The organism is Streptomyces sp. NPDC058637 (assembly GCF_042717325.1).
Taxonomy (GTDB): Bacteria; Actinomycetota; Actinomycetes; order Streptomycetales; family Streptomycetaceae; genus Streptomyces.
On sequence record NZ_JBHXRD010000049.1, the window covers coordinates 1 to 44,096 of the forward strand.

The 44,096-nt window shown below is 72.2% G+C and carries 34 protein-coding genes; 14 read left to right on the forward strand and 20 right to left on the reverse strand.

Going from position 1 to position 44,096, the window contains the following annotated elements; translation table 11 throughout:
* Positions 1-40: 40 nt before the first annotated feature.
* The 4 genes from ACFWVP_RS32545 to ACFWVP_RS32560 form a co-directional block, all read right to left on the reverse strand.
* Positions 41-3,916: a multifunctional oxoglutarate decarboxylase/oxoglutarate dehydrogenase thiamine pyrophosphate-binding subunit/dihydrolipoyllysine-residue succinyltransferase subunit gene (locus tag ACFWVP_RS32545; RefSeq protein ID WP_384501587.1), complete on the reverse strand. Its 3,876-nt coding sequence runs from the start codon at positions 3,914-3,916 to the stop codon at positions 41-43.
* 296 nt (positions 3,917-4,212) lie between these two features.
* Positions 4,213-5,277, reverse strand: coding sequence for an ATP-binding protein (locus tag ACFWVP_RS32550; RefSeq protein WP_384501588.1), 1,065 nt, complete (start codon positions 5,275-5,277; stop codon positions 4,213-4,215).
* Positions 5,274-6,011 (reverse strand): response regulator transcription factor, encoded by a 738-nt coding sequence (locus ACFWVP_RS32555; RefSeq protein WP_073963975.1) that lies wholly within the window; start codon positions 6,009-6,011, stop codon positions 5,274-5,276. Before ACFWVP_RS32555 ends, ACFWVP_RS32550 begins: the two co-directional genes overlap by 4 nt.
* Positions 6,012-6,241: 230 nt before the next feature.
* A complete protein-coding gene (locus tag ACFWVP_RS32560; RefSeq protein WP_384501589.1) occupies positions 6,242-6,925 on the reverse strand; it encodes a spermidine synthase in 684 nt (227 codons plus the stop codon).
* A gap of 344 nt (positions 6,926-7,269) precedes the next feature.
* Between ACFWVP_RS32560 and lon the strand changes: the two genes are divergently transcribed.
* Positions 7,270-9,699, forward strand: a complete 2,430-nt coding sequence (gene lon / locus ACFWVP_RS32565) for an endopeptidase La (protein ID WP_384501590.1) — start codon at positions 7,270-7,272, stop codon at positions 9,697-9,699.
* Positions 9,700-9,793: 94 nt separating this feature from the next.
* Here the strand turns inward: lon and ACFWVP_RS32570 are convergent, their stop codons facing one another.
* Positions 9,794-10,474, reverse strand: a complete 681-nt coding sequence (locus ACFWVP_RS32570; protein ID WP_384501616.1) for a polysaccharide deacetylase family protein — start codon at positions 10,472-10,474, stop codon at positions 9,794-9,796.
* A 242-nt stretch (positions 10,475-10,716) separates the two neighbouring features.
* Complete coding sequence (locus ACFWVP_RS32575) at positions 10,717-11,559, reverse strand: lysozyme (protein WP_384501591.1); 843 nt, start codon at positions 11,557-11,559, stop codon at positions 10,717-10,719.
* A 266-nt stretch (positions 11,560-11,825) separates the two neighbouring features.
* Between ACFWVP_RS32575 and ACFWVP_RS32580 the strand changes: the two genes are divergently transcribed.
* Positions 11,826-12,323: a MarR family winged helix-turn-helix transcriptional regulator gene (locus ACFWVP_RS32580; protein WP_384501592.1), complete on the forward strand. Its 498-nt coding sequence runs from the start codon at positions 11,826-11,828 to the stop codon at positions 12,321-12,323.
* 186 nt (positions 12,324-12,509) lie between these two features.
* On the opposite strand, the gene ACFWVP_RS32585 is transcribed toward ACFWVP_RS32580, so the two are convergent.
* Positions 12,510-13,295, reverse strand: coding sequence for a hypothetical protein (locus ACFWVP_RS32585; RefSeq protein ID WP_384501617.1), 786 nt, complete (start codon positions 13,293-13,295; stop codon positions 12,510-12,512).
* Between the two features lie 368 nt (positions 13,296-13,663).
* Here ACFWVP_RS32585 and ACFWVP_RS32590 point away from each other — a divergent pair, with 368 nt between their 5' ends.
* Genes ACFWVP_RS32590 through ACFWVP_RS32610 form a run of 5 tightly spaced genes read left to right on the forward strand, consistent with a single transcriptional unit; the run spans position 13,664 to position 19,434 of the window.
* Positions 13,664-16,633, forward strand: coding sequence for a nitrate- and nitrite sensing domain-containing protein (locus tag ACFWVP_RS32590; RefSeq protein WP_384501618.1), 2,970 nt, complete (start codon positions 13,664-13,666; stop codon positions 16,631-16,633).
* Positions 16,630-17,112 (forward strand): roadblock/LC7 domain-containing protein, encoded by a 483-nt coding sequence (locus ACFWVP_RS32595; RefSeq protein ID WP_384501593.1) that lies wholly within the window; start codon positions 16,630-16,632, stop codon positions 17,110-17,112. The genes ACFWVP_RS32590 and ACFWVP_RS32595 overlap by 4 nt, the downstream gene beginning before the upstream one ends.
* Positions 17,109-17,522 carry a DUF742 domain-containing protein gene (locus ACFWVP_RS32600; RefSeq protein WP_384501594.1) on the forward strand — a complete coding sequence of 138 codons (414 nt, stop codon included), beginning with the start codon at positions 17,109-17,111 and terminating at the stop codon, positions 17,520-17,522. Before ACFWVP_RS32595 ends, ACFWVP_RS32600 begins: the two co-directional genes overlap by 4 nt.
* Positions 17,503-18,153, forward strand: a complete 651-nt coding sequence (locus ACFWVP_RS32605) for an ATP/GTP-binding protein (RefSeq protein ID WP_384501595.1) — start codon at positions 17,503-17,505, stop codon at positions 18,151-18,153. The genes ACFWVP_RS32600 and ACFWVP_RS32605 overlap by 20 nt, the downstream gene beginning before the upstream one ends.
* A 39-nt stretch (positions 18,154-18,192) precedes the next feature.
* Positions 18,193-19,434: a styrene monooxygenase/indole monooxygenase family protein gene (locus ACFWVP_RS32610; RefSeq protein ID WP_384501596.1), complete on the forward strand. Its 1,242-nt coding sequence runs from the start codon at positions 18,193-18,195 to the stop codon at positions 19,432-19,434.
* Positions 19,435-19,500: 66 nt separating this feature from the next.
* On the opposite strand, the gene ACFWVP_RS32615 is transcribed toward ACFWVP_RS32610, so the two are convergent.
* From ACFWVP_RS32615 to ACFWVP_RS32635, 5 genes are all read right to left on the reverse strand, one after another.
* A complete protein-coding gene (locus ACFWVP_RS32615) occupies positions 19,501-20,661 on the reverse strand; it encodes an NlpC/P60 family protein (RefSeq protein WP_384501597.1) in 1,161 nt (386 codons plus the stop codon).
* A 162-nt stretch (positions 20,662-20,823) separates the two neighbouring features.
* Positions 20,824-23,487, reverse strand: coding sequence for a PQQ-binding-like beta-propeller repeat protein (locus ACFWVP_RS32620; protein ID WP_384501598.1), 2,664 nt, complete (start codon positions 23,485-23,487; stop codon positions 20,824-20,826).
* A 79-nt stretch (positions 23,488-23,566) separates the two neighbouring features.
* Entirely contained in the window at positions 23,567-23,842 is a 276-nt protein-coding gene (locus ACFWVP_RS32625) for a hypothetical protein (RefSeq protein WP_384501599.1), read from the reverse strand.
* A 56-nt stretch (positions 23,843-23,898) separates the two neighbouring features.
* Positions 23,899-24,645, reverse strand: a complete 747-nt coding sequence (locus ACFWVP_RS32630; protein WP_384501600.1) for a TetR/AcrR family transcriptional regulator — start codon at positions 24,643-24,645, stop codon at positions 23,899-23,901.
* A gap of 210 nt (positions 24,646-24,855) precedes the next feature.
* On the reverse strand, positions 24,856-25,791 hold the full coding sequence (locus ACFWVP_RS32635) for a diiron oxygenase (RefSeq protein WP_384501601.1): 936 nt from the start codon (positions 25,789-25,791) through the stop codon (positions 24,856-24,858).
* Positions 25,792-25,968: 177 nt separating this feature from the next.
* On the opposite strand from ACFWVP_RS32635, the gene ACFWVP_RS32640 reads away from it, so the two are divergent.
* Positions 25,969-27,078: a ferritin-like domain-containing protein gene (locus ACFWVP_RS32640; protein ID WP_384501602.1), complete on the forward strand. Its 1,110-nt coding sequence runs from the start codon at positions 25,969-25,971 to the stop codon at positions 27,076-27,078.
* A 35-nt stretch (positions 27,079-27,113) separates the two neighbouring features.
* Here the strand turns inward: ACFWVP_RS32640 and ACFWVP_RS32645 are convergent, their stop codons facing one another.
* A complete protein-coding gene (locus ACFWVP_RS32645; protein WP_384501603.1) occupies positions 27,114-27,428 on the reverse strand; it encodes an SCO0607 family lipoprotein in 315 nt (104 codons plus the stop codon).
* 123 nt (positions 27,429-27,551) lie between these two features.
* Here ACFWVP_RS32645 and ACFWVP_RS32650 point away from each other — a divergent pair, with 123 nt between their 5' ends.
* Complete coding sequence (locus ACFWVP_RS32650; RefSeq protein WP_384501604.1) at positions 27,552-28,442, forward strand: ADP-ribosylglycohydrolase family protein; 891 nt, start codon at positions 27,552-27,554, stop codon at positions 28,440-28,442.
* A 76-nt stretch (positions 28,443-28,518) separates the two neighbouring features.
* Positions 28,519-29,379 (forward strand): hypothetical protein, encoded by an 861-nt coding sequence (locus ACFWVP_RS32655; RefSeq protein ID WP_384501605.1) that lies wholly within the window; start codon positions 28,519-28,521, stop codon positions 29,377-29,379.
* Here ACFWVP_RS32655 and ACFWVP_RS32660 read toward each other — a convergent pair.
* From ACFWVP_RS32660 to ligD, 6 genes are all read right to left on the reverse strand, one after another.
* Positions 29,294-30,436 (reverse strand): amidase family protein, encoded by a 1,143-nt coding sequence (locus ACFWVP_RS32660; RefSeq protein ID WP_384501606.1) that lies wholly within the window; start codon positions 30,434-30,436, stop codon positions 29,294-29,296. The two genes, ACFWVP_RS32655 and ACFWVP_RS32660, sit on opposite strands and share 86 nt — an antisense overlap.
* A gap of 73 nt (positions 30,437-30,509) precedes the next feature.
* Positions 30,510-31,979 (reverse strand): peptidoglycan D,D-transpeptidase FtsI family protein, encoded by a 1,470-nt coding sequence (locus ACFWVP_RS32665; protein ID WP_384501607.1) that lies wholly within the window; start codon positions 31,977-31,979, stop codon positions 30,510-30,512.
* A gap of 25 nt (positions 31,980-32,004) precedes the next feature.
* Entirely contained in the window at positions 32,005-33,384 is a 1,380-nt protein-coding gene (locus tag ACFWVP_RS32670) for an FtsW/RodA/SpoVE family cell cycle protein (protein ID WP_384501608.1), read from the reverse strand.
* A gap of 62 nt (positions 33,385-33,446) precedes the next feature.
* The gene (locus tag ACFWVP_RS32675; protein WP_384501609.1) at positions 33,447-33,761 is read right to left on the reverse strand and encodes a zinc-ribbon domain-containing protein; all 315 of its coding nucleotides are present in this window, start codon (positions 33,759-33,761) and stop codon (positions 33,447-33,449) included.
* Positions 33,758-35,878 (reverse strand): HEAT repeat domain-containing protein, encoded by a 2,121-nt coding sequence (locus ACFWVP_RS32680; RefSeq protein WP_384501619.1) that lies wholly within the window; start codon positions 35,876-35,878, stop codon positions 33,758-33,760. Before ACFWVP_RS32680 ends, ACFWVP_RS32675 begins: the two co-directional genes overlap by 4 nt.
* Positions 35,879-36,049: 171 nt before the next feature.
* Positions 36,050-36,943 carry a non-homologous end-joining DNA ligase gene (gene ligD / locus ACFWVP_RS32685; protein WP_384501610.1) on the reverse strand — a complete coding sequence of 298 codons (894 nt, stop codon included), beginning with the start codon at positions 36,941-36,943 and terminating at the stop codon, positions 36,050-36,052.
* Positions 36,944-37,002: 59 nt separating this feature from the next.
* Here ligD and ACFWVP_RS32690 point away from each other — a divergent pair, with 59 nt between their 5' ends.
* Entirely contained in the window at positions 37,003-38,151 is a 1,149-nt protein-coding gene (locus ACFWVP_RS32690; RefSeq protein ID WP_384501611.1) for a Ku protein, read from the forward strand.
* A 552-nt stretch (positions 38,152-38,703) separates the two neighbouring features.
* Here the strand turns inward: ACFWVP_RS32690 and ACFWVP_RS32695 are convergent.
* Positions 38,704-40,365, reverse strand: coding sequence for a hypothetical protein (locus ACFWVP_RS32695; protein WP_384501612.1), 1,662 nt, complete (start codon positions 40,363-40,365; stop codon positions 38,704-38,706).
* A 281-nt stretch (positions 40,366-40,646) separates the two neighbouring features.
* On the opposite strand from ACFWVP_RS32695, the gene glyA reads away from it, so the two are divergent.
* The 3 genes from glyA (at position 40,647) to ACFWVP_RS32710 (ending at position 44,060) form a co-directional block, all read left to right on the forward strand.
* Complete coding sequence (gene glyA, locus ACFWVP_RS32700; RefSeq protein ID WP_384501613.1) at positions 40,647-41,927, forward strand: serine hydroxymethyltransferase; 1,281 nt, start codon at positions 40,647-40,649, stop codon at positions 41,925-41,927.
* A gap of 158 nt (positions 41,928-42,085) precedes the next feature.
* A complete protein-coding gene (locus ACFWVP_RS32705; protein WP_384501614.1) occupies positions 42,086-43,342 on the forward strand; it encodes an NERD domain-containing protein in 1,257 nt (418 codons plus the stop codon).
* Between the two features lie 259 nt (positions 43,343-43,601).
* The gene (locus ACFWVP_RS32710; RefSeq protein ID WP_384501615.1) at positions 43,602-44,060 is read left to right on the forward strand and encodes a nuclear transport factor 2 family protein; all 459 of its coding nucleotides are present in this window, start codon (positions 43,602-43,604) and stop codon (positions 44,058-44,060) included.
* The last annotated feature ends 36 nt before the right edge of the window (positions 44,061-44,096 follow it).

The window sequence follows — 44,096 nt, forward strand, 5'->3', positions numbered from 1 at the left end:
GACTCACGGAACCGGGCCCTTCGGCGTGTACAGCGGCTGATCAGGCCTCGAAGACCTCGGCGACCAGCTGTGCCTGCTCGGCCTGGTGACGCTTGGCCGAACCGACCGCCGGGGACGAACCGTGCGGACGCGAGATGCGGCGCAGGCGCTCACCGTGCGGCACATCGGCGCCGACGGCCAGGTCCAGGTGGTCGATCAGGTTGAGCGCGATGAACGGCCACGCACCCTGGTTGGCCGGCTCCTCCTGTGCCCACAGGTACTTCTCGGCGTTCGGGTACTTGGCGATCTCGGCCTGGATCTCCGCACCCGGCAGCGGGTACAGACGCTCCAGACGGATGATCGCCGTCTCCGTGTCACCGCGCTTCTCGCGCTCGGCGTCCAGGTCGTAGTAGAGCTTGCCCGCGCAGAAGACGACCTTGCGGACCGCCTCGGCGCTGACCGACTCGTCGCCGATGACCGGACGGAAGCCGCCGGTGGTGAACTCCTCCACCTTCGAGGCCGCGGCCTTGAGGCGCAGCATCGACTTCGGGGTGAAGACGATCAGCGGCTTGTGGTGCGGGTTGTGCACCTGCCACCGCAGGAGGTGGAAGTAGTTCGACGGGAGGGTGGGCATCGCGACCGTCATGTTGTCCTGCGCGCACATCTGCAGGAAACGCTCCGGGCGGGCGGACGAGTGGTCCGGACCCTGGCCCTCGTAGCCGTGCGGCAGCAGCAGGGTGACGCCGGACGTCTGGCCCCACTTCTGTTCGGCCGAGGAGATGAACTCGTCGACGACGGTCTGCGCGCCGTTGACGAAGTCACCGAACTGCGCCTCCCAGATGACCAGCGACTCCGGACGGGCCAGCGAGTAGCCGTACTCGAAGCCCATCGCCGCGTACTCGCTGAGCAGCGAGTCGTAGACGTTGTAACGGGCCTGGTCGTCGGAGAGGTAGAGCAGCGGGGTGTAGTCCTCGCCGGTCTTCTGGTCGACGAGAACGGCGTGGCGCTGGCCGAACGTGCCGCGGCGGGTGTCCTGGCCGGCGAGCCGGACCGGGGTGCCCTCCATCAGCAGCGAGCCGATGGCCAGGGTCTCGCCCATGCCCCAGTCGATCGTGCCGTTCTCCACCGACGCGGCGCGACGCTGCATCTGCGGCATCAGGCGCGGGTGGACGGTGATCTCGTCGGGGATGTTCACCTGGGACTCGGCGATCAGCTTCACGACCTCCGAGGAGATCGCGGTGCCCACCGCCACGGGGAACTCGGCCTGGACGTCCGGGACATGCGGCTGGGACGGCGCCGAGGTGGCCTCGCGGACCTCCGCGAAGACCTTCTCCAGCTGACCCTGGAAGTCCTGGAGCGCCTGCTCGGCCTCTTCCAGCGTGATGTCGCCGCGACCGATGAGGGACTCGGTGTAGAGCTTGCGCACCGAGCGCTTCTTGTCGATCAGCGTGTACATCTGCGGGTTGGTGAACTCCGGGTTGTCGCCCTCGTTGTGACCGCGGCGGCGGTAGCAGATGAGGTCGATGACGACGTCCTTGTTGAACGTCTGCCGGTACTCGAAGGCGAGCCGCGCGACACGGACCACGGCCTCCGGGTCGTCGCCGTTGACGTGGATGATCGGCGCCTCGATCATGCGCGCCACGTCCGTGGCGTACATCGAGGAGCGCGAGGACTCCGGGGCGGCGGTGAAGCCGACCTGGTTGTTGATCACCACGTGCACGGTGCCGCCGGTGCGGTAGCCGCGCAGCTGCGACATGTTGAGCGTCTCGGCGACGACGCCCTGGCCCGCGAAGGCCGCGTCGCCGTGGAGCGCGACGGGCAGGACCGTGAAGTCAGTGCCGCCCTTGTTGACGATGTCCTGCTTGGCGCGGGCGATGCCCTCCAGGACCGGGTCGACCGCCTCCAGGTGCGAGGGGTTGGCGGCCAGCGAGACCTTGATCTGCTCACCGTCCAGACCGGTGAAGGTGCCCTCGGCGCCCAGGTGGTACTTGACGTCACCGGAGCCGTGCATCGACCGCGGGTCGAGGTTGCCCTCGAACTCCCGGAAGATCTGCGCGTACGACTTGCCGACGATGTTCGCCAGGACGTTCAGCCGGCCGCGGTGGGCCATGCCGATGACGACCTCGTCGAGGCGGGCCTCGGCGGCGGAGTCGATGACCGCGTCGAGCAGCGGGATGACGGACTCGCCGCCCTCCAGCGAGAACCGCTTCTGGCCGACGTACTTGGTCTGCAGGAACGTCTCGAACGCCTCGGCGGCGTTGAGGCGGCGCAGGACCCGCAGCTGCTCCTCGCGCTCCGGAGCCGGGCGCGGACGCTCGACCCGGTCCTGGAGCCACTTGCGCTCCTTCGGCTCCTGGATGTGCATGAACTCGATGCCGGTGGTGCGGCAGTACGACTCACGCAGCACACCGAGGATGTCGCGGAGCTTCATCATCGTCTTGCCGGCGAAACCGCCGACCGCGAAGTCGCGCTCCAGGTCCCACAGGGTGAGGCCGTGCTCGGTGATGTCCAGGTCGGGGTGCTTGCGCTGGCGGTACTCCAGCGGGTCGGTGTCGGCCATGACGTGGCCGCGGACCCGGTAGGAGTGGATCAGCTCGAAGACCCGTGCGGCCTTGGTGACGTCGTCGTCGTGCGAGGCGTCGATGTCCTTGAGCCAGCGGACCGGCTCGTAGGGGATGCGCAGCGCCTTGAAGATCTCGTCGTAGAACTCGTTCTCGCCGAGCAGGAGCTGGGCCAGGACGCGCAGGAACTCGCCGGACGCGGCACCCTGGATGACCCGGTGGTCGTACGTCGAGGTCAGGGTCATGACCTTCGAGATGCCCAGCTTGTTCAGGGTGTCCTGCGAGGTGCCCTGGAACTCGGCCGGGTAGTCCATCGCGCCGACGCCCATGATGAGGCCCTGTCCGGGCATCAGGCGGGGCACCGAGTGGACGGTGCCGATGCCGCCGGGGTTGGTCAGCGAGGCGGTGACCCCGGCGAAGTCGTCCATGCCGAGCTTGCCGACACGGGCACGGCGGACGATGTCCTCGTAGGCCTGCCAGAACTCGAAGAAGTTGAGCGTCTCGGCCTTCTTGATGGCCGCGACGACCAGCTGGCGGTCGCCGTTCGGCTTCACCAGGTCGATGGCCAGGCCGAGGTTGATGTGCTCCGGCTTGACCAGGGTCGGCTTGCCGTCCCTGACCGCGAAGGAGTAGTTCATCGACGGCATGGCCTTGAGGGCCTGCACCATCGCGTACCCGATGAGGTGCGTGAAGGAGATCTTCCCGCCGCGGGCGCGCTTCAGGTGGTTGTTGATGACGATGCGGTTGTCGAACAGCAGCTTCACGGGAACGGCGCGGACGGACGTGGCCGTCGGCAGCTCCAGCGAGGCGTTCATGTTCTTGGCGACGGCGGCCGAAGGGCCGCGCAGCGTCACGTACTCCGGGCCGGCCGGGGCGTCGGCCGGAGCCTGGGCCTCGGCGGCTGCCGGGGCTGCCTTCGCGGGGGCGGCCGGGGCCGCCGCCTTCGCCGGTTCGGCCGGTGCGGCCTGGGCCGCCGCCTTCGCCGGTGCGGCCTGGGCCGGGGCCGCTGCCTTCGCCGGTTCGGCCGGAGCCGCTGCCTTCGCCGGAGCGACGGCCGCGGGCGCCGGTGGCGGCGTGGCGGGCTGGGCCGGCGCCGGGGCGGTGCTGACGGTGCTCGGAGCGGCGGCGGCCGGGGCCGGGGTCACCGCTTCCGCAACTGTGGGGACGGGCTTGTCCGCCGTGCCGGAGGTACCCGGCTTGTAGTCGGCGAAGAAGTCCCACCAGGCGCGATCGACCGAATTGGGGTCCTGGAGGTACTGCTGGTAGATCTCGTCGACAAGCCACTCGTTGGGGCCGAAAGCGGCGGCGGGGTTGGACCCGGAGCCGACTTCTTGATCGGTCGAGATGCTCGAGTTACTGGGGGACTGAGACGACACGGCGTGAACCGCCCTCTTCCGCTTCACAAGGTGATGGACAGCGGAAATCAAGGCTACGCCTCCCCAGCCGTTACGTGCAGGCCGGGCCGGTCTTCGTCGTGCACATCACATCGGAAACCGGGTTTCGGTGCATGAAATGGCGGGAAACAAGCGGGGTTCCGCTGCACTTCGGGTACGCGGGGCCGGTGCTACGACCCACCTGGACCGTATCTCTTTCCCGGCCGCGACGTAGAATGTGACCGTCCGCACGCACAGGGTGACGCTGCGGCTTTCGAACTCCGGGTCAACCGCGCAAGTCAAGAGTCCCCGGGAAGGGTGACTCGGATGCGGCAGCCCCGGGCGGATTCGGCCACACCGATATGACCGCCGTGTAGATCCACCGCCCAGCGGGCGATGGCCAGCCCCAGTCCCGTACCGCCGTCACTGCCCGGGCCGTGCGGATAGGGCGCCTGCCCGCGGTTGAAGCGCTCGAAGACCCGGTGGCGCTCCGCCTCCGGGATGCCGGGCCCCTCGTCGGCGATCTCCAGCTCCAGCGACTCGGGATGGGGCCCGCGCCGCGCGAGCACCGTGACCCGGCCGTGGGGCGGGCTGTGCTTGACCGCGTTGTCGATGAGGTTGGCGACCACCTGGTGCAGCCGTTCCGCGTCCGCGTGCGCCGTCAGCTCGGGCGGCGACACGTCCAGGTGCAGATGGACGTCCGTACGCGAGTGGTTCCCGGAGCCCGACGAGAGCCGGCGCCGCGAGGCCGCGAGATTGGCCTCCTTCAGTACGCCCGAGAGGTACGGCCACACCTCGAAGCGGCGCGCCTTGAGCGTCACCACTCCGTTGTCCAGCCGGGAGAGCTCCAGCAGGGTCTCCACGAGTCTGCCCAGGCGCTCGGTCTGTTTCAGGGCCGTGCGCATGGTCTCGGGATCGGCTGCGGACACCCCGTCGACCACGTTCTCCAGCACGGCTCTGAGCGCGGCGATGGGCGTGCGCAACTCGTGGGAGACATTGGCCACCAGCTCCTTGCGGTGCCGGTCCTCCGCCTCCAGGTCGTCCGCCATGCGGTTGATCGTCTGCGCGAGGTCGCCGAGCTCGTCGCGCCGCCCGGCGCCGCTCACCCGCCTCGTGTAGTCGCCGTGCGAGATGGACCGGGCCACCGCCCGCATCTCGTCCAGCGGCGCGGTCAGGCCGTGCGCCACGAACTGGGTGATCAGCAGCGTGGCGATGACGGAGAAGACCGTGATGAACCGGAATTCCGTCCGGGTCCGCAGGGCGACGATCAGCAGTCCGGTCGTGATGAACACGGAGATCACGACGAGCGTGCCCAGCTTGGCCTTGATCGAGAAGGGCCGCAGTCCGGAGCCGGGCCGCGTCATGGCGCGGGAGTCTCCAGGGCGTAACCGACGCCGTGGACCGTACGGATCCGCTCGGCGCCGATCTTCCGGCGCAGCGCCTTGATGTGGCTGTCGACCGTACGGGTCCCGGAGGCGTCCGCCCAGTCCCAGACCTCGGCCAGCAGCTGCTCACGGGAGAGCACCGCCCGGGGTGTGTTGGCCAGGCAGACCAGCAGGTCGAACTCCGTCGGCGTCAGGTGGACGTCGTCGGCGCGCACCCGGACCCGGCGCTGCGCGTGGTCGATCTCCAGCTCGCCGAGACGCAGGATCCCGCTGCGCGGGGTCACGGCGGCCAGCGCGGCCCGCTCGACCCGGCGCAGCAGGACGTGCACCCGCGCCGCCAGCTCACGCATGGAGAACGGCTTGGTCATGTAGTCGTCGGCGCCGACCCCGAGCCCGACCAGCATGTCGGTCTCGTCGTCGCGTGCGGTGAGCATCAGCACCGGCACGGGGCGCTGGGCCTGCACGCGGCGGCAGACCTCCAGGCCGTCGAAGCCGGGAAGCATGATGTCGAGCACCATCAGGTCGGGCTGCCAGGCCTCGGCCGCGTCCACGGCCGCGGGGCCGTCCAGTGCTGTCTGCACCAGGAAGCCCTCGGCTCGCAGCCGGGCGGAAATGGCGTCGACGATCGTCGCGTCGTCCTCTACCACCAGAACCCGGCGCTGAGCCCCGGGGGTGGCAGCGACGCCGCTGTGGGTGGTGTGTGTCTGTTCCATCGCCCCGCCCCTGCCCGTTCTCGCGGAGGCCACTCCCCCGGAGGCACGGTTATCGCTTGTGGATGTCGTCGTGATCCCTTGTGCCGCTCAGCAGCGTAAAGGCAGAGGACGGCTCCCGGCTACGCAGGGTGTTGTCCGGCGCGAACTGTTACCCCCGCGCGAGCGGCGGATCGTCGGCCTTGTGCCACTTGGCCCGTGGTCCGCCGGGGGTGCGCATACCGGGTGGGGGTTCAGTGACCCCGGAGTGCGAGATGGACCACGTCGGGAACACCTCGGGCAACCGCTACTTCTTCGGTCCGTACCGCGTGGAATCCGGCATTCCGCAGTGCTTCGTCGAAGACCGCGGAGGGCTGCGCGGACCAGACGGCGAGGACTCCGCCGGGGGCCAGACGCGCGTGGCAGGCCGCCAGACCGGTGGGCGAGTAGAGGCTTCCGTTGTCCTCGGTGACGGTCCAGCCGGGTCCGTTGTCGATGTCCAGGCACAGTGCGTCGTAACGCTCCGTGGTCGTTCCGAGGTGCTCGACGAGGTCCGTACGGAGGATCTCGGTCCGCGGATCGGCGAGGGCCGCGGCGGAGATCCGGCCGAGCGGGCCCTCCAGGTGCCAGTCCACGATGGCCTGTTCCCGCTCGACGACGGCGATGGCGCCCCAGCGCCGCTCCTCGGCCGCGCGGACGAGCGAGAACCCGACGCCGAGCCCGCCGATGAGCAGGGCCGGGCGGGGCCGGCCGGGCGGCAGGGCGGCGAGTGCGGCGTCGATCAGCAGCCGCTCGGAGCGGCCGTCGGAGGTGTCCATCAGGAAGCAGCCGTTGGCGATGATCTCGAAGTCGTCGCCGCGTTCCCGCAGGACGACCTCGCCGAAGGGGCCTTCGCGCCGGTCGAGGGTCACGGGGCGGTGGGTGTCCGCGGTGGGCATGGCGAGGTCTCCGGTCTCCGGTCGGCGGCGGTCCTGATCCGGTCCATCCTCCCCGGACGCGGCCCACCGGGACCAGCGATTTCCCTCAGGGTCACCCCCTGGAGCCACGGCCGCGACGAGTGCGGGCGGGCGACGGGGGCGGCCGGAGGTGGGGCGGGGCGTGCGGCGTAACCGGATGGTGCCTCCGGGAATGGAGGTGCCCTGCGCGGCGCTGCCGTAGAGGCAGTCGTACGGAGCGCCGCACGACGCGCGTGATCGCTCAGAGCGAACGCGGCATGGGGAACATTTGGCGGCTCCTTAGCATTGAGTCCATGTAACTCAACTTGCTTGCCGAAGGGGAGATCATGACTGCTGAGTCCACCGTGTCCCAGGCGTTCACGCCGGTCGACCTGCCTGTGCTGCCGCTCGACGACGAGGTGGTGCTGCCCGGAATGGTGGTGCCGCTCGACCTGTCGGACGCCGAGGTGCGCGCCGCCGTCGAGGCCGCGCAGGCCGTCGCACGCCCTGGCGGCGGCAAGCCCGAGGTGCTGCTCGTGCCTCGTATCGACGGGAACTACACCGGGACCGGCGTCCTGGGCACCGTCGAGCAGGTCGGCCGGCTCTCGGACGGCGACCCGGGTGCCCTCATCCGGGCCCGTGACCGGGTGCGGATCGGTGCCGGGACGAGCGGCCCGGGGAACGCCCTGTGGGTCGAGGGCACCAGGATCGACGTGTCCCTGCCCGACCCCCTGCCCGGCTCCGCCGCCGAGCTCGCCAAGGAGTACAAGGCGCTCGCCACCAGCTGGCTGAAGAAGCGCGGCGCCTGGCAGGTCGTCGACCGGGTGCAGCAGATCGAGGACATCTCGGCGCTCGCCGACAACTCCGGCTACTCGCCCTTCCTCACCACCGCGCAGAAGGTGCAGCTCCTGGAGACCGCGGACGCGGTCGCCCGCCTGAAGCTCGCCGTCCAGTGGCTCGGCGAGCACCTCGCCGAGCAGGACGTCGCCGAGTCCATCGCCAAGGACGTCCAGGAGGGCGTCGACAAGCAGCAGCGCGAATTCCTGCTGCGGCGCCAGCTCGACGCCGTACGCAAGGAGCTCTCCGAACTCAACGGCGACCCGGAGGACGAGTCCGACGACTACCGGGCGCGCGTCGAGGCCGCCGGCCTTCCCGACCACGTCCGTGAGGCCGCGCTCAAGGAGGTCGACAAGCTGGAGCGCTCCTCCGACCAGAGCCCCGAGGGCTCCTGGATCCGCACCTGGCTGGACACCGTCCTCGAACTCCCGTGGAACGAGCGGACCGAGGACGCGTACGACATCAAGGGCGCGCGGGAGATCCTCGACGCCGAACACGCCGGCCTGCGGGACGTGAAGGAGCGCATCACCGAGTACCTCGCGGTGCGCAAGCGGCGTGCGGACCGCGGACTGGGCGTGGTCGGAGGCCGGCGCGGCGGTGCCGTGCTGGCCCTGGTCGGACCGCCCGGCGTGGGCAAGACCTCGCTCGGCGAGTCCGTCGCCCATGCCATGGGCCGCAAGTTCGTCCGGGTGGCGCTCGGCGGGGTGCGGGACGAGGCGGAGATCCGCGGCCACCGGCGCACGTACGTCGGGGCGCTCCCCGGACGTATCGTCCGCGCCGTCAAGGAGGCCGGTTCGATGAACCCGGTCGTCCTGCTCGACGAGATCGACAAGGTCGGCTCGGACTTCCGGGGCGACCCGGCCGCCGCCCTGCTCGAAGTGCTCGACCCGGCGCAGAACCACACGTTCCGGGACCACTACCTGGAGGTCGAACTCGACCTCAGCGATGTGGTGTTCCTGGCCACGGCTAACGTGCTCGAAGCCATCCCGGAGGCCCTGCTCGACCGCATGGAGCTGGTCCGGCTGGACGGCTACACCGAGGACGAGAAGGTCGTCATCGCCCGCGACCACCTGCTCCCGCGCCAGCTGGAGCGGGCCGGTCTGGAGAAGGACGAGGTGGACCTCGACGAGTCGGCGCTGCGCAAGCTGGCCGGCGAGTACACGAGGGAGGCCGGCGTACGGAATCTGGAGCGGGCCGTCGCCCGGCTGCTCCGCAAGGTCGCGGCCCAGCACGAGCTGGGCGACCGTGAGCTCCCGTTCACGGTGACCGACGCGGACCTGCGGGAGCTCGTCGGACGCCCCCACCACGTCCCCGAGTCCGCCCAGGACCCGGCCGAGCGCCGTACGGCGGTGCCGGGCGTGGCGACCGGCCTCGCGGTGACCGGGGCGGGCGGCGACGTGCTGTTCGTGGAGGCGTCGCTGGCCGACCCGGAGACCGGGGCGTCCGGACTGACCCTCACCGGCCAGCTCGGCGACGTGATGAAGGAGTCGGCCCAGATCGCGCTCAGCTTCCTGCGGTCGCACGGGGCGGAACTGGAGCTGCCGGTCGCGGACCTGAAGGACCGCGGCGCGCACATCCACTTCCCGGCGGGCGCCGTGCCCAAGGACGGTCCGAGTGCCGGTATCACCATGACGACGGCTCTGGCCTCGCTGCTCTCCGGGCGGCTCGTCCGTACGGACGTGGCGATGACCGGTGAGGTGTCGCTGACCGGACGCGTGCTGCCGATCGGCGGCCTGAAGCAGAAGCTGCTGGCAGCGCACCGGGCCGGCATCACCACAGTGGTGATCCCCAAGAGGAACGAGGCCGACCTGGACGACGTCCCCGCCGAGGTCCTCGACACCCTGGAGGTCCACCCGGTGACCGATGTCCGCCAGGTCCTGGAGATCGCCCTCGCCCCGGCCACAGCCAGGGCCGGGGACAGGATCCCGGCCGCCGCGTAGGCGCCGCGCTGTGACGGGCGCGGCAGCACGCCGACGGCCGGTACGGACGGCCCGCCTTCCCCCCCGGAAGGCGGGCCGTTGCGCGTGCGGCGGGTCAGGGGCGGTAGACGGTGCCGGGCTCGGGCTCCGCGGGGGCCATCAGCTGCGGCACGGTCACGAAGGTGTAGCCGCGCTCCTTCAGTGTGTCGATGATGCCCGGCACGGCGGGGACGGTGCCCTTGTAGATGTCGTGCAGCAGGATCACCCCGTCCTTGCCGGCCTGGTCGAGTATCCGCTTCCTGATCAGTGCGGAGTCGTTCGTGGAGTAGTCCTTGGCGGTCGCGCTCCAGAGGATCTGCGACAGCCCGAGCTCCTTGCAGATCCCGGAGACGGTGTCGTCGGTGCGGCCCTGCGGCGGACGCATCAGCCGCGGCTTCCTCCCCGTGATCTCCTCGATCGCCAGCTGGGTCTTCTCCAGCTCGGCGCGTATCTCGTCGGGCTTCCTGTCCGTCAGGATCTCGTGCGTCCACGTGTGGTTGGCGACCTCGTGGCCCTCGTCCGCGATGCGGCGCACGGTGTCGGGGTGTTTCAGCACGTGGTTCCTGCCCAGCAGGAAGAACGTGGCCGGAACCTTCTTCTCCTTGAGGATGTCCAGGAGGCGCGGGGTGTCCTCGGCGGGACCGGCGTCGAAGGTCAGCGCGATGCACTTCGCCTTGCGGCAGTCGACCGGGCCGAACGTCCCCTCGGCGTCCGGGGCCGCGTCGCCGCGTGCTGTCGCCGGCGCCGTCGTGTCCATCGAACAGCCGCTCAGCGTCAGCGTGAGCACGGTCACCAGAGCCGCGGTCAACCCCGCACCGAATCGCGTCGTCTTCCTGGGCACAGCAGGTCACTCCTCATGGCCGGCCGCACACCGGCGGTGCGGGACGATGTGACTATACATAGCGCGTATACGCATCGTGCATAGTGGGTCGCGGGGCAGCGCCGAGCCCCGGTGACCTGGGGCTCGTCACCGGGGCTCGGTCGTACGTCGGGGGCGGATCAGCCGTTCGCGAGCGCCTGTACGCGGTCGAGGGCGCCGTTGAAGCGGTTGTGGTCGCCGACCGTGGGGCCGGACGACGTGTACTGCCACATCGTGTAGTAGCTCCAGCCGGCCGGGAGTTCGCCGACCGTGGTGTTGTAGCGCGCCACCCACAGGGGGTTGGTGGCGCCGAAGCCGGCGTTGTTGCCCGTGCAGTCCTTCCACCAGCTGGTCGCGGTGTAGATCACCGGGTCGCGCCCGGTGCGCGCCTTGTAGGTGTTCACGAAGTCCCGGATCCACGAGACCATCTGGGACTGGGTCTTGCCGTAGCACTGGGCGCCGTACGGATTCCACTCGATGTCGAGCACCCCGGGCAGCGTCCTGCCGTCCCTGGACCAGCCGCCCCCGTTGTCCACGAAGTAGTTGGCCTGGGTGGCGCCGCTCGTGGTGTCCGGGGTGGCGAAGTGGTACGTGCCACGGATCATGCCGACGTTGTAGGAGCCGTTGTACTGCTGCGTGAAGTAGGTGTTCTTGTAGTACGTCCCCTCGGTGGCCTTGACGTAGGCCCACTTCACGCCGCTGTTCCACAGGGTCGACCAGGCGACGTTGCCCTGGTGGCCGCTGACGTCCACGCCCTCGGTCTGGACGGCGGCCGTGCCGATGGGGGTGCCGCCGCGCTGTCCGTCGTGCGCGGCGACGCCCTGGCCCATCCTGGCCGTACCGCGTTCGGGGATCGCGGACGCTTCGGCGGCCGTGGCCGTGCCGGGCAGTGCGAGCAGGAGGAGGAGCGAGGTCAGCAGTGTTCCCGCGGCGGCGAGGCGACGACGGCGGGCGGATGCGGTTCCGGATCTGTGCACGGGCATGTTCGTGCCTCCGAGGACTCGGTGGGGGAGCTCAGGATCCAGGGGCGGGTGCGGGACGCTCCTGTGGCGTGTTGCGGCGGGGCATGGCATGGGCATGTCATGAATCACTTTCGGTGTCATGCCACCTGTGACACTACGAAGCTACGCACGTAGACCCGGGCTCCGGAAGAGGGCCCGGCCTCTGCCGAAGGTCTACTCCTGCGAAATACTGGCGGAGCTGCGGCGATGACCGGAGTTGAAAGAAACTTTCATCGGCAGGAAAGCATATGAGGAGTGCTGACGTGCACGGGAGCGGAATCGGGAGCGGGCCCGGTGCGGCGGCCGGGAGTGGTGTGGACCACGAGTTCCTCGCGCTGGAGCGCGAATTGGCGGTCTTCCTGCGCCGGGCGCGCGCCAACTCGGGGGAGATGGCGCGGGAGGTGCACCCGGACCTGGAGTCCGCGGCCTACGGCCTCCTCGTGCGGCTGGAGTCGGCCGGGCGTCAGCGGGCCACGGAGCTCGCCGCCTACTTCGGTGTCGGCAAGGCGACCATGAGCCGCCAGCTGAGCGCCCTGGAGGCCCTCGGCCTGGTGGCACGCGAGGACGATCCGGCGGACGGCCGCGCCTCGCTCGTCCACCTCACCGACGAGGGCCTCGCGCGCTTCCGCAGCGTCCGGGACGCCCGCCGGGGCCGCTACGCCCGGAAACTGGCGGACTGGGACCGGGCGGAGGTCGCGGAGCTGGCGAGGCTGCTGCACCACCTGAACGAGCGTGCCGAGGACTGAGGCCCCGGCGGCGAGGCGTCCCGCGTCCCCGGCGGCGGGGCGTCCCGTCCATGGCTGCGAGGCATCCCCTCCACGGCGGCGGGGCGTCCCGTCCCCGGCGGATGGGTGTCCCGCCCCCGAAACGGATGGGGCGGGGCGGGAGCCGGCGGGAGCCGGTGGGAGCCGGGCGGGCCCCGATGCCGGGAGTCAGAGCTCGACGAGGACCGCCGTCGCGTCGTCGTGTGTCTTTCCTCGGCGCGGATACCCGCGGTCCGCGTCGGCCCGCTCCAGCTCCCGCACCCGGTCGATCAGCCCCTGCGGCCCCACTTTGCGCAGCAGCCCCAGCGCGGCCGCCCAGTCGCCCTCCCGGAACCTCTCCGTCCAGCGGCTCGCCCCGTCGGTCAGCGCCGCGAGCGCGCGGACGTCGGCGCGTGAGGTGCTGCCCGTCACCGCGCGTGACGCCACCCCGGGGTCGGCCGCGGCCGTGAAGAAGCCGCCCTCCTTGTTCCGCGCCCGGGTGTCGGCGACGGCCTCGGAGGCGAGAAAGCCAGGTGGCAGCCTGTCGAGGCGGTCGTCGATCACCGGCAGGACCGCCCCGGCGAGGTCCTCGAGAAGCAGGACCGAGTCGGAGAGCACCAGGTGCTCGACCACCTGTTCGCCCCACCGCGCCAGGACGACGGTTGCCTGAGGTGTCCGTACGTGAGAAAGGTCACACGTTGAACGGTGGGTGTCGGCGGTGCGCCTGATGGACTCCGCGAGGATCTCCGTCAGTGTCAGATCCCGGCGCGAAGCGGACAGTTCGACCAGTGACCCGCCCAGCCGCGCGGTGAACCAGGGAACCGAGTGCACACAACCGTCGTCCTCCCTCGGAGGTGTCACCCCGTCGAGCAGGACGAGGACACCGCCCTGGCCGACCGCGGGAGCGGCGGTCGATGCCCAGTCCTCGTTGGGGCGTTGGGGGCTGCCCGGCCCGGTGGCGAGTTCGATGCGCATCCGGTCAGTCTGCACGATCACTTCACGGGGCCTCCACGAAACGGCCGTTGGCCCGTACCGGCAGGTCAGCGTGGGTGGCCTGGGTGGAGGCACGGGCTCCGCGCATATGCGGGCGGGCATCCTGCCAAAGCCTGGGCCGAAGTTCCACCCGGTGGTCCTGGCATGGTGAGGGGCGCCCGTGGGGAGACTTGTTCGCCAACTCAGGAGTGATGTTCACTCCTTCGAGTGGCGGAGCGGTTGATGCGCGCCCCCCTCTCCAAAGCGCTGGAATGGTCAGAAGCCGTACCAGGGGTAGTGGGGGCGCCTATTTCACATGACCGTGCGTCACCTCTGCTTCAAGGGTGGACGAGTCAAGATTGCGAGCACCGGTGCAGAAGAAGCGGCCTCGGAGCAAGGACAGCACGCGTGAAGAGTCCGGGGCCATGCCTCAGGCAGCGGGTGGCGGCAAGCGGACCGTACGGGTGCGCAGCCGGCTCGTCGCGGGTGTCGCCGTTGTCGGGATCACCGTCATCGCCGCAGGGGCCCCGGCGGCCCTCGGCGCCTCCTCCGACCTCAACGAGTCCCAGCGGCTGGTCACGCTCGCCGAGCTGAACCAGCAGGCGATCACCCTCGCGCACTCCCTCGCGGACGAGCGCGACACGGTCACCGCCCACATCGCCGCCGGCCGTGAGGACAAGGACGGAAAGGGCGAGGGCGATCCCGCCGCCCGGGTGGACCAGCAGGTCGACGAGATCCGGGAGGCCGCCCCCGCCGCGCTGCGACGCGATCTCTCCACCATCCCCTCGTTGCGCCGCACCGCCCTCACCGGCAAGGGCACGGCGATGGAGGCCCACCAGGCGTACTCCGAGGTCATCGCCAAGCTCCACGACCTCGCCGACGAGCTCGCCGAGAAGACCCCGCCGCGGGCCGCCGAGGCCACCCGCGCCCCGCTCGCCCTCGGCGGCGCCGTCGAGCAGGCGTCCGCCACCCGGGGCCTGCTCCTGGCCGCGCTCGCCGTGCCCGGCGCCGAGTCGGCCGACCCGCAGATCGACCCGTTCACCGGGCTGCCCGTCCAGGACGAGGGCGCCGGCGAGGACGACCGCCTCCGCGACGAGCTGAGCGCCGCCGCACAGCAGGCCCGGGTGCGGGAACTGGCCTCGCTCGCCGAGTTCGACCAGGCCGCCGCGCCCACCGCGCGCGACAAACTCGCCTCCACGGTCACCGGCCCCGAGGTCGACAGCGCGGAGAAGTACCTCACCCGGCTCACCGACCGCCCCGAGCTCTCCGACACGGACCGTGCCGTGAACCCGCAGAAGGCCGGCGCGGCGCTCTCCGCCCGTATCGACCGGATGCGGAGCGTCGAGTCCGCCCTGGGCACCGCCCAGGTCAAGCGGCTGGAGCAGCTGCGCGACGACGACGTCACCGCGCTCGAACTCCGGCTCGCGCTGCTCGGCGGCTGTCTGCTGATCGCCGTCGGTGTCTCCACCGCCGTCGCCCGCACGCTCACCCAGCCGCTGGCCGTCCTGCGGATCGGGGCCGGCCGGATCGCCGCCGAACCGGAGACCGCCGAGCCGGTCCGCTACACCGGGCGCAACGACGAGTTCGCCCAGGTCGTACGGTCCATCAACGCCCTGCACGGCAAGCTGCACACGCTGCGGCACGAGGTGACCGGCCGTGCCGAGAGCCTGCGGACCGAGCGGGCCGAACTGGTCGCGGACCACGAGACCCTCACGCTCCAGCGGGACGAACTGCGGACCCGGGTCGCCGAGCTGACCAAGCAGCTCGGACAGCTGCGGAACACGGTCAACCACACCTTCGTCAACCTCTCCCTGCGGACCCTCGGTCTCGTCGAGCGTCAGCTCGGGGTCATCGAGGGCATGGAGGAGCGCGAGCAGGACCCGGAGCGCCTCGCGACGCTCTTCAAGCTGGACCACATGGCCACCGTCATGCGGCGCCACAGCGAGAACATGCTGGTCCTCGCGGGCACCGAGCACGGTCAGGGCCACGCCGGCCCGATCCCGCTGGTCGACGTGCTGCGGGCCGCGGTCAGCGAGATCGAGCGGTACGAGCGGGTCACGATCCAGTCGCTGCCGCCGCACGCCCAGGTCGCGGGTTTCGCCGCCGACGACCTGAGCCACCTGGTCGCCGAACTCCTGGAGAACGCGACGGCCTTCTCGCCGCCCGACTCCCATGTCGAGCTCTCCGGCTGGCTGCTGGAGACCGGTGAGGTGATGCTCTCCGTGCAGGACGAGGGCATCGGCATGTCGGCGGTCCGGATGGGCGAGCTCAATGCCAGGCTGGCGGACCCGGCATCGTTCGAGGCGGGTGAACAGGCCGCGGACGGGGCAGGACTGGGACTGCAGGTGACCTCGCTGCTGGCCGCGCGCCACGGCGTCCGGGTGCAGTTGCGCGAGCTGAAGGGGAACGGGGTGGCCGCAGTCGTCGTGCTTCCCGTTGCCCTGCTGCCGAAGTCCCCGCCGTCGGCCTCCCCGCCGCCCGTGCGGCGGCCGGGTGACGCCCCCACGCTGAACCTGCCGGGCTCGGTGGCCGAGACCAACTCCAACGCACTGCCCGCGCGTTCGTCCGGTGCTGAGGTGGACCCGATGATCGCGGCGGCCGAGCGGACGATCAGCGAGTCGGGCACGGAACCGGCACCCGCCGGGGAGCCCGCACCCGTTGAGCCCGCCGAGCCCGCCGCCGAGGAACCGGCCGCCGAGGCGCCGACCACGCAGGACGCGCCCGCCGCCGTGGAACCGGCGCACGGGTCCGCAGCCGAAGGCGCGGCGCCCCCCGGGGCGGAAGCGTCCCCCGAGGCTGCGGCTGCCCCCGGGACGGCCGTTCCCGTCGAGGCCGAGGCCGAGACCACGATGCAGGTCCGGCTGCCCAGGCCGCCGGACGCGCCGGGCCCGTACGACATCGGCCCCGACAGCCACGAGCGGGCCACCGACACGAGCCCCGTCGCCCCCGCGCCCGCCCCGGCCCCCGCGCCCGGCGCCCTGCCCGGCCCCCGGCAGCCCGTCACCGGGCCGCTGACGGCCACACCCGCCACGGGTCTGGGCGAGGAGGTGCCCGACCCGGCACCCGTGCCCGAGCGCCTCACCGACAAGGGGCTGCCCAAGCGCACCCCCAAGATCGCCGCCCCCGTCGCGGCCCCGTCCGCCGAGCGCAAGGGCGGCCTGGACAAGGACGCGCTGCGCCGCAGGCTCGGCGGGTTCCACCAGGGCGCGAAGGACGGCCGGCGCGATGTCGAGGCCGAGATCGCCGAGGGCGCCCCACAGACCGACCACGCCGAGCTGACCGGCCGGACCGATGGCCGCATCGATGAGACGGGGGACACAGTCGAGGAGGCACGCAGTTGACCGCGCCGAGCACATTGGGACTGAGTACCGAGGCCCGGAATCTTCACTGGTTGCTGAGCAATCTGGTGGAGGAGGTGCCAGGGGTCCACTCCGTCACCGTCGTCTCGTCCGACGGGCTGATGCTGCTCTCCTCCGACCCCGGTCTCGCCGTCGCCATGGAGGGCGGACAGCGGCAGGACGGCCCCAGAGGCTCCAGCGCCGACCTCGCCACCATCGTCTCCGGGATCGGCTCCCTCACGATCGGTGCCGCGAAGCTGATGGAAGGCGGCGGCGTCAAGCAGACGATGGTCGCGATGGAGGAGGGCAGCGTCTTCGTCATGTCGATCAGCGACGGCTCACTCCTCGGTGTGCACGCCACCGCCGACTGCGACATGAGCGTCGTCGCCTACCACATGGCGCTCTTCGTCGGTCGCGCCGGACACGTACTCACCCCCGAACTCCGCAGTGAACTGCGCAAATCGATGGAGAGCGCCCAGTGACCCCTGCCGCTGACCCCGTACGCAAACTCCCCGTCCGGGGTTCGGACCGCAAGGCCGCGCGGGTCCGCCCGTACTCGCTCACCGGTGGCCGCACCCGCTTCGGCCACGTCCTGCTCGTCGAGACGTTCGTCGCCGCGCTGGACGCCCCCGAGGAGCGCCGCGAGCTCACCAACGGCAATCTCGCCTCCCGCGTCATGCCCGAGCTCCGCGCCATCGTCGAACTCTGCCGCCGTATGCGTACGGTCGCCGAGATCTCGGCCCTGCTGAAGATGCCGCTCGGTGTGGTCCGGGTGCTCCTCAGCGACTTGGCCGACCAGGGAAAGATCCGCGTGTACGGAACCGGTCACGGCACCGGCCAGCCCGACCGCGCACTGCTCGAAAGGGTGCTCGATGGACTCCGTCGTCTCTGAGGCGCCGCTCTTCGCCCCGCGTCAGCCGGGCCCGCAGGACCAGACCGACGGCCCGGTGCAGTCCTGGCAACTCGACCACACCCGTGCGCCGGTCGCGACCAAGATCGTGGTCGCCGGCGGCTTCGGCGTCGGCAAGACGACGTTCGTCAGCTCGGTCTCCGAGATAACCCCGCTGCAGACCGAAGCGCTGATGACGCAGGCCAGTGAGGAGACCGACGACCTCACCGCCACGCCCGACAAGGTCACCACGACCGTCGCGATGGACTTCGGCCGTCTCACGCTCGACGACGACCTCGTCCTGTACGTCTTCGGCACCCCCGGCCAGCAACGCTTCTGGTTCATGTGGGACGACCTGGTGCGCGGCGCGATCGGCGCGGTCGTCCTCGCCGACACCCGTCGCCTCGCCGACTGCTTCCCGGCGCTCGACTACTTCGAGAGCTGTGGGCTCCCGTACATCGTCGCCGTGAACCACTTCGAGGGAACGACCGGTTACGAGGAGCAGGACGTCAGGGAGGCCCTGACCGTGCCGCCGCACGTACCTGTCGTGATCATGGATGCGCGTCAGAGGATCACGGTCGTCGAGGCGTTGCTCGCCCTGGTGGGGCACGCGCTCGACGTCTCGCCCGCGTAGTCGTCACACGCACCCACGCTCACACAACGGAGAACCGCGATGCGGAAGATACTCATAGTCGGGGCCGGTCAGTCCGGTCTCCAGCTCGCCCTCGGGCTGCAGTCCCACGGGTACGAAGTCACCCTCATGTCCAACCGCACGGCGGACGAGGTCAGGTCCGGCCGGGTCATGTCGACGCAGTGCATGTTCCACACGGCCCTCCAGCACGAGCGTGACCTCCAGCTCAACTTCTGGGAGTCGCAGGCCCCGCGCATCGAGGGCCTCGGCGTCTCGGTCGCCGGACCGGACTCCTCGCGCGTCATCGACTGGGTGGGCAAGCTCGACGGCCACGCGCAGTCCGTCGACCAGCGCGTGAAGATGGCCGGCTGGATGGAGACCTTCGCGCAGCGCGGCGGCCAGCTCGTCATCCACGGTGCGGCCGTCTCCGACCTGGACTACTTCTCCCGCACCTACGACCTGGTCATGGTCTCGGCCGGCAAGGGCGAGCTCGTCTCCATGTTCGGCCGGGACGCCTCCCGTTCGCCGTACGACGCCCCGCAGCGCGCCCTGGCCGTCGCGTACGTCCACGGCATGGGCCCGCGCCCCGAGCACCCGGACTTCGACGCGGTCCGCTGCAATCTGGTCCCCGGTGTCGGCGAGCTCTTCGTGATGCCGACCCTGACGACGTCGGGCCGCGCCGACATCCTCTTCTGGGAGGGCGTGCCCGGCGGCCCGCTCGACGCCTTCCAGGGCATCAAGGATCCCTCGGAGCACCTGGCGAAGACGCTGGAGCTCATGGAGCGGTTCACCCCGTGGGAGTACGCGCGCTCCACCAAGGTCGAACTGACCGACGCCAACGCCACACTGGCGGGCCGCTACGCCCCGACGGTACGCCGCCCGGTCGGCCGGCTGCCCGGCGGCGGCCTGGTCCTGGGTGTCGGGGACGTGGTCGTCGCCAACGACCCGATCACCGGACAGGGCTCCAACACCGCGTCCAAGTGCGCCCACTCCTACCTGCACTCGATCCTGGAGCACGGCGACCGCGAGTTCGACGAGGAGTGGATGGAAGCCACCTTCGAGCGGCACTGGGAGAACACCCAGCACGTCGTGAAGTGGACGAACGCGATGCTGGGCCCGCCGCCGGAGCACGTCCTGAACCTCATCGGCGCGGCCGGCGGGCTCCAGCCCGCCGCCGACCGCTTCGCCAACGGGTTCAACGACCCGGCGGACTTCGACAACTTCTTCTTCGAGCCCGAGAAGACGAACGCGTACCTCGCCGAGATCTCGGGCGCGCGGGGCTGACCCCCGCACCCACGGCACCCGGGCCGTCACTCCCGTCCTGACGGCGTGACGGCCCGGTGCGGGGTCCTACGACTCCGGGGCGTCGTACCCCGAGTCCGATCCGGACGACGCGCCCTCCGGCAGCTCCGGAGGCGTGTACGAGGTCAGCGGTTCGGCGTCCGGGTCAGGACGGACCGCGCCCAGCAGCGGGTTGGACGCCAGGGGGGAGACCTTCACCGAGGCTCCGGGCCTGGGTGCCTGTACCACCAGGCCGTCGCCGATGTAGAGCGCCACATGGGTCGCTTTCGGGAAGTAGACCACCAGGTCACCGGGGCGCAGCGACGCGACCGGTACCTTCGGCAGCTGCCGCCACTGTTCCTGCGAGGTGCGCGCAACGGTGCGGCCCGCCGCGGACCAGGCCCGCGAGGTGAGTCCGGAGCAGTCGTACGCGTCCGGGCCCTCCGCCCCCCAGACGTACGGCTTGCCGATCTGCCCGATGGCGTACCGGACCGCGTCGCTGCCCTGCGCCGACGGCGGCCGGGCCGAGCTCAGTGCCCCCGAGGCGACCAGCTCGTCCTGGGCCGCTTCGGTGTTGCGCTCCTCCAGCGCCGAGAGCGCGGCGAGCTGGGCCGGGGTGAGTGAGGCGAGCAGCGCCTCGACGTCGTCGAGCCGCGACCGTACGGTGTCGCGGTGTCTCCTCTGCTGGGCGACCAGCTTCCGCTGGCGATCCAGCACCGCACGGGACCTCGCGGCCAGGGTGTCCGCGTGCTTCTCCGCGTCGGTGAGCCGGTCCACCGTCGCGAGCCTGCCCGCCTGGGCGCGCTCGATCACATGGCTCTGTTCCAGCGCGTGCTGGGGGTCGGGGGACAGCAGCAGCCGCAGGTACACGGAGAAGCCGGTGTGGCCCTGGTACTGGTCACGGGCCAGCCGCCCGGCCTCCCGGCGGCTGCTGTCCAGGGCCGCGCGGGCCCTGGTGAGCTCGGTGCCGAGCTCCCCGGACCGGGCGCTCTGCCTCTTCAGCTCCTCCGCGGCTCCGGTGTGGAGCTCGCCGGCCTCCTCGGCCTCCCGGTAGAGCGTCTGCAGCCGCGTCAGCAGTGCGGCGACGCCCTGCGGGGCACGGGTGGCCTCCTGCGGGGCACCGGCGGCGGGCGCGGGGTCCGGGCCGGCCGGTTCCGCGGTGGCGGGGGAGACGGCGACGACCGCGGCCAGCGCCGCGGTGCCCAGGGTACGCGCGACTCTGCCTGACACGACATCACCTCCGGTGACAGGGGCGGTGCCGATAAATCGGACTACCCCACAAATGCTCGGATCTCGTCCATCCGGTCACTCGGTGTCAGGCGAAGCAAGGACCGTCCGGTGTGGCGCCCCGGGCACCCTCCGAACGGCGGACGGCCGCACGGCCGCCGCGCGTCACTCCACGGGGAAGGCGTAGAAGGCCCGGTCCCGCTGCACGACCGCCGTCCGCCCGGCGGCCAGCACCCGGTACGGCACGCCGACCGTGGCGCCCGCGGGGTCCTGCACGCCGATGTCCTGGAACTTCCACAGCCGCCGCCCGTCGGCCGCCGCGAACGCGGTCACCTGGGTGGGGTCCGCGGCGAGCAGGGTCTTCCCCCCGCCGCTGAGGGCGAGGGCGGGAGCGTTGCCGCCGAGCGGTACCTCCGTGGACCGCCGCCAGAGCACCTTGCCGGTGGCCCGCTCGACCGTGCCGACCTCCTGGTTGCGGTTCGTCGTGTGGAGCAGCTCTCCGGCCCGAACCGGAGTGCCGAACACGGACGCGGCGGTGCCGTTCAGCGTCCACACCGGCTTCCCGGTGGCCGTGTCGAAGGCCTGCAGATCGTCGCCCACCGCGCCGTACAGCCGGCCCGCCTCGTCGCCGAGCGCGGCCCCGGCCGGCGTGAGCGCGCCGAACTGCCGGTTCCACAGCAGCTTGCCGGTGGCGCTGTCGAAGCAGCGGAAGAAGGCCTTGCCCTTCCCGGCCGTGACATCGGCGGGGGTGAGCGTCGTGGCGTCCTGGCGCACGAGGATGTCGGCCTTCCGGACGGCCGTGAGGCGGTAGGCGGGGGTGCCGGGGGCCCGGCCCGGGGGGACGGCCACGCGCCACAGCTCCTTGCGCGCCACGATGTCGTACGCGAAGAAGTACGCCTTCGCGACCTGCGTGTCCTTGCCCGGCCTCTTGCCCTTCCTCGGCTTCGGCGCCTTCACGGTGACGGTGTGCGAGCCGGTGAACCAGACGACGGACCCGGACCGGCCGGTGAGCGTGGCCACCCGCATGCCCGGTACGCCGGTGAACTGGTCCACGAACCGGACCCGGTGCTCGACCGTCCCCTTCCTGGGAGACAGCCAGAGGAATTCGGTCGGGCTCGCCAGGAAGCAGAGACCGTCACCCGCGGGCAGCACCGCCTGGGCCCCGGCGGCGTCCGCGCACTGCCAGACCTTCCGCCCGGTCCGCAGATCGACGCCGGTGGCCCCGGCCGCGGTGGTCAGCACCAGCAGCTCGTCCTGCCAGATGCCGGAGGTGAGCGGGGCGGGCTCGGCGGCCGGATGCGTGTACGTCCACCGGGGCTCCGGTGCCCGGCCGGGGACGGTCGCGCGGGGTTCCGGCGTGGACTTGTCGTCGGAGGCGGCGGCGGAGTCGTCGGACCCGAGGGCGAACACGACGCCCCCGCCGACGACCAGCCCGGCCGCACCCGCGGCCACGGCGGTGAGCAGGGCCCGTCGGCCGGGGTCGGCGGGGGCCCGGGTGGCGGGCGCGGGGGGCCCGGCCGGCGAGGGAGCCGGCGCGGGCAGGGCGAGCGCGGCGGGAGCGGCCGGGTACGCGTAGGAGGGGTAGGGCTGGGCGGGCGCGAGTGCCATGGGCACCCCGGGCGCGGGGGACCGCGGGGGGAGGGCGCCGGTCGGTTCGCGGGGGACGGCGAGCTGGGTCGTCGCCCGGTCGGTGTCCGGGGCGCGCGGGCCGGTGCGCAGGAATCGGGTGGTGCCGCTGTCCGCGCCGGGGCCTTCCTGGGCCCCAGGTGCAGGTTCCGGCTCCGACGCCGTGGCGCGGGAAGCCGTGGCCGCCCGGGCCGGTTCGTCGGCGGCCGGGGTGGCTTCCTCCGGGACGGCGTCCGACGGCCGCAGGTCCGGACGGGCGTCCTCAGGCTCCGCGTCGGCCGGTGGTCCGGGGGCCGGTAGCTCGTCCGCCGGGACCTCCAGCGCCCGTGCCCGTACCGCCTGGTCCATGACCGCCGCCGACAGCGCGTCCGGGAGCCAGCCGCCCTTGGCGAGACCCGCGGCCCCCTCCAGCGCCAGCTCCGCCGCGACCGACCCCGCGCTCGGCCGGACGGCCGGATCCTTCGCCAGGCAGCCCGCGATCAGCGCACGCAACTCATCGGGTACGGAGTCCAGTTCGGCCGAGGCGTGCGCGATCCGCTCGGCCGCCTCGTCCGCCGGCCCGTCCGCGAGCGGGGTCGTCCCGGTCGCCGCGTACGCCAGCAGCAGTCCCAGGACGAAGAGATCGGACGCGGGACCCACGTCCTCGCCCTCGACCTGTTCGGGCGTCAGGTAACCCAGCCGCACGGACAGCTGCCCGCCCGGTCTGGCCTCCGCCGAGGCGGCGGCACCCAGCGGTCCGAACGCCGTCAGTCGGGGCCCGTCCTCGGCCAGCAGCACCGTCCCCGGCGCCAGCCCCTGGAGAACGGCCCCGGTGGCGTGCACCCGGGAAAGGGTCTCGGCGAGGCCCGCGCCCAGTATCCGCACGGCACGCTCGGGGAGAGGACCGGTGAGGGCGATCGCCTCGGCCAGCGTCAGGGCGGGCACATAAGCCGCCGCGGTCCACACCTCGTCGTCGTCCGGCGTGGTGAGCGGCGGCTGCACCCAGCCTCCCGACAGCCGCTCGGCGCTCAGGACCTCCGCCCGGAACCGCCGGCGGAACGCGGGCACGGCGGCGAGGGCGGGCCGCGCGGCCGTCACCACGGCCAGGTCGCCACCGTCCTCGTCCCTGGCCAGGTACTGCACCGCGCTCGCGGTCTCACGAAAGCGTGCCAGCACGGTGTACGGGCCGAAGTGGCGTGGATCGTCCTGACGCAGCGCCTCCATGGCGCACCCCCCTTGTGACCGTCCCTCGGCACCTGACCGCCGATCCTAGAGGGTGCGGTGCTTCGGGGCCGTACGCCGCTCAGGCGCCGCCGCGCGGCTTCGTCCAGGGCCACTTGAGCGTGCGGCGCTCACGGCCGGTGGGGACGTACTCGTACACCCAGCCGCGCTGCAGCCCCAGCCTCTTCGTGTAGCCGGCCGGGGCGCGCCGGTAGGCGTGCACCGTGGCGGGGCCGCCGTCGGCGTCCGGCACCGGGACCTCGTACCACTTGGGCGGATGCCCGGTCGGGCCGAGGAGCACGGGCAGGACCCGGCCGTCGAGGGGGCCGCCGGAGAAGGGGGTGTTCTCGCTTTTCACCACGTCAGTCTGACCCAGGCGGACGGCGGACCGCCGTGCGGCTCCGCGCACCCGGCCTACGGGTTCAGCAGCTGTGCCACCGGGACCACCAGCGCCGCCAGCCGGCCGACGGGGCCGTCGGCGGTCTCCAGGTCCACCAGCTCCGCCATCACGGACGCCGTCTCCTCGTCCGAGGCGGCGGTCGCCGCGAGCAGGGCGATCAGATGGTCGACCAGCCAGCCGCGCAGGTCGGGCACCGGAGGCTGCTTCTCCTCGTCCAGCCAGATCAGCGAAGCCGCCTCGACCGCGGCGATCCAGGTGCGCACCATCATCCGCAGCCGTGGCCCCGCGGGCGCCTGGCCCGGCCCGGAGCCCCTGCCCAGGTGCAGCAGGATCTGCTCGGCCGCCGCCCGGCGCACCCCGTCCACGATCGTGGACGTACGCGAGGTCTCGGCGACACTGCCACCACGCAGCAGCGCGCTGAATCCGGCGTCGTGCTCGTCGACGAAGCCCAGATAGCGGTCCAGGACCCGGCTCACCCGCTCGGTGGGCGGGCCGGCCATCGGCTCGGCGAAGCAGAGCGTCAGCTCCTCGGCGGCCGAGCCGAGGGCGGCCTCGTACAACTGCTGCCGGCCGCCCGGGAAGTACCGGTAGACCAGCGGCCTGGAGACGCCGGCCACGACCGCCACCTCGTCGATCGACACGTCGTCCGGCGCCCGGTGGGCGAAGAGGGTGAGCGCCGCGCCGAGGAGTTGCGCGCGGCGCTCCTCGACGCCGAGCCGTCGGTAGGCGCGGGCGGGAGGTGCTGCGGGGACGGAGGTCATACTCCGAAGCCTAAGACCGGCCGGGGCGCGAGGTGGGGTGTCCCGGGGTCCGCCGCGCATCCCCAGGGGTCCGCCGCGCACCCCCTGGGGGGCCGGGGGCTCCGTCATACCCCGCTCCTCCGCCCCGCGTCCGACCCCGTCCCGCGCCCGTTCCGCACCCGGTCCCCCTGTCCGACGGACCGATTCCCGTCACCTGTACGGGGGGCCGGCTCAGGCCAGCAGGCCCGAACGCCGCCACAGCCTGCGCCCGACACCGTTCAGCACCCCGATGTCGTCGAAGAAGTCCGTCAGCCGCTTGGAGCCCGACTGCATGACCTCGGTCCGGTGGCCGCTCGCCTTCACCTGGGCCACGGCCTCCCGGCGGTCCAGGCCGACGTTCTCGTACACCTGCGGGTTGACGAAGCAGACGGAGAAGACGCGTGCCGCCTCCCCGCAGCTCAGCCTGGTCAGTTCGCGTTCCCAGGCGGGCGCGGTCACCATCTGGCGGCGCAGCTCCTCGCGGGCGTAGCGGACGTGCCGGGCCTCCTCGACGACGTGGATGCGGGTCACGCCGCGGACGAGGCCCTGGACGCGCTCGTCGGGGAAGGTGAGCCGCTGCATCCAGTCCAGGATCTCCTCGCCGAGCAGGGTCGCGGCGAAGGAACCCGGGGTGGTGGAGACCGTCTTCAGAACCCTCGCCAGATTGTGGTAGACCCGCGGGACCGGGTAGGTGGGCGCACCGCCCCAGAGGATCATGCGGCCGAACATCATCGAGTGCCGGCACTCGTCCGCTATCTCCGTGAGGGCGTAGCGGACGTGGTTGCTGGTCACGGGCTTGTCGTAGATGTGCCTGACCAGCAACTGCATCAGGATGATCTCGAACCAGATGCCGAGCGAGGCCAGCGACGCGGCCTCGTGCCGGGCCAGGTCCATCCGCTGCTCCTCGGACATCTTCCGCCACAGCGGGGTGTCGTAGAGGGAGACGAGCTCGGGCGGCCAGAACCACTTGCCCTCCTCGACGGCCGAATCCCAGTCGAGCTCGGTGTCGGGGTCGAAGGAGTGCTTGGCCGAGGATTCGAGCAGGCGCGCGGCGATCTGCTCGCGGTCCCTGAGCGGGCCGAGCGCGTCACGCAGCACCTGGACATCCTCTTCGGACACTGTCGTCATGGCTGAAGGCACCTCGCACATGGGTTACCGGCGGTCATGCTTTATGAGACTGCCTGTCAGCAAGGCCGTCAATCCCCTGTGCGCGACTTGTTGACTGCGCGTCTACCAACGTGTGAACCTGCCAACTGGAGTCAGCACCACGGAACTTACGATCCTCGCCAGGCGAAGGAGCTGTCCGTGTCGACACACGACCTCTACATCACCGCCCCCCAAGCCCCGACGTGGCAGGTTCCCGCCACCGGTGCGGCCCGGTTCAGCTGGGACTACGACGACGGCCGCGAACGCCTCCTCGCCCTCTACCAGAAGGGCAAGGACAAGCAGTGGGACGGCGACAAGCGCATCGACTGGAGCCTGGAGGTCGACCCCACCGACCCGCTGGGGACGCCGGACGAGGCCCTCACGCTCTACGGCACCCGGCACTGGGCGAAGATGACCGAGCGGGACCGGGGCGAGCTGCGCAAGCACTACACCTCCTGGCAGTTCAGCCAGTTCCTGCACGGCGAACAGGGCGCGATGGTCTGCGCGGCCCGCATCGTGGAGTCCGTCCCCGACCTGGACGCGAAGTTCTACTCCGCGACGCAGACCATGGACGAGGCCCGGCACGCGGAGGTCTACGGGCGCTTCCTGCACGAGAAGATCGGGATGCTGTACCCGATCAACGACAACCTCCAGGGCCTGCTCGGCGACACCCTGCGCGACTCCCGCTGGGACATGCCCTACCTCGGCATGCAGGTCCTCGTCGAGGGTCTGGCGCTCGCCGCGTTCGGCATGATCCGCGACACGACGACCAAGCCGCTGCCGAAGCAGATCCTCACGTACGTCATGCAGGACGAGGCCCGGCACGTGGCCTTCGGCCGGATGGCGCTGCGCGACTACTACAAGCAGCTCGGTGAAGCGGAACTGCGCGAACGCGAGGAGTTCGTGATCGAGGGCTGCTACCTGATGCGCGACCGGCTCAGCGGCGTCGAGGTGCTGGAGAACTTCGGCATCGGCAAGCAGGAGGCGAAGGAGCTCTCCGAGCACTCGGAGTTCCTGCAGCTGTTCCGCAAGCTGCTGTTCAGCCGCATCGTGCCGTGCGTCAAGGACATCGGCCTGTGGGGCGAGCGCCTGCAGAAGGCGTACGTCGACATGGGCGTCCTCGAACTCGGCGACTCCAGCCTGGACCTGCTGATGGCCCAGGACGAGGAGCTGGCCGAACAGCTGGACCGGGACCGGTTCGCGGAGGAGGAGCAGGCACGGGTGGCGGAGGTCGCGGACGCGATCGCGGAGGGCGGCGCGGACGGCTGACCCGTGGCCGCCCGCCGCACGGCAGTCGGCTCCGGCTAGTTCTCGTCCGGGAGTCCGACGGTTTCGCCGTTCGCGTCGAGGGTCCGGGTCATCCAGTAGGTGTCCCACTTGTCGCCCACGTGCTCGGGAACCTTGCCCTCCGGGTAGCGGGCGTACCCCTTGGGCGGCTCCTCGCCGTCGGGCACGCACGCCCTTCCGCCGCTGCCCACGAACAGGACCGGGTATTCGCCGCCTCCGCACATGGCCTCCTGCATGGAGCAGGCGCCGGTGAGCAGGGCGAGGGTGGCGGTGGCCAGGGCGAGCCCGAGCGTGGTGCGGGACGGGGTGCGGAGTCGGTTCGCCGTGCGCATGGTCGGGCTCCCTCTGGTGTGTGGCTGACGGGGTCCAGCCTGCCGTGACGGGGGGCGCGGTTCGTGAGCACGCGTACTCATATCGGGTGTACGTACCGGGCGCCGGGGATGAGGATGGAGGGCATGAACCCTCCTTCCGGCAAAGGTGATTCGGCTGCGGCCCGCCGCAGTCTCGAAGCGCTCGCCCTCGGTGACGCGTTCGGCGAGCGGTGGTTCCCGCTCTTCCGTCCGCCCCGGCAGGCGTACAACGAGGTCCGGGCACGCCGGACCCCGCACGAGCCCGTCTGGCACTGGACCGACGACACGGCGCTCGCCCGTGCCCTGGAGCGGGTCCTCGACGAGTGCGGGGAGGTCGACCAGGACCGGCTGGCCCTGTACTTCGCCCTGGCCTTCGACGCGGACCGGGCCCGCGGGTTCGGGCACGGCATGCACATGCTGCTGCCGGAGCTGCTGACGGCACCCGCCGACTGGCGCACCCTGGCCCCCGGACTGTTCGAGGGCGGCAGCCTGGGCAACGGGGCCGCGATGCGCGTCGCGCCCCTCGGAGCCCGCTTCCACGAGGACGTCGACCGTGCCGCCGAGCAGGCGGTGCTGTCGGCGGAGGTCACCCACGCCCATCCGGAGGGGATCGCGGGCGCGGTGGCGGTCGCGGTCGCCGCGGCCCTGTCCGTGCGCGGCGAGTTCACGCTGGCCGCGGTCGCCGAGCGCACCCCCGGAGGACTCGTGCGGGAAGGGCTTCTGCGGGCCGTGGAGGTGCCGTTCGCCACGGAGCCGTGGAAGGCGGCCGACCTCCTGGGCAACGGGCAGCGCATCCGGGCCGACGACACGGTGCCCTTCGCGCTGTGGACCGCCGCCCGGCACCCCGGTGACCTGGAGTCGGCGCTCTGGACGACGGCCGAGGGCTTCGGCGACGTGGACACGACCTGCGCGATCACGGGGGGAGTGGTCGGAGCGGTCACCGGGGTGGACGGGGTGCCGGCCGAGTGGCGTCAGCGGCGGGAGCCGCTGGGCTGACGGGGCGTACCTTCGACCTCGTACCGATCGCCGACGCGTCGAATGCGCGTTCACTCCGGTGACGTAACGTGAGCGCATGACCATGCCGCCGCAGCCGCCCCAAGGCCCGTACGGGCCCCCTCAGCCCCAGCAGAACCCGTACGGGCAGCAGCCTCCCGGCAGCCCCTACCCGCAGCAACCGCCCGCGTACGGCCACCCGCAGCAGACGCCGGCCTACGGTTACCCGGCGCAACCGCCCCAGGGGCCGCCCGGCGCGTGGGGGCAGCCGGGGGCGCAGGCCGGTTGGCCGCAGCAGCCGCAGCCGCCGCGGAGGAAGCGCACCGGGCTCGTCGTCGGCATCGTCGCCGGGTCGCTCGTCGGCGTCCTGGCCATCGGCTTCGGCGCCTACAAACTGATCGACGAGGGCGCGGACGCCGTGTTCCCCGAGGCCACCCACAAGCTCGTCGTGGAGAAGGCCGTGCTGGACGGGGAGTTCACCCTCAACAAGGACGAGTCGGACACCGAGGGCAAGAAGATCGAGGACACCCCCGACCCGAGCATCCGGGACGGCAAGGCCGTCGTCGCCCAGTACGGCTCGGAGGAGAACGGCATGCTCGTGATCTCCGGCATGTACGGGCGGCTCTCCAGCCCGGAGCTCATGCGGAGCAAGATGATGGAGGGGGCGGCCGAGGCGGAGGGCTCGACGGTCCCCGTGCCCCCGAAGGAGTTCAAGCCCGCGGGGTACGACATCACGGTGGAGTGCCAGGTCGTGCAGTCCAAGGAGATCGGCCTGACCACCAACTCGCCGATGTGCGCGTGGAGCGACGGGAACACCGCCGGCATGGTCGCCGTGCTCCGGCCTGACGACCTCGTCAAGGACGCCAGGTCGCTCGACCTGGCGAAGACCGCCGAGGAGACCGCCAAGGTCCGCTCGGAGATCCGCAAGCCGATCGGCTGAGGCGCGGCGGTGGCAGGACGCGCTCCACCGCCGCCGCCGTGCCCAGCAGCTCCGCTTCCGTCCCCCGGTCGGTGACCAGCTGCAGGCCGGCCGGGCAGCCGTCCGGGGTGAATCCGGCCGGCACGCTCGCCGCGGGGTGGCCACTGAGGTTGAACGCCCAGGTGAGGGCCGTCGAGTAGACGTCCCCCGGGCCCTCGTGACCGTGCGGCGTGTTGGGCGTGACCGGGCTGAGGAGCAGGGGCGTCCGGGCGAAGAAGGCGTCGAGGGTCCGGTCGTTGGCGGCGCGGAGCGCCCGGGTGGCGTGGGTCGGTGACCCCCCGCGCACCGCGAGCCACGCCTGCGCCGGGTCGAGCAGCGTGACGGGGTCGCCGACGAGACGGATCACCCCGGCGGCGGCCAGCCGGTCCACGGCGGCCCGTGTCACCTCCGCCACGTCCGGGTCGACTGACGCGAAGCCCAGGTCCGGGCTGTAGGCCGCCGGGACCGGTAGCCGGGCCGGCCGGGGCGCGTACCCGTCCAGCACATGGCACAGATACGTCTGTGCCCGCGCCGCCGAACTCGCGAGCACGCCCGGGGAGGCGAGGCCCGTGCGGTCCGGGGAGGGCAGCAGGCCCGTCGTCGTCCTCAGGCCGAACACGCCGCACCAGGCCGCCGGGATCCGCACCGATCCCGCCCCGTCGCTGCCCGTCGCCAGCTCCACCATGCCCGCCGCGACCGCCACCGCGGAGCCGGCCGACGAGCCACCCGGAGTGCGGTCGGCCCGCCAGGGGTTGACCGTACGGCCGTGCGCGCCCTGACCCCAGGTCTGCCAGTGGGTGCCGGGCCCGGGGACGGACGTGGCGCCGACCGGCACTGCACCGGCGGCGACCAGGCGGCGGGCCGCGTACGAGCCCAGGCCCGTGCGGCCCTTCACCGCGAACGGCAGCCCGGCGAGCGGGAGGTCCAGGGCGGCCCGTTCCCGGGCGGACGCCTCCTCGTGCCAGACCTCCGTGAACGCGTGCAGCGCCGGGTCCAGTTCGTCGATCCGGGCCAGGGCCGCCGTCACCGCTGAGGTCATGCGACCAGTCTGGGCCTTCCGGTGCCTCCGTCACCACGGAGTCGCGGAGCCGCGGAGTCGCGGAGCCGCGGAGTCACGGTCGGTTCCGGCTCTCCAGCGCCGCCTCCATCACGGCCCGCGCGATCGGCGCCGCGCTGCCCCCGCCGCTGATGTCGGCCCGGTTCGCCGAGGCGTCCTCCACGACCACGGCCACCGCGACCGCCGGCCGCCCCGAGTCCGGATCCTGCGCCCAGGAGATGAACCAGGCGTAGGGCGTACCGGAGTTGTCGACGCCGTGCTGCGCGGTGCCCGTCTTGCCGCCGACCGTGACACCGTCGATCGCCGCGTTCGTGCCCGTGCCGTTCTCCACGACGTCCACCATCATCCGCTGCAGCTGCGTGGCCGTCGCCGGGTTCATCGCCCGGTGGTACGACTCGGTTCCCTGCTGCCGGACCGTGTGCCCGTCGTGCGTGGTCACCCGTTCCACCAGGTGGGGGCGGTTGAGCTCGCCGCCGTTCGCCACCGCCGAGGCCACCATCGCCATCTGGAGCGGGGTCGCCGTCGTGTCGAACTGTCCGATCGAGGACAGGGCCAGCTGGTCGTCGCTCATGTCCGGGTCGAAGTTGCTGCGCGCCACCCCGGAGGGGATCTTCAGGTCGTCGTCGTTGAAGCCGAACCTGCCCACCGCCTCCAGCATCCCGTCCAGCCCCACCTCCACCCCCAGGTGCGCCATCACCGTGTTGCAGGAGACCCGGATCGCCTCCGCCAACGACGCCTTCCCGCAGCCGCGCGCCTCGTCGGGGAGCGTCGTCGTGGTGCCCGGCAGGACGTACGGGGAGGGGGTGTCCGTCGCCGCGTCCGGATCGGTCACCACCCGGGCGTCCAGGGCCGCCGCGGCTGTCACGATCTTGAAGGCGGAACCGGGCGGATAGGTCTGCCGGACGGCCCGGTTGAGCATCGGCCTGCCGGCCGACCGGTTGAGCCGTGCCCAGGCGTCGGTGACCGAGGAGCCGGTGCCGGAGAGGAGGCCGGGGTCGTACGAGGGGGAGGAGACCAGCGCCAGGATCCTCCCGGTGGCCGGGTCGAGTGCCGCGACCGCACCGCGCCGGCCGGCCAGGCCCTCGTACGCGGCCCGCTGCGTCGGGTCCTCGACGGTCGTGACGACATCTCCGCCGGGCTGCCGGCCGCGGGTGAGGTCGCCCCACAGGGGGAGCGGGGCCAGGACCGGGGCGGTGCCGGACAGGATGTCGTCCTCGGCGTTCTCCAGCAGCGTGGTGCCGTACGTCTGCGAGGCGTAGCCCGTCACGGGGGCGTACAGCGGGCCGTGGCGGTAGGTGCGCTCGTAGGCGAGCTGCTCGCCGGTGTCCTTCGAACCGGTCACGGCCTCCCCGCCGACCAGGATGTTCCCGCGCGGACGGTCGTAACGGTCGATCGTGGTGCGGCGGTTGGCGGGGTTGTCGTTCAGCTCGTCGGCCTCGAAGAGCTGGACGCGGGCGGCGTTCGCCAGCAGCGCCACGAGGAGGAGCAGGCAGAAGGCGGCGGCCCGCCGGATGTAGCGGATCACGAGGCGCCTCCCGGGCGGTGGGGCTTCACCGTTCGTCCTCGACGGCCGGGGCCGGGGCGCCGGTCTCCGCCTGCTCCGGCGCCGGGGTGCGGGCCACGTCGCTGACCCGGATCAGCAGCGCCACGATGATCCAGTTGGTGACGACGGACGAGCCGCCCTGGGCCAGGAACGGCATCGCCATGCCCGTCAGCGGGATCAGCCCCATCACCCCGCCCGCGATCACGAAGACCTGGAGGGCCAGGATCGACGCCAGGCCGATCGCCAGCAGCCGCCCGAAGGGGTCCCGCAGGGCCAGGCCCGCCCGGTAGCCGCGGGCCACCAGAAGGGCGTAGAGCAGGAAGACCGCGGTGAGTCCGGCGAGGCCGAGCTCCTCGCCCGCGGTCGCCAGGATGAAGTCGGACTTGGCGGCGAAGCCGATGAGGATGGAGTGGCCGAGTCCCAGTCCGGTGCCGAGCATGCCGCCCGCCGCGAAGGCGAAGAGTGACTGGGCGAGCTGGCTGGGCCCCTGGCCGGCGTGGATCGTGGCGTACGGGTCCAGCCAGTCCTCCACCCGGCTGTGCACATGGGGCTCGAACGACCCGACGACGAAGGCACCCGCGGCGGCGAGGAGCAGCCCGACCGCGATCCAGCCGGTCCGGCCGGTGGCCACGTAGAGCAGGATGACGAAGAGGCCGAAGAAGAGCAGCGAGGTACCGAGGTCCCGTTCGAGGACGAGCACGCCGACACTGACCAGCCAGATCGCGACGATCGGGCCCAGCACCCGGCCGGTGGGGAACTGGAGCTTCCAGATCCTGCGGCCGGTGTACGCGAGCGCGTTGCGGTTCGCCGCCAGGTACGCGGCGAAGAAGACGGCGAGCAGGATCTTGGCGAACTCGCCCGGCTGGAAGGAGAGTCCGCCGAACCGGATCCAGATCTTGGCCCCGTTCACGGCGGGGAAGAAGATCGGCACGATCATCAGGACCAGCGCCGTCGCGACCGAGAGGTACGCGTAGCGCTGGAGCACCCGGTGGTCGCGCAGCAGCACGACGACGGCGATGAAGAACGCGACCCCGAGCGTGGACCAGATCAGCTGCGTCGCCGCCGCCTGGTCCCTCGGCGTCTCCAGGTCGAGCCGGTAGATCAGTACCAGACCCAGACCGTTGAGGAGGACGGCGATGGGCAGCAGCAGCGGATCGGCGTAGGGGGCGCGGAAACGGACCGCGAGATGGGCGAGCAGGGCCAGGAGACCGAGACCGGCGCCGTAACCGGCGACATCGGGAGGGACGGCGTCGTTCCTCGCGAGGCCGACGGCGGCGTAGCCGTAGACGGAGATGAGCACGGCCCCGATCAGGAGCGAGAGCTCGACCCCGCGCCGCTTGGGCAGGCGTAGCTCGGGCGGGCGTGCCTCCGCCGACGTTGCGGTCATGCCCCGCAACGTAGCAAGAGGCAGGTGTTATTTCCCTTATGTCAGCTTCGTGGCATGCACCCTCAGCCCTGGTGCGGGTTCTGGCCGCCGGGCGCGTAGCCGGGCTGCTGTGCGGTGCCGTACGGATTGCCGTCCTGCCCCGCGTGGGCCTGCGCGAGCAGCTGGTCGGCCTGCTCCTTGGGTATCTGCCGTTCGCCGCCGCAGAACGTGCACTGCGTCGCGTACTTCGTGGAGAACGGGAACAGGGGGACGAAGAACAGCGTGAACTTCGTGACCCGCTTGCGCAGCGTGTGCGCGGCCGGGTTGCCGCACCAGCCGCAGACCATCGTGAGGACGGCCAGCTGCTGGAGGTAGCCCCGCGTACCGAAAATGATCATGATGTGGTTCCTTCACCCGTCGTGTCGGGAAGTGCCCGCCGGCAGAGAGCCAGCAGTTTCTCGTCCTCATAAGTGTCGTGACTGCCGTAGCCGCCGTCCATCGCGTTGTGGCGACGCACGGAGAGGAGCTCGGCACGCAGCACCTGCGCGGCCTCCGCCCCCGCACCGGCCGTACCCATCCGCACCAGGCATTCCGCGACGCGGACCCTGACGTGGCGGTTCTTCTCCCAGGCCGAGAGGAGCACCGGAACCGTCCCGCCGGTCTGCCCGGTGACCTCCCACAGCGCGATCGCCGCGTCCACCCGGAGCCACAGCTCGTCGTGCCCCAGCAGGGCGCGCAGCCGGGGCGCGGCCACCGCCGCCCGCTCCCCGAGCCCGCCCAGCGCGCTCGCCGCCGCCCGGCAGTCGTGCACCTGATCCGTCAGCAGGCCCTCGATCAGCACCGGCAGCACCGCGTCGGCGTCCCCGTCTATGGCCCACAGGGCCTCGGCCGCCTCCGTCGCCGTGGCCGTGCCCGGACGCCGGATCAGCGTCCGCAGCTCGGGCACGGCGCACCGGGCCGCGGGCCCGAACGACCCCAGCGCGCGCAGCGCCGCCGACCGCAGCCACTCGCCCCGGTACTCGGGTGCCCCCCGCAGCACCCGCAGCACCTCCGGCGCGGCCTCGCCCGCGCGCAGCGCCGTCAGCCCGGCGAGCAGCGGACTCGCCCGGTCGTACGCGCCCTCGTCCAGACCGACCTCGCCGAGCCTGCGCCGCAGCGTCCCGGCGAGCGGGACGGCCGTGCCGCCGAGATACCCGATCGCGAAACCCACGTCGTGCGGCACCTCGGGCCGCTCCAGCGCCGCAGCCAGCGCGGGCAGCACCCGGACGTCGCCCAGCCTGGCCAGCGCCTTCACCGAGGAACCCAGCCCCGGCGGACCGCTGGCCCACTCCCGCACCCAGCCGCCGGGATCGGCGGCCACCCGGTCGGCCAGGGCGTCCGCGGCCGGTGCGGCCAGGCCGAACAGCTCCTCCAGCACGTGCGAGGCGGCCTCCGCCAGCCGCTGTTCCGGATCCGTGAGCTGGGCACCGACCAGCCGCACCAGCCCGTCGTACGAGCCGCGCCAGGCCCGTATCAGCCCGCCGCTCATCCGTACGGCGTCGACGCGCTGCCAGGGGTCGGGGCTGAGCAGCTGGTCCGTGAGCAGTGCCGTACGGTCCTCCACGCGGTCGTCCAGGCCGACGTGCAGTGTCCGCAGCAGATCGGCGGCCCAGGGCGTGCTGCGCCCCACGGACTCCTCGGCGGACAGCGCCCGCAGCTGCCCCACCAGGGTCGGCGCGGCGGTCCGCTCCGCCACCGGCGCCTCGGGGCCCGGCGCCTCCACGGGCTGCGGATCCGGCCGGGCGGGACCGGAGCGCAGCTCCCTCAGGAGCCCCGCCACCACCTGGACGACATCGCCGGGCAGGGCGTCCGGGGCGCACCGCGCGAGCTGGGCGAGGGCCGCGAGGCGCAGCCCCGGCGCGTACGCCTCCGCGGCGAGCCGGCTCAGCCAGTCCGCCGCCTGCCCGGCCAGCGGGCGGTGGCGCAGCGCGACCCGTCCAGCGGCCTCGACGAGTGCCAGCCGCACCTCGTCGTCCGCCTCCACCGGCAGGCGCTCCCGCAGCAGGGCCAGCACCCTGACCGGATGGCTGTGCAGCGTGGCGAGTGCCAGCGGCGCCGCCAGCCGTACGCCCGGGTCCTCGTCGGCGATCAGCTCGAAGAACACCCCGGCGCCCGCGGTGACGGCGGCCGCCGCCATCGCGTAGTTCGCGGCACCCTCGATCTCGTCCTCGTCCAGCTCGTCCTCGTCGTCCTCGTCCAGGTCGATCCCGCCGATGCTGGTCAGCAGCTCCACGACGGAGCCGCGGTCCTGGATGCCCGGGTCCACGACCAGCTCGAAGAGGAACGGGATGCAGGCGAGCGTGCACGCGTACACGTCGCCCTGGTGGTGCACCGCGCCGTACATCCCGTCGAGCGCGCTCTCGCGCTCCGCCGCGTCGGCGGAGGCGAGTCCGTGCAGGAGTCCCGGCACATCGTCGGCCGGCCCGTAGGCATGCTCCATCGAGGCCCAGTCGACCTCGTCGATCCCCGCGAACACGCCCATCCCCTCCCCGTGTCGTCTTCTGCTCCGAACCCGGTCGATACCGTGCTCATGAAGCAGCGTCTGCGCAGAGTGTGCACCACGGTCAGGACAATCCACCGTCCACTTGTGGCCTTTCCTGCTCTTCGGCGGCACAGCTGTGGGCCGGCTGTGTTCCCGCTGTCCGATTCATCCGGCGGGGAGCGGGTGCGCCTGCCCGGGATCGTTCAGCGGACCGAGCAGGTCCCCGTGCCCGGCGATCCGGTCCGCCATGTCACCGGCGAGGAAGACCAGCTCCGAAGGTGCCCCGCAGGCCTCGATCTCGTCCCAGGTGACCGGCGCGGAGACGGCCGGGCTGCCCTTCGCGCGCAGCGTGTACGGGGCGGCGGTCGTCTTCGCCGCGGCGTTCTGGCTGAAATCGACGAACACCTTCCCGGGGCGCAGGGCCCGCGTCATCCGGTACACGGCCAGGTCAGGCAGCGCGCCGTGGGCCTCGACGGCCAGCGCCTTCGCGTACGCCGTCACCTCCTCGGACGGGCTGGGCTCCAGCGGGACGAGCAGGTGCAGGCCCTTGGACCCGGAGGTCTTCCCGTACGCGGAGAGCCCGTCGGCGGCCAGCCGCCCGCGCAGCCAGCGGGCCACCGCACAGCACTCCACGATGCTCGCGGGCGGCCCGGGATCCAGGTCGAACACCAGCCGGTCCGCGACCGCGGGCGTGTCCTGCCGCCACTGATGGGTGTGGAACTCCACCACCAGGTTCGCCGCCCACATCAGCGAGGGCAGGTCCTGCACGAGCACCTGGCGGGCCTCCGGCTCGTCATGGCGGGGCACCGGGGCCGTCCGCACCCAGTCGGGTGTACCGGGCGGCGGATTCTTGGTGAAGAAGCGCAGCCCCTCCGGGCCGTCCGGGTACCGGAGGAAGGACAGCGGACGGTCGCGCAGGTGCGGAAGCATCACGGCCGCCGCCGTGGCCGCGTAGTAGTGCAGCACCTCGCCCTTGGTGGTGCCGGTCGCCGGGTACAGCACCTTGTCCAGGTTGCTGAGCGCCAGGCGTCGCCCCTCCACCTCTGTGATCGGCGTCATACGATAAGAATCACATGAAATCGTACGTATGAGTGCCTTGCGGGCGTAAGGGGTGAACGGTGAGGTCCATCTGGAACGGAGCCATCTCGTTCGGGCTGGTCAGCATCCCGGTGAAGCTGATGAACGCCACCGAGAACCACTCGATCTCCTTCCGGCAGATCCACCTCGCCGACGGTGGCCGGATCCGGTACCGCAAGGTCTGCGAACTCGACGAGCAGGAGGTCACGTCCGCCGAGACCGGCAAGGCGTTCGAGGACACGGACGGCACGGTCATCCCGGTGACGGACGAGGATCTCGCCTCGCTCCCGCTGCCCACGGCCAAGACGATCGAGATCGAGGGCTTCGTGCCCGCCTCCGCGATCGACCCGCTCCAGCTGGACTCGGCCTACTACCTTTCGGCCAACGGGGTCCCGGCGTCCAAGCCGTACGCCCTGCTGCGCGAGGCGTTGAGGCGCAGCGAGAAGGTGGCCGTCGCCAAGTACGCGCTGCGCGGGCGGGAGCGGCTCGGCATGCTGCGGGTGGTCGACGACGTCATCGCGATGCACGGCCTGCTGTGGCCGGACGAGATCCGCGCCCCGGAAGGGGTCGCCCCGGACTCCGGCGTGAAGGTCCGCGACGCCGAACTCGATCTGGCCGACGCCCTGATGAACACCCTCGGCGAGGCCGACCTGGACACCCTTCACGACGACTACCGCGAGGCGGTCGAGGAACTCGTCGCGGCGAAGGCCGCGGGGGAGAGCGTGGAGGCGGAGGAGGACGCGGGCGAGGGCGGCGGCCAGGTCATCGACCTCATGGCGGCGTTGGAGAACAGCGTGCGGGCGGCGAAGGAGTCCCAGGGGGAGGGCGGCGGGGGCGGGATGGCGGAGGTGCACCCCATCGAGTCCGGCCGGGGCGGGGGTACGAAGAAGGCGGGGGCGGAGGCGAAGCGCACGTCCGGGAAGCGGGCGGCCTCGAAGCGGGCGGCGCCGAAGAAGGAGGCGGCCGGCACGAAGTCGGCACCGGAGAAGTCGGCGGCGAGGAAGAGCGCGTCGAGGACGACGGCGGCGAAGAAGACCGCGCCCCGGAAGTCGGCTGCGAAGAAGACGGCGGCCACGAAGTCCACGACGAAGAGCACGGCGAAAGGCACGACGAAGAACACGGCGAAAGGCACGACGAAGACCGCTGCGAAGAAGTCGGCCCCGGCCGCGCGGAAGCGCACCTCGGCCTGAGGCGGGGGCACTTCCCGCCCGGCACCGGCGAACCCGCGCCGTGCACGACCGGCAAAACCGGCTGCGGGCACCGGATCCATCCGTACGATCGCTCGCCGCCACCTCCTCGCTCTTCGGCACCACCCTGACCGCCGGTGTCCTCCTGTGGATGTACCGGTCACCTGTGGATGTACCGGCCACCTGTTGTCCGGGGGCGGCGACGGCGGACCCACGCCCGGCGCGAGCGCGCCCTCCCTCGGACACGGGACGGCATCGCGGCCGGCACCCGGGTCTCCGACCTCACGCCGCAGGGCGAGCACGCCTCGGCCCCAGGCGCCGCTGAAGGCCGACGCCGAGCCCGTACAACCGCTTCACCTGCCGCGAGGGCCGTGCCGCGGGCCAGGAGGCGGGCGGCAGGCCGACGTCGAGCGATGTCCCGGTCGTCGACCTGACGAAGGCCGACCGGGACATCGCCCCTGACCGCCGTCGAGACCACCCTCGACGTCCCCGGCCCGGAGAGCCGGTAGGCGGGCGTCGTCCCGGCGCCCCTCCAACGACGACCGGCCGCGGCCCTCACCGCCGGAACGACGTGGGCTTCAGCAGGTCCGACAGGGGCGGGAGGTCCAGGCCGTACTTGTCGCGCTCGATGAGGTAGGTGCAACTCGTGTACGAATAGCCGGGCTTGACGCTGGAACCGGACGCGTAGCTGTCCACGTCCGACGTCGCTCCCGTGCCGTGCTTGTAGAGGAAGTGGTACTCGCCCGCCGGGAGCCGCAGCCGCGCCTTCGGGTACGACGTGCCGTTCGCCTTGCACGCGCGTGAGGCGCCGGCGGACTCGCCGCTGTAGCGCTCACAACTCCCGCAGGCCTTCAGCGTCACCGTGCCGGTGACCGGCCCGGTGTAGAGCACCTCGACCTCGTTCGGCGCGTCGTTGCTGATGACGAGCTCCATACGGACACCGCCGGGCCTGCCGCTCCCGGGCAGCCGCTTGCCGGCCGAGGGCCGTTCCTCGGCTATCTCGGCGGCCACTGCGATGTCACGGGCGCGCTGCCTGCGCCGGTCCTCCCCGTAGGTGTCGGCGAAGTCCGTCAGCGTCTGCCGGGCCTCGGGGAAACTCCTGTCCTCGAACTGGTCCACACCGCACGCGAACACCCCGTCACGCACCCCCGCGTCGGCCTGCTCGTCCAGCGACGGCACCGAGGTCCGGGGCAGCTCCGTCACCAGGGTGTTCATCCGGCGCAGATCCCCGGTGACGGCGCAGGGTTCCTCACCCTTCAGCGCGGCCACCCGCTCCCGTATCTTCCCGCTGACGGCCGGGCCCACCTGTCCGGCCTGCGAGGACTCGGGGAACGTACGCAGCAGCGTGCTCAGCTCCTTGCTCCCGGACGCCGTGCCCGCACCGTCCAGCCGGGAGACACCGCAGGCGTACAGCGACTCGGCGAGCGGGGCGTCGGGGCGGTCGGCGAGGTCGCCCAGCAGCTCGTGGTCCACGCTGTCGGGCACCGTCCGCAGATAGGTCAGGGGCTCGACGGCCGCGCAGTGCTTCTTCTCGGTGTACGGCGAGGAGACGGTGTCGTAGAAAGCGTCCAGGCGTGCGGGTACGAGCGCGGCGGCGCGCGAACCCGGGTGGTCCTCACCCAGCTCCCGGTAGAGGGTGAGCGCGTACCGGTAGTCCGGGGCGGAGAGGGCGAACGGGTGTTTTGACGCCTTCGCGACCAGGTCGTCGCCTTCCGCCAGCCTGCCGAGCAGCTCCTGTTCGGCGGCCTCCTCACGCGCCGAGGCGTGGACCGCGGTGCCGGTCACCGGGACGGCCAGCAGCATCAGGCCGAGCACCGCGGCGAGGACCGGCCGGGGTGCCGGGCCGACGTCCGCACGCAGCGCGATCCGGGCCGCGTCCGCGGCGGCGAGGACGAGCAGGAGGAGATAGCCGGCGACGAGGGGGGCGGGCACCCCGTCCGGGTCGGCGGGCAGCGCGACGAGCAGCAGCACGGCGGTCGCGGCCCAGCTCACCGCGGCTCTGCGCCACCGGCGCACCAGGACGTGTCCGAGCCCCAGCCCGGAGAGGCCGAGCAGACCGGCGGCGACGGCACGCAGCGCGGCCCCCGGCGGGGGAGGACCGACCGTCGGCGGCCGGGCGGGCGGCGGCGGCTCCCCGTCGTGCGGAGGCGTGGGTCCGGGCGGCCGCCCCGAGCCGGATCCGGGATCGGACACACTCCACTCGTCGCGCGCGTTCATACGGCCCCCCACCGTCGCACCCTGCCAGGTGCCGGGAAACTGCCCCGATTCCTCCCCGTTCACGCGCGAGTTCCGGACATTCGCCGGAGCGCCGGACCGGCGCCCGGCCGCGCAGTAGAGTGCGAGGTGCCGCGACTGGCGCGTACCCGGCAGGGTGCTCCGTGGAAACGACCACGAGGGAGCGGCACACCCCGGTCCGCCCGGGGCGTCATCGCCGGAGGGCCGTCCGCCTGGGCATCCGGGTCCACGTCGCAGCAGTGCGACCGACCCGGGAGGAACCCGTGGCCGTACAGCAGTCCGAAGACCGCCGACCCGCCCTGACCGCAGCCGATCCGGAACTCGCCGCCCTGGTGAGCGCCGAGGAGCGGCTCCAGGCGGACACCCTGCGCCTGATCCCCAGCGAGAACTACGTGTCCGCCGCCGTCCTGGAGGCGTCCGGCACCGTCCTGCAGAACAAGTACTCCGAGGGCTACCCCGGCAAGCGCTACTACGAGGGCCAGCAGGTCATCGACCAGGTGGAGACGCTGGCCGTCGAGCGGGCCAAGGCGCTGTTCCGCATGGAACACGCCAATGTGCAGCCGTACTCCGGCTCCCCGGCCAACCTCGCCGTGTACATGGCGTTCCTGGAGCCGGGCGACGCCGTCCTCGGGATGGCGCTGCCGATGGGCGGCCACCTGACGCACGGCTGGGGCGTCTCCGCCACCGGCACGTGGTTCCGGGGCGTGGGGTACGGGGTGCGTCGTGACACCGGGCGCGTCGATCTGGACGAGGTGCGGGACCTGGCGCGCGCCGAACGGCCCAAGGTGATCTTCTGCGGCGGCACCGCGGTGCCCCGGACGATCGACTTCGCCGCCTTCGCCGAGATCGCCCACGAGGTGGGGGCGGTACTGGTGGCCGACGTCGCCCACGTCGCCGGACTGATCGCCGGGGGCGCGCACCCGTCGCCCGCGCCGTACGCCGACGTGGTGTCCACCACCACCCACAAGACCCTGCGGGGGCCACGCGGGGCGATGCTGCTGTCCCGGGCCGAGCACGCGCGGGCTGTCGACCGTGCCGTCTTCCCCGGTCTCCAGGGCGGCCCGCACAACCAGACCACGGCCGCCATCGCCGTCGCGCTCAAGGAGGCGTCGGGCCCGGAGTTCGCCGGGTACGCCCATCAGGTCGTGGCCAACGCCCGCGCCCTGGGCGAGGAGCTGGCCGCGCGCGGCTTCGACCTGGTGTCGGGCGGCACGGACAACCACCTGCTGCTGATCGACCTCACCGGGAAGGACGTGCCGGGCAAGGCCGCGGCCAAGGCCCTGGACCGGGCCGGGATCGTCGTCAACCACAACAGCGTCCCGTACGACCCCCGCAAGCCGTTCGACCCGTCCGGCATCCGCATCGGCACGCCCGCCCTGACGTCCCGGGGCATCCCCGTGTCGGAGATGCGAGCGATCGCGCAGTGGATCGATCTCGTGGTCGATGCCGCTCGTACAGGTGACGAGATCACCGTTTCCAAGGTGCGGGACGAAGTACGGACGATGATGGACGCCTATCCGGCGCCCGGCCTCCCCCTGGTCTGACCAGGACGCCGGAGCGGTCCGGGGCACATCCGCCCAGGGCTGCTCCGGAACGCCGTGCCCCTCGACTCCGCGCGCCCGCTCTGCGCCCTGTCCGGTGGCCGAACCGCCGTACAGGCTGGGGGAGCAGGACGTCGGAGCGGTGAACACGAGGGGGCACGATGCAGGATCTGAAGGTCACGTCATGGCAGCTCTTCGGGCACGACCGGCTCTATGTGAACCTGCCGGACGGCACCGCGATCGGATGGGCGGACCTGGGCAGCGGCACGATAACGGTCCTGCACCCGCGCTACCGCGACGCGGTCACCGACGCACTCGCGCGTCAGGTCCCGGACATCCCGGCCCTCGGCGAGGTCGCCCCGCCCGGAGCGCCCACCCCGCCCCTCCCTCCGTCGGCCCCCCGGATCCCGCCGCTCCGGCGCATGCGGAAGCGCGGCGCGGACCCGGGCGCGGCGGCCCGCAAGCCCGATGCGCTCCTGCTGCCCGATGCGCTCCTGGTGCCGGACGCGCTCCCCGTGTCCGACGCGCCCCCGGCCTCCGACCCGGGGCCGGACCGGCCGCGGGTCCAGGCACCCAGGCAGCGCCGGGAATCACCGGAACGGGAGCCCGCACCCGGACCCGGCCGCGCGCACGCCCCGCACCCCGGCCGGGAGCCCGTCACGGATCCGGACCGGACACGGGTCCCTGGGCAGGCACCGGCCCCGGAGCGGGAACGGGTGCGCGAGCGGGCCCCGCGACCGGAAGGGACGCGCGCGCCCGCCGCGCCGCAACCGGGCCGACGGCCCCCACTGCCCGCACTCACACCGGCGGGCGACCTCTCCTCCCGGCGGCCCGGCGCCGGGCTCCGGGAGCAGCTCGACGCGTCCGGGCCGGGGGCGCTCGTGCGCGCCGCCACCGGGGCGCTGCGGCGGCACAAGGACGCCGATCCGCGCCGCACCGCGCTGACCGGGGAACGGCGGGTCGGAGCCGAACTGAGGCGTCTGACCCGGCACGGCTGGCGGGTGCTGCACTCCGTGCCGCTCCCGGACGGCTCGGAGATCGGCCATCTGCTCATCGGGCCGGGTGGAGTGTTCGCCGTGCGGACCGAGCACCACCCGCAGACGGCCGTACGGCTCGGGGACGGGACCCTGCAGATCGGTGACGGCGCCCCGGACCCGTACGTACTGGAGGACCGTCCCGAGTCCCGGCGTGCCCAGGCCGTGCTGGAGGCGCACTGCGGCTACGCCGTGCCCGTCCAGACCGTGCTGGTGTTCGTCGGCGTCACCACCCTCGACGTACTCGCCACCCCGCCCGGGGTCCGCGTCTGCCGGGAACGCCAGGTGTCCGCCCTCGCCCCGCTGACCGGTGTGCTCACCGCCACCCAGGTGGAACGGGTCTACGACATCGCGCGCAACCGGGAGGCCTGGCTGGACGCGTGAGCCCGGGGCCGCACCGGTAGGTTCTCCGGTGCCGCCCCGGGGAGAAGAAGATGACGCTTCGCTGTGCGTCGAGGACATCCGGGCCTGCCTCGACCGGAAGCCCGGCCGCCTGCTCGGCCGACGGCCCGGCGGGCGGCCCGGCGGGCGGCGCCCGGCCCGGCGCCCGAAGCGAGCGCCTCTCCAGTGGGGCTGCAGCCACGCCCGGCAGGCTGGTGGTGACGGCGCAGCCATGAGGGCGGCCGTCCCGAAGGGAGTTGCCATGTCTCAGCCGGTCGGGACCCTCCGTCAGCAGGTCACGGGTGACCTTTACGCCGAGGTGCAGACCTTCTACGCCCAGCAGATGCGACGGGTCGACGCCCTCGACATCGAGGGGTTCGCCGACACGTTCACGGACGACGGCGAGGTCGTGCACGCGGGCGGCCAGCGGCAGAGCGGGCGGGAGGAGATGATCGCCGGGATGCGGGCCAACCTGCCCCGCTACCGGGACATCGCCGTACGGCACTGGTTCGGGCACCTGATCATCGAGCCCGACACGGCCGACGAGGACACCCTGCGCGTCTCGTACTACACGCTGGTCACGCAGACCGACCGCGAGGGAAAGGTCGCCTTCCAGCCGACGTTCACCGTGGACGACGTGCTGGTGCGCCGCGACGGCCGGCTGCTGACCCGGTCCCGGGTCATCCACCGCGACACCCCGGTCGCACCGCCCGCCTCCTGAACGTCACATCCGGTACGTGGACGAGGGGCCCTGCGC

Excerpts from the sequence above, each read along its gene's own strand:
- ACFWVP_RS32555 (WP_073963975.1), bottom strand. The coding sequence starts at position 6,011 with ATGGAACAGACACACACCACCCACAGCGGCGTCGCTGCCACCCCCGGG.
- ACFWVP_RS32660 (WP_384501606.1), bottom strand. The coding sequence starts at position 30,436 with ATGACCTCAGCGGTGACGGCGGCCCTGGCCCGGATCGACGAACTGGAC.
- ACFWVP_RS32610 (WP_384501596.1), top strand. The coding sequence starts at position 18,193 with ATGCGGAAGATACTCATAGTCGGGGCCGGTCAGTCCGGTCTCCAGCTC.
- ACFWVP_RS32645 (WP_384501603.1), bottom strand. The coding sequence starts at position 27,428 with ATGCGCACGGCGAACCGACTCCGCACCCCGTCCCGCACCACGCTCGGG.
- ACFWVP_RS32570 (WP_384501616.1), bottom strand. The coding sequence starts at position 10,474 with ATGGACACGACGGCGCCGGCGACAGCACGCGGCGACGCGGCCCCGGAC.
- ACFWVP_RS32670 (WP_384501608.1), bottom strand. The coding sequence starts at position 33,384 with ATGACCGCAACGTCGGCGGAGGCACGCCCGCCCGAGCTACGCCTGCCC.
- ACFWVP_RS32635 (WP_384501601.1), bottom strand. The coding sequence starts at position 25,791 with ATGACGACAGTGTCCGAAGAGGATGTCCAGGTGCTGCGTGACGCGCTC.
- ACFWVP_RS32710 (WP_384501615.1), top strand. The coding sequence starts at position 43,602 with ATGTCTCAGCCGGTCGGGACCCTCCGTCAGCAGGTCACGGGTGACCTT.
- ACFWVP_RS32560 (WP_384501589.1), bottom strand. The coding sequence starts at position 6,925 with ATGCCCACCGCGGACACCCACCGCCCCGTGACCCTCGACCGGCGCGAA.
- ACFWVP_RS32695 (WP_384501612.1), bottom strand. The coding sequence starts at position 40,365 with ATGAACGCGCGCGACGAGTGGAGTGTGTCCGATCCCGGATCCGGCTCG.
- lon (WP_384501590.1), top strand. The coding sequence starts at position 7,270 with ATGACTGCTGAGTCCACCGTGTCCCAGGCGTTCACGCCGGTCGACCTG.
- ACFWVP_RS32675 (WP_384501609.1), bottom strand. The coding sequence starts at position 33,761 with ATGATCATTTTCGGTACGCGGGGCTACCTCCAGCAGCTGGCCGTCCTC.
- ACFWVP_RS32705 (WP_384501614.1), top strand. The coding sequence starts at position 42,086 with ATGCAGGATCTGAAGGTCACGTCATGGCAGCTCTTCGGGCACGACCGG.
- ACFWVP_RS32630 (WP_384501600.1), bottom strand. The coding sequence starts at position 24,645 with ATGACCTCCGTCCCCGCAGCACCTCCCGCCCGCGCCTACCGACGGCTC.
- ligD (WP_384501610.1), bottom strand. The coding sequence starts at position 36,943 with ATGACGCCGATCACAGAGGTGGAGGGGCGACGCCTGGCGCTCAGCAAC.
- ACFWVP_RS32650 (WP_384501604.1), top strand. The coding sequence starts at position 27,552 with ATGAACCCTCCTTCCGGCAAAGGTGATTCGGCTGCGGCCCGCCGCAGT.
- ACFWVP_RS32585 (WP_384501617.1), bottom strand. The coding sequence starts at position 13,295 with ATGCGCATCGAACTCGCCACCGGGCCGGGCAGCCCCCAACGCCCCAAC.
- ACFWVP_RS32605 (WP_384501595.1), top strand. The coding sequence starts at position 17,503 with ATGGACTCCGTCGTCTCTGAGGCGCCGCTCTTCGCCCCGCGTCAGCCG.
- ACFWVP_RS32550 (WP_384501588.1), bottom strand. The coding sequence starts at position 5,277 with ATGACGCGGCCCGGCTCCGGACTGCGGCCCTTCTCGATCAAGGCCAAG.
- ACFWVP_RS32575 (WP_384501591.1), bottom strand. The coding sequence starts at position 11,559 with ATGCCCGTGCACAGATCCGGAACCGCATCCGCCCGCCGTCGTCGCCTC.
- ACFWVP_RS32655 (WP_384501605.1), top strand. The coding sequence starts at position 28,519 with ATGACCATGCCGCCGCAGCCGCCCCAAGGCCCGTACGGGCCCCCTCAG.
- ACFWVP_RS32580 (WP_384501592.1), top strand. The coding sequence starts at position 11,826 with ATGAGGAGTGCTGACGTGCACGGGAGCGGAATCGGGAGCGGGCCCGGT.
- ACFWVP_RS32620 (WP_384501598.1), bottom strand. The coding sequence starts at position 23,487 with ATGGAGGCGCTGCGTCAGGACGATCCACGCCACTTCGGCCCGTACACC.